51 protein-coding genes (2 of these 51 cut by a window edge) are annotated in these 57671 nt (G+C 63.6%); 30 read left to right on the forward strand and 21 right to left on the reverse strand.

Annotated features, from left to right (window positions below; genetic code table 11):
• From NCS58_RS10945 to ureG, 11 genes are all read left to right on the forward strand, one after another.
• A protein-coding gene (locus NCS58_RS10945) for an urease accessory protein UreD (protein WP_250538417.1) crosses the window boundary here: on the forward strand, positions 1 to 667 show its 3' portion. It extends 194 nt beyond the left edge of the window; only the last 667 of its 861 coding nucleotides appear in the window; its start codon lies off the left edge, out of view; its stop codon occupies positions 665 to 667.
• 172 nt (positions 668 to 839) lie between these two features.
• Positions 840 to 1628 carry a transporter substrate-binding domain-containing protein gene (locus NCS58_RS10950; protein WP_250538418.1) on the forward strand — a complete coding sequence of 263 codons (789 nt, stop codon included), beginning with the start codon at positions 840 to 842 and terminating at the stop codon, positions 1626 to 1628.
• Positions 1629 to 1646: 18 nt separating this feature from the next.
• Positions 1647 to 2324, forward strand: a complete 678-nt coding sequence (locus tag NCS58_RS10955; protein WP_250476946.1) for an amino acid ABC transporter permease — start codon at positions 1647 to 1649, stop codon at positions 2322 to 2324.
• Positions 2321 to 2971: an amino acid ABC transporter permease gene (locus tag NCS58_RS10960; protein WP_061121132.1), complete on the forward strand. Its 651-nt coding sequence runs from the start codon at positions 2321 to 2323 to the stop codon at positions 2969 to 2971. The genes NCS58_RS10955 and NCS58_RS10960 overlap by 4 nt, the downstream gene beginning before the upstream one ends.
• Complete coding sequence (locus NCS58_RS10965; RefSeq protein WP_250476947.1) at positions 2958 to 3677, forward strand: amino acid ABC transporter ATP-binding protein; 720 nt, start codon at positions 2958 to 2960, stop codon at positions 3675 to 3677. Before NCS58_RS10960 ends, NCS58_RS10965 begins: the two co-directional genes overlap by 14 nt.
• A 75-nt stretch (positions 3678 to 3752) precedes the next feature.
• Positions 3753 to 4055, forward strand: coding sequence for an urease subunit gamma (locus NCS58_RS10970; RefSeq protein ID WP_014192076.1), 303 nt, complete (start codon positions 3753 to 3755; stop codon positions 4053 to 4055).
• Positions 4056 to 4059: 4 nt separating this feature from the next.
• A complete protein-coding gene (locus NCS58_RS10975) occupies positions 4060 to 4365 on the forward strand; it encodes an urease subunit beta (protein ID WP_250538419.1) in 306 nt (101 codons plus the stop codon).
• 16 nt (positions 4366 to 4381) lie between these two features.
• Positions 4382 to 6088: an urease subunit alpha gene (gene ureC / locus NCS58_RS10980; RefSeq protein ID WP_250538420.1), complete on the forward strand. Its 1707-nt coding sequence runs from the start codon at positions 4382 to 4384 to the stop codon at positions 6086 to 6088.
• Positions 6089 to 6094: 6 nt separating this feature from the next.
• Positions 6095 to 6697 (forward strand): urease accessory protein UreE, encoded by a 603-nt coding sequence (gene ureE, locus NCS58_RS10985; RefSeq protein WP_250476948.1) that lies wholly within the window; start codon positions 6095 to 6097, stop codon positions 6695 to 6697.
• Positions 6684 to 7364 carry an urease accessory protein UreF gene (locus NCS58_RS10990; protein WP_250538452.1) on the forward strand — a complete coding sequence of 227 codons (681 nt, stop codon included), beginning with the start codon at positions 6684 to 6686 and terminating at the stop codon, positions 7362 to 7364. Before ureE ends, NCS58_RS10990 begins: the two co-directional genes overlap by 14 nt.
• A gap of 12 nt (positions 7365 to 7376) precedes the next feature.
• Positions 7377 to 8027: an urease accessory protein UreG gene (gene ureG, locus NCS58_RS10995; RefSeq protein ID WP_061121126.1), complete on the forward strand. Its 651-nt coding sequence runs from the start codon at positions 7377 to 7379 to the stop codon at positions 8025 to 8027.
• 6 nt (positions 8028 to 8033) lie between these two features.
• Here ureG and NCS58_RS11000 read toward each other — a convergent pair whose 3' ends face one another.
• From NCS58_RS11000 to NCS58_RS11020, 5 genes are all read right to left on the reverse strand, one after another.
• The gene (locus tag NCS58_RS11000) at positions 8034 to 8840 is read right to left on the reverse strand and encodes an FkbM family methyltransferase (protein ID WP_250476950.1); all 807 of its coding nucleotides are present in this window, start codon (positions 8838 to 8840) and stop codon (positions 8034 to 8036) included.
• Positions 8841 to 9039: 199 nt separating this feature from the next.
• On the reverse strand, positions 9040 to 10398 hold the full coding sequence (gene waaA / locus NCS58_RS11005) for a lipid IV(A) 3-deoxy-D-manno-octulosonic acid transferase (protein ID WP_250538421.1): 1359 nt from the start codon (positions 10396 to 10398) through the stop codon (positions 9040 to 9042).
• Positions 10395 to 11279, reverse strand: coding sequence for a Kdo hydroxylase family protein (locus NCS58_RS11010; RefSeq protein WP_250538422.1), 885 nt, complete (start codon positions 11277 to 11279; stop codon positions 10395 to 10397). The genes waaA and NCS58_RS11010 overlap by 4 nt, the downstream gene beginning before the upstream one ends.
• A 61-nt stretch (positions 11280 to 11340) precedes the next feature.
• Complete coding sequence (waaC, locus tag NCS58_RS11015) at positions 11341 to 12282, reverse strand: lipopolysaccharide heptosyltransferase I (protein WP_284502220.1); 942 nt, start codon at positions 12280 to 12282, stop codon at positions 11341 to 11343.
• A gap of 893 nt (positions 12283 to 13175) precedes the next feature.
• Positions 13176 to 14576 (reverse strand): phosphomannomutase/phosphoglucomutase, encoded by a 1401-nt coding sequence (locus NCS58_RS11020; protein ID WP_061119276.1) that lies wholly within the window; start codon positions 14574 to 14576, stop codon positions 13176 to 13178.
• 445 nt (positions 14577 to 15021) lie between these two features.
• Here NCS58_RS11020 and NCS58_RS11025 point away from each other — a divergent pair, with 445 nt between their 5' ends.
• The 5 genes from NCS58_RS11025 (at position 15022) to NCS58_RS11045 (ending at position 20521) form a co-directional block, all read left to right on the forward strand.
• Positions 15022 to 16284: an oligosaccharide flippase family protein gene (locus NCS58_RS11025; RefSeq protein WP_250538423.1), complete on the forward strand. Its 1263-nt coding sequence runs from the start codon at positions 15022 to 15024 to the stop codon at positions 16282 to 16284.
• Positions 16281 to 17087, forward strand: coding sequence for a glycosyltransferase (locus tag NCS58_RS11030; RefSeq protein WP_250538424.1), 807 nt, complete (start codon positions 16281 to 16283; stop codon positions 17085 to 17087). The genes NCS58_RS11025 and NCS58_RS11030 overlap by 4 nt, the downstream gene beginning before the upstream one ends.
• 44 nt (positions 17088 to 17131) lie before the next feature.
• Complete coding sequence (locus NCS58_RS11035; RefSeq protein WP_250476958.1) at positions 17132 to 18271, forward strand: glycosyltransferase family 4 protein; 1140 nt, start codon at positions 17132 to 17134, stop codon at positions 18269 to 18271.
• 24 nt (positions 18272 to 18295) lie between these two features.
• Positions 18296 to 19342 (forward strand): UDP-glucose 4-epimerase GalE, encoded by a 1047-nt coding sequence (galE, locus tag NCS58_RS11040; protein ID WP_250538453.1) that lies wholly within the window; start codon positions 18296 to 18298, stop codon positions 19340 to 19342.
• A gap of 69 nt (positions 19343 to 19411) precedes the next feature.
• On the forward strand, positions 19412 to 20521 hold the full coding sequence (locus tag NCS58_RS11045) for a glycosyltransferase (RefSeq protein ID WP_061119280.1): 1110 nt from the start codon (positions 19412 to 19414) through the stop codon (positions 20519 to 20521).
• A gap of 47 nt (positions 20522 to 20568) precedes the next feature.
• Here NCS58_RS11045 and NCS58_RS11050 read toward each other — a convergent pair whose 3' ends face one another.
• The gene (locus NCS58_RS11050; protein ID WP_061119281.1) at positions 20569 to 21264 is read right to left on the reverse strand and encodes a dienelactone hydrolase family protein; all 696 of its coding nucleotides are present in this window, start codon (positions 21262 to 21264) and stop codon (positions 20569 to 20571) included.
• A gap of 773 nt (positions 21265 to 22037) precedes the next feature.
• On the opposite strand from NCS58_RS11050, the gene NCS58_RS11055 reads away from it, so the two are divergent.
• On the forward strand, positions 22038 to 23459 hold the full coding sequence (locus tag NCS58_RS11055) for a hypothetical protein (protein WP_250538425.1): 1422 nt from the start codon (positions 22038 to 22040) through the stop codon (positions 23457 to 23459).
• 11 nt (positions 23460 to 23470) lie between these two features.
• On the opposite strand, the gene NCS58_RS11060 is transcribed toward NCS58_RS11055, so the two are convergent.
• Positions 23471 to 23929, reverse strand: coding sequence for a hypothetical protein (locus tag NCS58_RS11060; protein WP_250538426.1), 459 nt, complete (start codon positions 23927 to 23929; stop codon positions 23471 to 23473).
• Between the two features lie 211 nt (positions 23930 to 24140).
• Here NCS58_RS11060 and NCS58_RS11065 point away from each other — a divergent pair, with 211 nt between their 5' ends.
• Positions 24141 to 24443, forward strand: coding sequence for a hypothetical protein (locus tag NCS58_RS11065; RefSeq protein ID WP_061119426.1), 303 nt, complete (start codon positions 24141 to 24143; stop codon positions 24441 to 24443).
• 24 nt (positions 24444 to 24467) lie between these two features.
• Here the strand turns inward: NCS58_RS11065 and NCS58_RS11070 are convergent, their stop codons facing one another.
• The 5 genes from NCS58_RS11070 to NCS58_RS11090 form a co-directional block, all read right to left on the reverse strand.
• Positions 24468 to 26696 (reverse strand): polysaccharide biosynthesis tyrosine autokinase, encoded by a 2229-nt coding sequence (locus NCS58_RS11070; RefSeq protein WP_250538427.1) that lies wholly within the window; start codon positions 26694 to 26696, stop codon positions 24468 to 24470.
• 89 nt (positions 26697 to 26785) lie between these two features.
• Positions 26786 to 27940: a polysaccharide biosynthesis/export family protein gene (locus tag NCS58_RS11075; RefSeq protein ID WP_061119285.1), complete on the reverse strand. Its 1155-nt coding sequence runs from the start codon at positions 27938 to 27940 to the stop codon at positions 26786 to 26788.
• 50 nt (positions 27941 to 27990) lie between these two features.
• Positions 27991 to 29370, reverse strand: a complete 1380-nt coding sequence (locus NCS58_RS11080) for an undecaprenyl-phosphate glucose phosphotransferase (protein WP_061119286.1) — start codon at positions 29368 to 29370, stop codon at positions 27991 to 27993.
• Positions 29371 to 29507: 137 nt separating this feature from the next.
• On the reverse strand, positions 29508 to 31037 hold the full coding sequence (locus tag NCS58_RS11085; RefSeq protein ID WP_250490177.1) for a mannose-1-phosphate guanylyltransferase/mannose-6-phosphate isomerase: 1530 nt from the start codon (positions 31035 to 31037) through the stop codon (positions 29508 to 29510).
• A 145-nt stretch (positions 31038 to 31182) separates the two neighbouring features.
• Complete coding sequence (locus tag NCS58_RS11090) at positions 31183 to 32181, reverse strand: GlxA family transcriptional regulator (protein WP_250476961.1); 999 nt, start codon at positions 32179 to 32181, stop codon at positions 31183 to 31185.
• A 1169-nt stretch (positions 32182 to 33350) separates the two neighbouring features.
• Here NCS58_RS11090 and NCS58_RS11095 point away from each other — a divergent pair.
• The 4 genes from NCS58_RS11095 to NCS58_RS11110 all read left to right on the forward strand — a co-directional run bounded on the left by NCS58_RS11095 (position 33351) and on the right by NCS58_RS11110 (position 36874).
• A complete protein-coding gene (locus NCS58_RS11095; RefSeq protein ID WP_250538428.1) occupies positions 33351 to 33803 on the forward strand; it encodes a GDP-mannose mannosyl hydrolase in 453 nt (150 codons plus the stop codon).
• Between the two features lie 332 nt (positions 33804 to 34135).
• Positions 34136 to 35194 carry a GlxA family transcriptional regulator gene (locus NCS58_RS11100; RefSeq protein ID WP_061119287.1) on the forward strand — a complete coding sequence of 353 codons (1059 nt, stop codon included), beginning with the start codon at positions 34136 to 34138 and terminating at the stop codon, positions 35192 to 35194.
• Positions 35195 to 35236: 42 nt separating this feature from the next.
• Positions 35237 to 35824: a phosphatase PAP2 family protein gene (locus NCS58_RS11105; protein ID WP_250538429.1), complete on the forward strand. Its 588-nt coding sequence runs from the start codon at positions 35237 to 35239 to the stop codon at positions 35822 to 35824.
• A gap of 126 nt (positions 35825 to 35950) precedes the next feature.
• Positions 35951 to 36874, forward strand: a complete 924-nt coding sequence (locus NCS58_RS11110; protein ID WP_061119289.1) for a LysR family transcriptional regulator — start codon at positions 35951 to 35953, stop codon at positions 36872 to 36874.
• Here the strand turns inward: NCS58_RS11110 and NCS58_RS11115 are convergent.
• The 5 genes from NCS58_RS11115 to NCS58_RS11135 form a co-directional block, all read right to left on the reverse strand.
• A complete protein-coding gene (locus tag NCS58_RS11115) occupies positions 36855 to 37901 on the reverse strand; it encodes a glycosyltransferase family 9 protein (RefSeq protein WP_250538430.1) in 1047 nt (348 codons plus the stop codon). The two genes, NCS58_RS11110 and NCS58_RS11115, sit on opposite strands and share 20 nt — an antisense overlap.
• A gap of 16 nt (positions 37902 to 37917) precedes the next feature.
• On the reverse strand, positions 37918 to 39813 hold the full coding sequence (locus tag NCS58_RS11120) for a nucleoside-diphosphate sugar epimerase/dehydratase (protein WP_250476963.1): 1896 nt from the start codon (positions 39811 to 39813) through the stop codon (positions 37918 to 37920).
• A gap of 12 nt (positions 39814 to 39825) precedes the next feature.
• Complete coding sequence (locus tag NCS58_RS11125) at positions 39826 to 40851, reverse strand: glycosyltransferase family 4 protein (RefSeq protein WP_250538431.1); 1026 nt, start codon at positions 40849 to 40851, stop codon at positions 39826 to 39828.
• Between the two features lie 222 nt (positions 40852 to 41073).
• Positions 41074 to 42051 (reverse strand): NAD-dependent epimerase/dehydratase family protein, encoded by a 978-nt coding sequence (locus NCS58_RS11130; RefSeq protein ID WP_250476965.1) that lies wholly within the window; start codon positions 42049 to 42051, stop codon positions 41074 to 41076.
• Entirely contained in the window at positions 42048 to 42902 is an 855-nt protein-coding gene (locus tag NCS58_RS11135; protein WP_250476966.1) for a glycosyltransferase family 2 protein, read from the reverse strand. Before NCS58_RS11135 ends, NCS58_RS11130 begins: the two co-directional genes overlap by 4 nt.
• A gap of 253 nt (positions 42903 to 43155) precedes the next feature.
• Here NCS58_RS11135 and NCS58_RS11140 point away from each other — a divergent pair, with 253 nt between their 5' ends.
• The 3 genes from NCS58_RS11140 to NCS58_RS11150 are packed head-to-tail and all read left to right on the forward strand — an operon-like array spanning position 43156 to position 46634.
• Entirely contained in the window at positions 43156 to 44577 is a 1422-nt protein-coding gene (locus tag NCS58_RS11140) for a UbiA family prenyltransferase (protein ID WP_250538432.1), read from the forward strand.
• 3 nt (positions 44578 to 44580) lie between these two features.
• Positions 44581 to 45897: an FAD-binding oxidoreductase gene (locus tag NCS58_RS11145; protein WP_250538433.1), complete on the forward strand. Its 1317-nt coding sequence runs from the start codon at positions 44581 to 44583 to the stop codon at positions 45895 to 45897.
• Positions 45894 to 46634 (forward strand): SDR family oxidoreductase, encoded by a 741-nt coding sequence (locus NCS58_RS11150; RefSeq protein WP_061119296.1) that lies wholly within the window; start codon positions 45894 to 45896, stop codon positions 46632 to 46634. The genes NCS58_RS11145 and NCS58_RS11150 overlap by 4 nt, the downstream gene beginning before the upstream one ends.
• Here the strand turns inward: NCS58_RS11150 and NCS58_RS11155 are convergent.
• Positions 46631 to 47029, reverse strand: coding sequence for a GtrA family protein (locus tag NCS58_RS11155; RefSeq protein WP_061119297.1), 399 nt, complete (start codon positions 47027 to 47029; stop codon positions 46631 to 46633). The genes NCS58_RS11150 and NCS58_RS11155 overlap by 4 nt on opposite strands.
• 4 nt (positions 47030 to 47033) lie before the next feature.
• Positions 47034 to 48317 carry an O-antigen ligase gene (locus NCS58_RS11160; protein WP_250538434.1) on the reverse strand — a complete coding sequence of 428 codons (1284 nt, stop codon included), beginning with the start codon at positions 48315 to 48317 and terminating at the stop codon, positions 47034 to 47036.
• 2264 nt (positions 48318 to 50581) lie between these two features.
• Here NCS58_RS11160 and NCS58_RS11165 point away from each other — a divergent pair.
• Together NCS58_RS11165 and NCS58_RS11170 are read left to right on the forward strand one after the other, a co-directional pair.
• Positions 50582 to 50923, forward strand: a complete 342-nt coding sequence (locus NCS58_RS11165) for a hypothetical protein (protein WP_250538435.1) — start codon at positions 50582 to 50584, stop codon at positions 50921 to 50923.
• 116 nt (positions 50924 to 51039) lie between these two features.
• Entirely contained in the window at positions 51040 to 52158 is a 1119-nt protein-coding gene (locus NCS58_RS11170; protein ID WP_250538436.1) for an FAD-dependent oxidoreductase, read from the forward strand.
• A 713-nt stretch (positions 52159 to 52871) separates the two neighbouring features.
• On the opposite strand, the gene NCS58_RS11175 is transcribed toward NCS58_RS11170, so the two are convergent.
• Positions 52872 to 54263, reverse strand: coding sequence for an FAD-binding oxidoreductase (locus NCS58_RS11175; protein ID WP_250538437.1), 1392 nt, complete (start codon positions 54261 to 54263; stop codon positions 52872 to 52874).
• Entirely contained in the window at positions 54260 to 55249 is a 990-nt protein-coding gene (locus NCS58_RS11180; RefSeq protein WP_250538438.1) for an isopenicillin N synthase family oxygenase, read from the reverse strand. Before NCS58_RS11180 ends, NCS58_RS11175 begins: the two co-directional genes overlap by 4 nt.
• Positions 55250 to 55535: 286 nt before the next feature.
• Here NCS58_RS11180 and NCS58_RS11185 point away from each other — a divergent pair, with 286 nt between their 5' ends.
• The 3 genes in view from NCS58_RS11185 to NCS58_RS11195 are tightly spaced (at most 34 nt apart) and all read left to right on the forward strand, a layout consistent with a single transcriptional unit that may run on beyond the window.
• A complete protein-coding gene (locus NCS58_RS11185; RefSeq protein ID WP_250476972.1) occupies positions 55536 to 56363 on the forward strand; it encodes a transporter substrate-binding domain-containing protein in 828 nt (275 codons plus the stop codon).
• A 34-nt stretch (positions 56364 to 56397) separates the two neighbouring features.
• Complete coding sequence (locus NCS58_RS11190; RefSeq protein WP_250538439.1) at positions 56398 to 57048, forward strand: amino acid ABC transporter permease; 651 nt, start codon at positions 56398 to 56400, stop codon at positions 57046 to 57048.
• A gap of 10 nt (positions 57049 to 57058) precedes the next feature.
• On the forward strand, positions 57059 to 57671 hold the 5' portion of the coding sequence (locus tag NCS58_RS11195; RefSeq protein WP_250476973.1) for an amino acid ABC transporter permease. The gene runs 50 nt beyond the window's last position; only the first 613 of its 663 coding nucleotides appear in the window; it begins with the start codon at positions 57059 to 57061; its stop codon lies off the right edge, out of view.

Raw genomic sequence — 57671 nt, forward strand, 5'->3', positions numbered from 1 at the left:
GGCGGGCGGCGACCGCCTGTCCATCGACGTGCGCCTTGACGAGCACACGCACGCCGTCATCACGACGCCCGGCGCGACCAAGTGGTACAAGGCCAACGGCAAGCTCGCGACGCAGCGCATCGATATTGCTCTCGCGGCGCACGCGAAGCTCGACTGGCTACCGCAAAACAACATCGTGTTCGAGTCGTCGAACGTGGAACTCGAATTCAATCTCACACTCGATGAAGGCGCGAGCGCGATCGGCTGGGACGCGATGCTGCTCGGCCGCGCCGCCGCCGGCGAAAAGTGGACGCAAGGACACATCAAGGCGATATCGCGCATTACGCGGCGCGACGGCTCGACGCTCTGGTTCGAGCGCACGCTGCTCGATGCAAACGATCCGCTGCGCGATGCCGCGCAAGGACTCGCCGGCTTTCCCGCCTACGGCACGCTGTGGGCGATCGGCCCCGCTTGCGACGATGCCCTCGCCGAAGCCCTCACCGCGCAACTGCCCTTCGACGATGAACTGCGCGCCGGCGCATCGTGCGTCGGACCGGGCGTCTTGATCGTGCGCGCGATCAGCCGCTCGATGGAGCCGCTCCAGAACACGCTCACCGATTGCTGGACGCGCCTTCGTCCCGTCGTGCATGGCGTCGATGCGCGGCCTTTGCGTTTGTGGACTACCTAGTACGCACCAGCGCAGCGCATCGAATTGCACACCCGTTGTGCGCGACGACAGACGCGCAACCGGCAAACGCAGGCGATACAACGAATAGACATCGATGGCACGACTCTCGCTTTAAGCCTCGGCTCGAGAGCCGCGCCTTCCAATGCGGCCGTTCAAGACCGAAGGATCATCGATGCTCACCACGTTTTCCCGCGCGCGACGCACCGCACTCGTCGCGTTGCTGCTTTCCCTCGCGCCCTTCGCCGCGCACGCCGACGCCCTCGACACCATCGCCAGGAACGGCACATTGCGCGTCGCCGTGCCCGAGGACTATCCGCCTTTCGGCTCGGTCGGCGCGGACATGAAGCCGCAAGGCTACGACGTCGACATGGCCGCGTTGCTCGCCAAATCGATGAACGTGAAGCTCGAGCTCGTACCCGTGAACAGCGCGAACCGCATTCCGTATCTCACGACCAACAAGGTCGATCTCGTGATCTCGTCGCTCGGCAAGACGCCGGAACGCGAGAAGGTGCTCGATTTCTCCACCCCTTATGCGCCCTACTTCCAAGGCGTGTTCGGCCCCGCCGACATCAAGGTGAGCAGCCCCGCCGATCTCACCGGCAAGACCGTCGGCGCGACGCGCGGCGCGCTGGAAGAAATCGCGCTGTCGCAGATGGCACCGAACGCGACCATCAAGCGCTTCGAGGACAACAACGCGACCATCTCCGCGTTTCTCTCGGGACAGGTGCAACTGATCGCGGCGGGCAACATCGTCGCGGCCGCGATCCTTGCGAAGAATCCGCCGCGCCGGCCGGAAGCGAAGTTCATCATCAAGGATTCGCCCTGCTTCGTCGGCATGAACAAGAACGAGCCGCGCCTGATGACCAAGGTCGACGACACCATCGCGCAGGCAAGAAAGGACGGCACGCTCAACACGATGTCGAAGAAGTGGTTCAACCAGCCGCTGCCCGCGAGCCTTTGATCAAGAGCGCGGCAACGTATGGCCTATGAACTTCAATTCGCCGATCTCGCGCAGTACGCGGGCATGTTCGCGAGCGGCGCGGCGACGACGCTCGCACTGACCGCCGTGTCGACGGCGCTCGGCGTGTCGGTCGGCGTGCTCGGTGCCGCCGCGCGCGACAGCCGGCAAGCGTGGCTCGCCGCGATCGTCGGCGGTTATGTCGAGGCGGTGCGCAATACGCCGTTCATCGTGCAACTGTTCTTCGTGTTCTTCGGCCTGCCCGCGCTCGGCATTCACCTGAGCGAATACGTCGCGGCCATTCTTGCGATGACGCTCAATCTCGGCGCGTACTCGATCGAAATCATCCGCGCAGGCATCGCGGCCGTGCCGAAGGGGCATCACGAAGCGGCGGCGTCGCTGGCCATGTCGCGCGGCGAGACGTTTCGCCATGTCGTGCTGCCGCAGGCGCTCGCGAAGGTGTTTCCCGCGCTCACCAGCCAGATCGTCATCACGATGCTCGGCTCCGCCGTCGTATCGCAGATCTCGGTGCCGGACCTCACCTACGCCGCGAGCTATATTCAGTCACGCAACTTCCGCGCCTTCGAAACGTGCTTCTTCATTACGGCTGCGTATCTCGTGATGGCGCTCGTGTTGCGCACCGCGTTGAACGCGGCGGGCAAGCGCTTTCTGATGAGCAACCGGAGCGCAGCGCGATGATCGAGTTCACCCTCGCGCAAATCGTCGAGAACCTGTTGCTCGCGGCGCGCTGGACCGTCGTGCTGTCGATCGTGTCGTTCGTGCTGGGCGGCATCGTCGGCTTCGCGCTGCTCGTGATGCGCGTCTCGGGTTCGCACCTGCTGCGCACGCTCGTCAAGGCGTACATCCAGATCTTTCAGGGCACGCCCCTGCTGATGCAACTGTTCCTCGTGTTCTTCGGCCTGCCGCTGCTCGGCATCGAGGTTTCGCCGTGGCTCGCCGCGACGGTCGGTCTCACGCTCTTCACGAGCGCCTATCTCGCGGAAATCTGGCGCGGCGCGGTCGAAGCGGTGCCGAAGGGACAATGGGAAGCGTCATCCAGTCTCGCGATGAGCTACTTCGAGCAGCTTCGACACGTGGTCCTGCCGCAGGCGACACGCATCGCGGTCGGTCCGACGGTCGGCTTCGCGGTGCAGGCGGTGAAGGACACGGCGCTCGTATCGATCATCGGCTTCACGGAACTCACGAAGGCCGGCACGATGATTTCTAACGCGACTTTCCGGCCGTTCCTCGTCTATGGGCTCGTCGCCATCATCTACTTCGTGCTTTGCTATCCGTTGACGCGCTATGCGCGCACGCTCGAAAGGAAATGGAATGCCGCTCGTTGAAACCCGCAATCTTCACAAGCAGTTCGGCGCGAATCAGGTGCTGAAGGGAATCGACTTTGCCGTCGAGCGCGGTCAGGTCGTGTCGATCATCGGGCGCAGCGGCTCGGGAAAGAGCACGCTGTTGCGCACGTTGAACGGGCTCGAAAGCATCGACGAAGGTTCGATAGAAATCGATGGCGAGCATATCGATGCGCGTCATGCCGACCTGCGCGCGCTGCGTCTGAAGGTCGGCATGGTGTTTCAGCAATACAACCTCTTTCCGCATCTGACCGCGGGAGAGAACGTGATGCTCGCGCAGACCGTGGTCAGGAAGATCCACAAGGCGAAGGCGCGCGCGACCGCGCATACTGTGCTCGAGCGCGTCGGTCTCGGCGACAAGTTCGACGCCTATCCCGATCAGCTTTCCGGCGGCCAGCAGCAGCGCGTGGCGATCGCACGCGCGCTCGCGATGAAGCCGACCGTCCTGCTCTGCGACGAGATCACGTCGGCGCTCGATCCGGAACTCGTCGGCGAAGTGCTCGCGGTCGTCGAAGATCTCGCGCGCGACGGCATGACGCTCATCATGGTCACGCACGAGATGCGCTTCGCACGCAAGGTGAGCGACAAGGTCGTGTTCATGCATCAGGGACGCGTGTGGGAATCGGGGGCGCCGGAAGCCATTTTCGAAAAGCCCTCGAGCGTCGAGCTGCAGCGCTTCATCCAGTGACATGCAAGCTCTCCGAAAGCCCGTCCGATGCTAGCATTGCAAGGCCCGAAACGCCTTTCTCCGTAAAAGAAGCTCATGAAACTCACGCCCCGAGAAAAGGACAAGCTGCTGATCTTCACCGCAGCATTGCTCGCCGAACGCCGCCGCGCGCGCGGCCTCAAGCTCAATCATCCGGAAGCGGTCGCATTCATTTCGGCCGCATTGATGGAAGCCGCGCGCGACGGCAGGACGGTCGCCGAAGTCATGCACTACGGCACCACGCTTCTCACGCGCGACGACGTGATGGAAGGGGTGCCGGAGATGATTCCCGACATCCAGATCGAAGCGACTTTCCCCGATGGCACGAAGCTCGTGACGGTTCATCATCCGATCCCTTAAGAACATGATCCCCGGCGAATACTTCATCGACAATGGCGAGCACGAACTCAACGCGGGACGCGAGACCGTGACGGTCGTCGTCGCGAATCATGGCGACCGTCCCGTGCAGGTCGGCTCGCATTTTCACTTCTACGAAGTCAACGCGGCACTGAAGTTCGAACGCGAGAAGGCGCGCGGCTTTCGGCTGAACATCGCGGCGGGCACGGCCGTGCGCTTCGAGCCGGGACAGGAGCGCACCGTCGAGCTCGTCGCGCTCGCAGGCGACCGGCACGTCTACGGCTTCAATGGCCTCGTGATGGGCCCACTCTGAACAGGACATCGAAAACATGACGCTACGCATCGGCCGCCGCGCTTATGCTGAAATGTTCGGCCCGACCACCGGCGACCGCGTGCGCCTCGCCGACACCGATCTCATCATCGAAGTCGAGCGCGACTTCACCACCTACGGCGAAGAAGTGAAATTCGGCGGCGGCAAGGTGATTCGCGACGGCATGGGCCAGTCGCAACGCCCCGCCGCCGAGGTCGTCGATACGGTCGTGACGAACGCGCTGATCCTCGATCACTGGGGCATCGTGAAAGCCGATATCGGCATCAAGGGCGGACGCGTCTTCGCGATCGGCAAGGCGGGCAATCCCGACATCCAGCCGAACGTGAGCATCGCGATCGGCGCGGCGACCGAAGTGATCGCGGGCGAAGGCATGATCGTCACCGCGGGCGGCGTCGATACGCATATCCACTTCATCAGCCCGCAGCAGATCGACGAAGCGCTCGCGAGCGGCGTGACGACGATGCTCGGCGGGGGCACCGGACCCGCGACCGGCACCAACGCGACGACCTGCACGCCGGGCCCCTGGCACATGGAGCGCATGCTGCAGGCCGCCGATGGCTGGCCAGTCAATCTAGGCTTTCTCGGCAAGGGCAACGCGAGCCTGCCCGGGCCGCTGATCGAACAGGTGAAAGCGGGCGCGATCGGCCTGAAGCTGCACGAGGACTGGGGCACGACGCCCGCCGCGATCGACAATTGCCTGTCGGTGGCCGACGACACCGACACGCAAGTCGCCATCCACACCGACACGCTCAACGAAGCGGGCTTCGTCGAGACGACCATCGCCGCGTTCAAGGGCCGCACGATCCACACGTATCACACCGAAGGCGCGGGCGGCGGTCATGCGCCGGACATCATCAAGGTGGCGGGCGAATCGAACGTGCTGCCCTCTTCCACCAATCCGACGCGCCCCTACACCGTCAACACGCTCGACGAGCATCTCGACATGCTGATGGTGTGCCATCACCTCGATCCGTCGATTGCGGAGGACATCGCGTTCGCGGAATCGCGCATTCGCCGCGAGACGATCGCGGCCGAAGACATCCTGCACGATCTCGGCGCGTTGTCGATGCTGTCGTCCGATTCGCAGGCAATGGGCCGCGTCGGCGAAGTCATCATTCGCACCTGGCAGACGGCGCACAAGATGAAGGTGCAGCGCGGCGCGCTCGCCGAAGACAATGCGCGCAACGACAATTTCCGCGCGAAGCGATATGTGGCGAAGTACACGATCAATCCGGCGATCACGCATGGCATCGCGCATGAAGTCGGTTCCATCGAGCCGGGCAAATGGGCCGATCTCGTACTCTGGGAGCCCGCGTTCTTCGGCGTGAAGCCCGCGATGATCGTCAAGGGCGGCATGATCGCGGTCGCGCAGATGGGCGACCCGAACGCGTCCATTCCGACGCCGCAGCCGGTGCATTACCGCGAGATGTTCGCGACGCGCGGCGGCGCGCTCGGCAAGACGTCGCTGACCTTCGTGTCGCAGCTCGCGGCGGAATCGCGCATCGCGGATCGTTACGGCCTCAACAAGCAGATCGTCGCGGTGAAGAACTGCCGCAATGTGACCAAGGCCGACATGATTCACAATGCATGGCAGCCGTCCATCAGCGTCGATCCGCAGACCTATCAGGTGATCGCCGATGGGCAATTGCTCACATGCGATCCAGCCACCGTTCTGCCGATGGCGCAGCGCTATTTTCTGTTCTGAGTCTTCATGCGTACCATCGACAAACGTCTGACCGCCAAGCTCGCGCCCGTGCTCGTCAAGCGCGCGCCTACCCTCACCCTGCCTTTCGATGCGCGCGGCAAGAGCCGTCTCGCCGCCACGCTCGACAACGGCGAGGAAGTCGCCCTCGTGATGCCGCGCGGCACCGTGCTCGCGGACGGCGACATGCTCGTCGCGGATGACGGCGGCTTCGTGCGCGTGGTCGCGGCAACGCAGGACGTGCTCGTCGTGCGCGCGCCGAGCGTGCGACTATTGACGCGTGCCGCTTATCACCTCGGCAATCGCCATACGCCAGTGGAAGTCGGCGCGGACTATCTCAAGCTCGAAGCGGATCCCGTGCTCGAAGACATGCTGAAGCGCCTGGGCGTGCTCGTCGCGCATGAGTCGCAGCCGTTCCAGCCCGAAACCGGCGCATACGGCGGCGGTCACAAGCACGGCCACGACGAGACGTTCAGCGAAGACTACGCGCTCGCGCAAAAGGTCTTCGACGAGCATCACGGGCATGATCATTCGCACGATCACGACCATGCTCACGATCACTCGTCGTGCGGTCACGATCATCACCATCATCACGGTCATGCGCATCGCTGAACTCACGGCGCTTCTGCATCTCGCGTCGCCGGCGCTGCCGATCGGTGCGTTCAGCTATTCGCAGGGACTCGAAGCGGCGATCGAGCACGGCCTGGTCCACGACGGCGACAGCGCGCGCGACTGGATCGCGAGCGGCTTGAGCACCGTGCTTGCGCGTGGCGAACTGCCGTTGCTCGCGCATCAGATCGAGCATTGGCGTTCGCACGACGAAGCCGCGTTGAGAGCGGCGAACGATGAATACATCGCGAGCCGCGAATCGGCGGAACTGAGACGCGAAACCGAGCAGATGGGCTGGTCGCTCGCGCAGTTGTGCGCATCGCTCGAATGGGGCGACGCATCGCGCCGCGCGACGCTCGCCGCGATCAAACCCATCGCGCAACCGAGCGCGTTCGCCTTCGCCGCGTTCGCGCACGATGCGACGGCGGAAGCAGCGCTCGCCGCCTACGCGTTCAGCTGGGTCGAGAATCAGGCGGCCGCCGCGCTCAAGGCCGTGCCGCTCGGCCAGCTCGCGGGGCAGCGCATCATCGTCGCGTTGGGCGAGCCGATCGACGCCGCCGTGCGCCGCGCGCTCGATACATCGCCCGAACGGGTCAACACCTTCGCGCCGCAACTCGGCATCTTGTCCGCGCGGCATGAATCGCAATACTCGCGGCTCTTCCGCTCCTGAACCGGTATTTTCATGAACACTCCCGCTTATTCTTCCGCCGCCCGCCGAACCAAGAAACTGCCGCCGTTGCGCGTCGGCGTCGGCGGCCCGGTCGGTTCCGGCAAGACCACGCTGCTCGAAATGCTCTGCAAGGCGATGCGCGACAAGTACGATCTCGTCGCCATCACCAACGATATCTATACGAAGGAAGATCAGCGCCTGCTCACGGTCGCGGGCGCGCTGCCCGCCGAGCGCATCATGGGCGTCGAGACGGGCGGCTGTCCGCATACGGCGATCCGCGAGGATGCGTCGATCAATCTCGAGGCCGTCGATCGCATGGTGTCGAAGTTTCCGGACGCCGATATCGTGTTCATCGAATCCGGCGGCGACAACCTCGCGGCGACCTTCAGCCCGGAACTCTCCGACCTGACCATCTATGTGATCGATGTGGCGGGCGGCGAGAAGATTCCGCGCAAGGGCGGCCCTGGCATCACGAAGTCGGATCTGCTCGTGATCAACAAGACCGACCTCGCGCCTCATGTCGGCGCGAATCTCGACATCATGGCGAGCGACGCGAGGAAGATGCGCGGCGAGCGGCCCTTCGTCATGTGCAATCTGAAGGCGCTCGACGGGCTCGATGAAGTCGTCGGCTTCATCGAGAAGAAGGGACTGCTGCTCGCGTAAGACGCGCTAGGCCAGCGCAATCGAGTTCGATATCGAGACCGTGTTCTCACCCACCTGCACGAAATCGCGCTTCATCTCGACGTGCCATTTGAGGAAGTTGCGGCTGTTCGATTCGCCGGGAAGCATCCAGTCGTGCAACTCGATCACGACGACCGGGAACATGTTCAGGGCATCGCAATGGCGCGAAAACAGGTCCGATTCCGCGCCTTCGATATCGATCTTGAGAATGAACGGCGTCACGCCGGATGCCGGCATCACGTCTTCGAGCGTCAGCGCGTCGACGGCATACCCATTTTCCATGGGCCGGTCGGCCGTGCGGAAGGCCCATTCACCCGCGCCCGGATCGTTGAGATAGAGCGTGCCGCGCGTGGCCGCGATCGCGGCGTTCAGCGGCGTGATCGCAGGAAAGGCCTCCGCGTTTTTCTTGAGCAGCGCAAAATTCGATACATCCGGCTCGATGGCGACGATCTTTGCCTTTGGATACGTGAGCGCGTACCACACCGCAGCGGCGCCGATATTGGCGCCCGCATCGACGATCAGCGGATTTTCGCAAGCCTCATAGAACGCCGCGATCTCCTTCGCGCGGCTGAGATGATCCGTGGCGTACTGGCGCAGAAAGAAGATCTGCTTGCAAACCGAGCGATCCGCGAGGCAAGGCCGATATTCGAAGCGCCTGTTGCCCGGGAGCACGAGACCGTGCGTTCCGTATCGGACGCTGCCCCATGCATCGGTTGCTGTGTGGCGGGGCCGCAGCAGGCGCAAGAGGCCTGGCGGAATCATGTCTTTGACGACGGACCTGATGAAATCTTGCATGCGCGTCCTCGAAAGAAGCTTGGCAGCATGTTCGCAGGCGTCCGGCCTATGGATGTGCGTTCGACGCGGCCGGGTGGAGGTTCAGTATCCCTCTAACCTTTCCGGCGTTCAACCCTCGAATTGTCAGCGGAATAAGGGTTAAGGTCAGATGATTGACCGAAGAACCGCAGGTCAAGGCACCACTGACGCGATGACGAAATCACTTCGCCGCGTCGCTTTCCTCTTCGAGCAATGCGCTCAGCACGCTCACCGTTCGCTGCGTCGCGCCGCGATGCCTCGCTGCGAAAGCCGACGCGGCCGCGCTCATCGAAAGCCGCCTTGCCTTGTCGCCGAAAATCTCGCGCAGCCCGCGCGCGAGTTCCTGCGGGTCCTGCACACGCAGTGCGGCGCCTGCCGCGATTGCATCGTTGGTCGCCTGCGTGAAATTGAACGTATGCGGCCCGATCAGCACCGGCACGCCCGCCGCGCACGCTTCAATCAGATTCTGCCCGCCGAGCGGCAACAGGCTCCCGCCGATGAACGCGAGATCCGCCGCGGCGTAATACGCGCCGAGTTCGCCCATCGAATCGCCGAGCAGGACCTGCACGCTTTCCGGCAGCGGTTCGGGCACATCCGCGCCCGATCCCGCCGCCGCGGGCTTCGGCGCCCACACCGAACGGCGCGCGCTCGTCAGACCCAGGCTCGCGATCAGCGCCGACACTTCATCGAACCGCTGCGGGTGACGCGGCACCAGAATCAGCAACGCATTGGGCACATTGAGCGCCGCGAACGCGCGCAGCACGAGCGTCTCCTCGCCCTCGCGCGTGCTCGCCGCGACCCACACCGGCCGCTCGCCGATCGCCGAGCGCCACGCCTGACCGCGCGCGACCAGTTCGGGCGGCGCGGTCATATCGAACTTCAGATTGCCGAGCACCGCGACATTGCGCGCGCCGAGCGCGGTGAGCCGCTCGGCGTCGGACGGCGTCTGCGCGAGCACGCGCGAAAAGCCGCCGAACACTTCGCGCACCGCGCGCCCGAACTTCGCCGCGCGCCGATACGACCGCTCCGACATGCGCGCGTTCGTCAGCACGAGCGGCACGTCGCCGCGCTTGCATTCGTCGATGAGCGTCGGCCAGACTTCCGTCTCCATCACGATGCCGAGCGACGGACGCCATGCGCGCAGGAAGCGCCGCACGAGAACGGGCAAATCGTAGGGGAGATAGCTGCGCGACACGCGATCGCCGAACAGTTCGAGGCCCGTCGCGCGGCCGCTCGGCGTCATGTGCGTGAGCAGCACGCGGGCTTCGGGATGCGCCTTCATCAATGCGTCGATGAGCGGTTGCGCCGCGCGCGTCTCGCCGACCGATACCGCATGCACCCAGATGAGCGGCGCGAGATCGTCGGCGCGGCGGGCAGGGATATGTCCGAACCGCTCGCCGATATGCTCGCGGTAACCGCGCTCCTTGCGCGAGCGGATGTAGAGCCGCAGCACCGCGAGCGGCGCGACGATCCACCAGAGCGCCCGGTAGACGAGCCTCAGGACGGCAGCCGATGCGCCCGGGGAAGCGGCGCCGCTCAAACGAGCGCCCTGCCCTTCAGGCGCTCGAGAATGCCGAGCGGCGCGCATTCGGGGCGCACCATCGCCTTGACGGGCAAAACGAAGGTCTGCTCCATCATGAACTGGCCGGACATCACCGCGTGCGATGTGTGATCGGAGAAGCAGACCCACACCGAGCCGGGCGGAAATGGCATCGTCTCCTGCGGCGCAGTCTTCTGATAGTCGAGATCGGCCTTCATCGCGTCATGCAGATGCAGCATCAGATGGTCGTATTCGCTACGCGGCGACTTCGTGATGTGCAGCAGATTCATGAGCCACGCCGAACCGGGCATCTGCGTCTTGATGCCGGGCAGGAAGCGCTTGGCCATGTCCTCGAACGGTTCGCCGACACGCCACACGCGCGGCGATCCGTTCGGGTTGACATTCGTGAACACGCGCAGGATGCGCTCGCCGTAGTTCGGGCGCGACGGAAAAGCATCGACGTGCAGGCGGCTGTCGTCCTTGCGCCAGGATGTCTCGCGCGTTTCGACCTGATGCAGCCGCAGGCTCGTGGGCGCGACGCGCAGCTTGCCGTCGTATTCGGGAAAGAGGCCGTCGACAAGCGAGCGCGCATGATCCTGATAACGCTTGATGAGCGAGCGCACCGCCGATTGCATCACGCTATCGCCGAGCACGCCGTTCAACGCGCCGCCGTTGGGCGCGAGACTGATGTTCTTGCGTTTGGGGTCCGCGATCTTCGGATCGAGCAGCGCGAGTTCGCCGCCTTCGATCGGAAAACGCAGATTGGGGAAATACAGCACCTTGCCGTTTTCGACGCCGGCCAGGAGCGTCTCGCGCGGCACGGAGAGATTCTTTCCCTGCCAATCGCCAGACGCGACTTCGATAATTTGAGATTCCGTCATGTGTCTACGACCTTGAGTTGCAAGCGCACGGCGCAGCGCACGATGAAAACGCCACAGCACGCTACAGCAGGCCGAAGCCCGCGAGCGCGGTCTTGACTTCGGAAAGCGTCGGATGCCGGCTCGCGTCGCCGAGATTGACCACCTGCGGCGACCAGTAGCCGCCGGTGCGCCATGCGGTCGAGAAATTGTACAACTCGACGGTCGGGCGCTTCAGCGCCGCGGCAATATGCACCAAGCCCGTATCGACGCCGACGGTCGCGGCCGCGCCGTCGATCAGTCCGACCACCGCGGGCAGCGAGAGCTTCGGCGGCACGATCGCGGCCGCCCCGAATTCCTTCGCGAGCTTTTCGCTCGTCGCGCGTTCGGCGTCGCTGCCCCACGGCAACACGATCGATGCGCCGCGCGTGACGAGCGCCTGCCCGAGCTCGATCCATGCGGCTTCGGGCCATTGCTTGTCGGCGCGCGACGTGGCGTGCACGAACACGACATACGGCACCGGCAGATTCAGCCCGAGCTCGGAGACGGCGAGCGTCGCGCGCCGCGTGTCGAGGCCGAAGTCGATGTCGTCGGTCATCTGCGGCTTCGGCAGATCGAGCGCGGCCGCCACGAGTTGCCGCGTGCGCTCGACGACGTGGGTGCGCGGCTCGATCGGCACGCGGCGGTCGTAGAAGAAACGCACGGGCCATTCGTAGCCGGCGCCGTCGGTGCGATTGCCGAGCCCGACGAGCGGCCCGCGCGCCCAGCTCGCGACCCACGCGGTCTTGATAAGGCCCTGGCAGTCGATCACGAGATCGTATTTTTCGGCGGCGAGCTCGCGCTTGAACTTGCCGATCTCGCGCCAGTTCGCGGGCGACGTGAACGCCTTGCGCCAGCGCCTGAGCGAGAACGGGATCGCGCGACGCACGCCGTGCACCAGTTCGACGAGACCCGCGAAGCTTTCCTCGACGAGCCAGTCGATCCGTGCATCGGGATAGCGGCGGCGGATGTCGGCGATAGCCGGCATGTTGTGAACGACGTCGCCGAGCGACGACACGCGGACGATCAGGATCTTTTGCACGCTGTGGAGGGAAAGGCGCGGACGGCGCGGCGCAGTGAGCAGGAAAGGGGAGATTTTAGAGCGTGTCGGGGGAGTTTGGCTAAGAAATGCTTGGCCGCTGGGGGCGGCGTGCGGGGGGACTGGGCTTTTCCGCCGGATCCCGTTTTCTTGTTGGTTTATTAGCGTTGCCCCTGTGCGGGGCGGCAGTCACTTTCTTTGCTGCTGCAAAGAAAGTAACCAAAGAAAGCAGCTTGTTAGGCCCGCGGTCACACGCAGTTTGGCCATGCTTGCCATATGATCATGGGCTGCCTAAGTGTCGCCCTCATAGGCCCGACCGGGTTTGGATCGCGCACGGTCTGACAAGCTAGTACTCAAAAGACGCTGGTTCAGCACCAAATAGCGCCGGCACAGCGCTACGCGCTGCCGCTGGGTCCACAAGGGAAACCAACGAAGCACCCACGCAGTGAGATGGAAGCATTAGCAAGACATTACGGGCGGACCCGATTGACCCAACGGCCGCGAAGCGGGCCGGAGCCATTTGGTGCTGAACCGCTCCGCTGTGCGGCGCGCGGCGACAGACCGTGCGCGAGCCAAGCCCGGTCAAACCTTTGAGGGCGACACTTAGGCAGCCCACGACCGGCTGGCAAGCATGGCCAAACTGCGTGTGACCGCGGGCCTAACAAGCTGCTTTCTTTGGTTACTTTCTTTGCAGCAGCAAAGAAAGTGACTGCCGCCCCGCACAGGGGCAACGCTAATAAACCACAAAGAAAACGGGATCCGCCGGAAAAGCCCAAGCATGTCAGGCACTACGAAGTGCAGGCCGCAGCCACTCGCAGTGCCATCCAAACCGGCGAAGCCATTCAAAACGGCAACTTGGCATCCGGCTTCTCAGCCAGAATCACACGACGAAAATCTTCCTGAATCCGCTTCAGGGCCGCGTCGTTGTCCGCCTCGAAACGCATCACGACGACCGGTGTCGTATTCGACGAGCGCGCGAGCCCGAACCCATCCGGATATTCGACACGCAATCCGTCGATCGTCAGCACATCGTCCGCTCCGGTAAACTTCGCCGACTTCTGCAAACGCGCGATCAGCTCGAAGTTCTCGCCCTCTTCCAGCTTCAGTTGCAACTCCGGCGTCGACAGCGAATTCGGCAGATCGTTCAGCAGCTTGCTCGGATCCGCCACGCGCGACAGGATTTCGAGCATGCGCGCGCCGGTGTACAGACCATCGTCGAAGCCGTACCAGCGGTCCTTGAAGAACACGTGGCCGCTCATCTCACCCGCGAGCGGCGCGCCGGTTTCGCGCAGCTTCGCCTTCACGAGCGAATGGCCGGTCTTCCACATCACCGGCTCGCCGCCCTGCTCGCGCACCCACTTCGCCAGATTGCGCGTGCACTTCACGTCGAAGATGATCTGACCGCCCTTGTTGCGCGACAGCACTTCCTGCGCGAACAGCATCAACTGGCGATCCGGATAGATGACCTGCCCATCCTTCGTCACGACGCCGAGACGGTCGCCGTCGCCATCGAACGCGAAGCCGACTTCGGCATCCGTTTCCTTGAGCGCCTTGATCACGTCCTGAAGGTTTTCCGGATGCGCCGGGTCCGGGTGATGGTTCGGGAAGTTGCCGTCGATATCCGTGAACAACTCCACGAGTTCGCAGCCGAGCGCTTTGAACAGTTTCGGCGCGAGGCCGCCCGCGACGCCGTTGCCCGTATCGACGACGATCTTCATCGCGCGCACCGGCTTCACGTCCGACACGATGCGATCGAGATAGATCTGCGACACGTCGAACTCGGTGTACGTGCCTTCGCCCGTCGTGAAGTCGCTGTCGACGATGCGCTTGTACAAGCCCTGGATCTGCTCGCCGTAGATCGCGGCGCCGCGCAGCACCATCTTGAAGCCGTTGTAGTCGGGCGGATTGTGGCTGCCCGTCACGACGATGCACGAATCCACGCGACGCTCGCCCGAGGGCAAAGGCAGCGGCACGCTCGCCGCGAAATAACCGACGGGCGTCGGCACCATGCCGATATCGACGACATCGACGCCCGCCGCCCGCAGCCCGTCCGAGAGCGCACCAACAAGCTCGGGGCCGGAGAGGCGCCCGTCGCGTGCGACCACAACCGAGTCGCCGCCCTGCTTTTTGATCTCGCTGCCGAATGCCTGGCCGATGCTCTTCGCGACATCCTTGTCGACCGTCTTGCCGACGATGCCGCGGATGTCGTAGGCCTTGAAGATGGATTGGGATACTTGGCTCATGAGATGGCTACCTCTTCTCTATTAGTTGATGGTTTCTCGGCGATGCAGCCATGAGGGCATGCAGGTCGTGACGGGTGACGCGCCAGCGCAGCGGGCATGGCGCGCGAACGACTGTCAGATGACGTACGAATTCTGCCTATGCGTCTGTTAAATCAACACGAAAGAAACAATTGGAAGCAAGTGGATGCAAAAGCCGAGCAGTGCGCGGGCCGTCCGCGGATCGCACTTATAATCGCTGTCTTTCGGCGCTCTCGTGGTTGCGCGCGGCGCTCAGCCTGCGCGTTCATTCTAATCCAATGCTCAAACCCTCTTTCGCCTCGATGCCTTCGAATGAGGCGCGTCTGCGTGCAAACACACAAAACTTGACCGATCACGCGCGCTTCTTTCAAGGCGGTCAGGCTTGGGTAGCACGCCGCGTGCCCGTTTTTACGGCAGGAACGGCCGCATGAAGGTCCTGACGCGCTCCGGCAATCCGGACGTCGCCCGCGCGCTCGCCAATATCGTGTGGCTCGGGCTCGAGCGGCTCACGCAGATCGCAGTCGCCATCGTCATTGCGGGACTGCTCGCACGCTATCTCGGCCCCGGCGATTTCGGCAAATGGCAATACGCGAACACGCTCCTGCTCGTGATCGCGCCGATCACCTGGGTTTGCGGCGCCGAGATTCTCGTGCCGACGATCGTCAACCGCACGCCCGCCGAGGCCGGCGCGGTGCTCGGCAGCGCGTTCGTGCTGCGCATGGGCGTCTCGATCGCCGCGCTGATCCTGACGTGGATCTGGATCGCGGCGGGCGGCACCGATCCGATGGTCGGTCTGATGCTCGCCGGCCTCGCCGTCACGATGCTCTTTCGCGAGCCGTTCATCGGCGTTGTCAATTCGTGGCTGCAAAGTCTCACTTACAGCAAGCCGCAACTCATCGCGAGCATGGCGGCGGCCGTCGTCAAGGCGGCGCTCGTGTTCGCGCTGGTGCGCGCGGCGGCCGCGCCGTCGAGCTTCGGCTGGCTCTGGGCGCTCGAAGCCGCGGCGATCAGCGCCGCGCTCGTCGTGTATTACATGCGCCGTCACGGCGGCACGCTCGGCTGGCGCTTCGACCGCGCACTGTTCAGACATTTCGCGAGCGCGGGCACGGTGTTCTGGCTCGGTCTCATCTGCATGTATCTGTTTCTCAAGCTCGACCGGCTGATGCTCGCGCATCGCGTGTCGTTCGCGGAACTCGGGCTCTACTCCGCCGCGCAGCAGTTGAACGAGAACTGGATCGCGCTCGCGCTGATGCTCTCGCAGACCATCGCGCCGGCGTTCGTCTATCGCGTGCAGGACACCGCGCGCCTCAGACGCAACCTCGTGCGCCTCTTCGCAATGACCGGCGCGCTGATGATCGCGGGCGCCGCCGTCCTCGATGCGCTCGCGGGCTTCATCATCGCGCGTGTGTTCGGGCCGAACTATACGGGCGCCGCCGATATTTTCCGTTGGGCCGTATGGCTTTCCGTGCCGGCGGGCATCGAGGCGATCGGCAATCTCGTCGTGCTGAAATATCAGGCGAAGTACGTGCTGCTGTCGAAATGGCTGTTCGCGCTGGCGGTCGCGTTCGCGGTGAACTGGTTCACGATTCCCCGCATCGAAGGCTACGGCGCGCTGATCGGGCTCGCGGCGGGCTATGTCGCGGCGGCGTCGGTGAATTTCTATTACATCCGTTTCCGGCTGCGCGCATGAACGATCTATCCGATGTCGTCGTGCTGATGCCCGCGTTCAACGGCCAGGCCGAGGTCGAACGCACGCTCGCGTCGTTCAGGGAAGCGTCGACGGTGAACGCGCTGATCGTCGACGATGGCAGCACGCCGCCGATCGTCGCGCCCGTCATCGACGGCATGCGCATCGACATTCTGCGGATGCCGCAAAACGGCGGCATCGAGCGCGCGCTCGAAGCGGGCATCGCGGCGCTCGCAGCGCGCGGGGCACGCTATGCGGCGCGCATCGACGCGGGCGATCTGGCGACGCCCGGCCGTCTGGCGAAGCAGCGCGCGTACATGGAGGCACATCCGCGCGTCGCGGTGCTGGGCATGTGGACGCACGTCGTCTCGAGAGAAGGCGCGCCGCTTTTCGACCTGACGCCGCCGACCGAGCCCGCCGCGATCCGCCGCATGATGCTCGCGCGCACGTGCTTCACGCATCCGTCGCTGATGCTGCGTGTCAGCGCCGTGATCGAAGCGGGCAACTATCGCGCGCACTATCGCGCGGCGGAGGATCTCGATCTGATCCTGCGGCTCCTGCAGCGGCACGACGGCGCGAACCTGCCCGAGTTCGGTCTCTTCTACGAACTGAACGAAGGCGGGATCAGCGCGACGAAGCGGCGTGCGCAAGTGATGTCGACACTGCGCCTGCAACTGCGTCATTTGCGCGTGACGAATCCGCTCGACTGGGCGGGCATCGCGAAGAGCGCCGCGCATCTCGTGCTGCCGTATCGCGCGTTGCGCAGCCTGAAGGCGCGGTTGTTGAAGGCCACGCCTTTCGCGTGAAAATTTCAATGTTCAGTTCGCGCTACGTTCAGCGCTCTTTCCGGATGACGAAAGAAAAATCGAGTCTTCGCATCGCCCTCGTCTGCAACACGGCGTGGGCGATCTACACCTACCGGCAGGGCGTGCTGCGCATGCTGACCGCGCGCGGCGCGCAAGTGACGATCATCGCGCCGCGCGATCGCACCTTCGAGCCGCTCACGGAGATGGGCTGCCGCTGTGTCGAGCTGCCGGTCGCATCAAAGGGAACGGACCCGCGCCAGGACTTGAAGACGCTTGCCGCGCTCTATCGCGAATATCGCACGACGCGCCCGCACATCGTGTTTCACTACACCATCAAGCCGAACATCTACGGCACGCTCGCCGCGATGCTCGCGCGCGTCCCGTCGATCGCGGTGACGACCGGCCTCGGCTACGTCTTCATTCAGAAGAGCCGCACGGCGCAGGTTGCCAAGCTGCTGTACCGTTTCGCGTTCCGCTTCCCGCGCGAAGTGTGGTTCCTGAATCGCGACGATCACGAAGCCTTCCTGCACGAGAATCTGCTCGCGCATCCTGATCGCGCGCGGCGTCTGCACGGCGAAGGTGTCGATCTCGATGAGTTCGCGCTTCAGCCGCTGCCCGCGCGCGAGGACTTCGTTTTCATCCTGATCGGGCGGCTCCTGTGGGACAAAGGCGTGGCGGAATATGTCGAAGCCGCGCGCAGGATCCGCGCGAAATTCCCGCATGCGCGTTTTCAGTTGCTCGGGCCGGTCGGCGTCGACAATCCGAGCGCGATCAGCCGCACGGACGTCCAGAAGTGGGAAGCGGAGAATATCGTCGAATATCTGGGCGAAGCGAACGACGTGCGCCCGCTCGTGGCCGCGGCGGACTGCGTCGTGCTGCCCTCATATCGCGAAGGCGTGCCGCGCACGCTGATGGAAGCCTCGGCGATGGGCCGTCCGATCGTCGCCACCGATGTTCCCGGCTGCCGTGAGGTCGTCGAGCACGGCGTGAACGGTCTTCTCTGCGAGGTGAAGAGCGCCGACAGCCTGACCGAAGCGCTCGAACGCATGCTGACGCTCCCTTTGGACGAGCGCGAAGCGATGGCGCTGCGCGGCCGCGAAAAAGTCGCGCTCGAATTCGACGAAAAGAATGTTGTCGAGCGCTACAAGGGCACAATACATGCCATTACCGGCATTTCACTCTGATTTCGAGTTTTTGGAGAACGCATGATGAATGGCAATCAGTCGCCGATAACTGGTGCGAAGGGCACGATTCTCGTCACGGGCGGCGCGGGGTTCATCGGTTCGCACACGTGTGTCGAACTGCTCGATGCGGGCTATGGCGTCGTGGTCGTCGACAATCTCGTCAATAGCCGCGCAGAGTCGTTAAAGCGTGTCGAGCGCATCACGGGAAAGCGCGTCGCATTTTACGAAGCCGACGCGCGCGACGAAGCCGCGCTCAATCGCATTTTCGACTCGCACGAGATCACCGGCGCGATTCACTTCGCGGCGCTCAAAGCCGTGGGCGAATCGGTGGCGAAGCCGGTCGAGTATTACAGCAACAACATCGGCAGCCTGCTCGCCGTGCTGAAGGTGATGAAGGAGCGCAACGTGCGCAACTTCGTGTTCAGTTCCTCCGCGACGGTCTACGGCATGCCGAAGAGCGTGCCGATCGACGAATCGTTTCCGCTTTCCGCGACCAATCCGTACGGCCAGTCGAAGCTCATCGCCGAACAGATCCTGCGCGATCTCGAAGTCTCCGATCCGTCGTGGCGCATCGCGACGCTGCGCTACTTCAATCCGGTCGGCGCGCATGAGAGCGGTCTGATCGGCGAAGACCCGGCGGGCATTCCGAACAACCTGATGCCGTATGTCGCGCAGGTGGCCGTCGGCAAGCTCGAGCGCCTGCGCGTGTTCGGCAGCGATTACGATACGCACGACGGCACCGGCGTGCGCGATTACATTCATGTCGTGGATCTGGCGCGCGGGCACATCGCGGCCATCGACGCGCTGAAGACGCTCGATCGCAGCTTCGTCGTGAATCTCGGCACGGGCCAGGGCTACAGCGTGCTCGATGTCGTCAAGGCGTTCGAGGCGGCGTCGGGCAAACCCGTGCCGTACGAGCTCGTGCCGCGCCGCCCGGGCGATATCGCCGCCTGCTACGCGGATCCGGCCGCCGCCGCGACGCTCATCGGCTGGCGCGCGGAGCATGGCATCGAACGCATGTGCGCGGATCACTGGCGCTGGCAGTCGCAAAACCCGCACGGGTTCGCGTAAAGTCTCGCTGCGCCCCGCGTCGTCGTTCCGAGCGCTGCGGGGCTGCTTCTCCCAACCGGTTCTATTTTCATGCTTAGTTTCGCGCTTGCTTTTCTGGTCTCGCTGCTCGTGACCTTGTTGATCGTGCGTTTCGCACACCTGCAGGAAGGCGTGCTCGGCGACACCGATCTCGCCGGCGTGCAGAAGTTTCACGCGCGTCCCGTGCCGCGCATCGGCGGCGTGGGCATCCTTTGCGGACTGACCGCATCGGCCGTGCAATTGCGATGGGGTTATCCGGCCGTGTCGGGCGGCATTCTCGGCATCGTCGCGTGCGGCCTGCCGGCGTTTCTCTCCGGGCTGATCGAAGACCTGACCAAGCGCGTCTCGCCGCTCGCCCGCCTCGTCTGCACGATGGCCGCCGCCGGCCTCGCCTACGCGTTCCTGAATATCGCGGTTACGCGCATCAGCGTGCCGCCGCTCGATTTCCTGCTGTCCTACGCGGTGATTTCCTGCGCGGTGACGGTGCTCGCCGTCGCGGCGCTCGCGAACGCCGTGAATATCATCGACGGCTTCAACGGCCTCGCGTCGATGGTCAGCTTCATGATGTTCGCGTCGCTCGCCTACGTGGCGTTCCAGGTGCACGATCCCGTCGTGCTGTCCGGCTCGCTCATCATGATGGGCGCTGTGATGGGCTTCTTCATCTGGAATTTTCCCGCCGGCCTGATCTTTCTCGGCGACGGCGGCGCGTACTTCGTCGGCTTCATGCTGGGCGAGCTATCCATCATGCTCGTGATGCGCAACCGCGATGTCTCCGCGTGGTATCCGGTGCTGCTCTTCATGTATCCGATCTTCGAAACGTGTTTCTCGATCTATCGCAAGAAGTTCATTCGCGGGATCTCGCCCGGCATTCCGGACGGCGTGCATCTGCATATGCTCGTCTACAAGCGCCTGATGCGTTGGGCCGTCGGCGTGAAGAACGCGCACGAACTCACGCGGCGCAACTCGCTTACGTCGCCGTATCTGTGGCTGCTGTGCCTCGTCGCGGTGATTCCCGCGACGCTCTTCTGGCGGCACACGGTGCATCTCTTCTGCTTCGTCGTCGTGTTCGCGGCGACGTATGTGTGGCTCTACATGAGCATCGTGCGCTTCAAGTCGCCGCGATGGCTCGTGTTTCGACGACCGCACACCGTGAAGAAGTGAACCGAACGCCGCCCTGCCCCGGGCGGCGTTTTCGTTTGCGGCGTCGATTACGTCAGATGCTTCTGGAAGAACGCGGCGGTGCGGCCGTTCGCAAGTTGCGCGGCCGCCGCATCGTAATGCACGCCCTTGTTGCGCGCGAACGCGTGATGACAGCCGGGATACGTGAACGCCTCGACGTTCGCGTGCCCTTGCACCGCCGCGAGCACGCGATTGCGGGCATCGGCGGGAATGAACTCGTCTTCTTCCGCGAGATGCAGCATGAGCGGCACCTTGATCTTGGGCAGCTCGCCGAGGTACTGGTCCGTGCCGCCGCCGTAATAGGAAACCGATGCATCGACATCGGTGCGCGCGGCCGTCAGAAAGGACAGCAATCCGCCGAGACAGAAGCCGACCGAACCGATTTTGCCTTTCACCTGCGAGAGCCCGCGCGCAGAGCCGATGGTCGCCGCGATGTCCTCGACGCCCGTGTTCACGTCGAACGCGTTGTAGTACTTCAGCGCCTGCTGCCACTCGGCTTCGGTCTTGTCGGTAAGCTCGACGTTCGGCTCGAGCCGCCAGAACAGGTCCGGACACAGCGCGACGTAGCCCTGGCGCGCGTACTCGTCGCACGTTTCGCGCATGTCGGCGTTGATGCCGAATATCTCCTGGATCACCACCACGGCGGGCGCGGGTGTCTGCGCGGGATAGGCGACGTAGGCGTCGAAATTGCCGTCGGGCGTGGAGATGCTGAGCCGGTCGGACATGGGAGTCTCCTGAGTGATGGTGTCGATCGAAAGCGCGCAAAGGTCCGCTCGAGCGTGCGCGTGGCCGATAGTCGAAGTGTGATTCGCGTGTGTGACGGTGAGACGTGGGCGATCGGAGAAAGCCCCGCGCGTTGCGAAGATGCAATGGATGCACGCAGCGCAACGCGGCCCGCCTTGCGGCAAGAACCTATTTGATACGCGAAAATCGGCGCGCGCGCCAGCGTTGAATCGCGCGGTTTCGGCGTGCGAAGACGGTCTGCCTCGATACGGCAGCGCTCATCCCGGCGATGCTCGCGAGTCCCCGGATGAAATCGAATCGTATCGATCGATCGGGTTTCGCATGCGTGTCGCGCCGAACAGGCCCATGCCGTTTCCCTTCTGCGAGGGGTCGCTCGTTGTCGAGTGGCTTGCGCGGCCTGAACCGCACGTCCTCGTGGGCCTGCTTGCCCCGAAACCGGGGTTACCTCGTATCGGCGCGTGCACGCACATCGCACGTATTGAGTGGTCTCACGCCGGAACATGTCGCTTCCGGTGATTCAATCTTCGGTCCGGAAATCGGGGGCGATCCGCCAGAATCCCGTGCTTTGCGGACATGAACCCGACGCGCGCGCCGTCGCGGACCGTGGCGATGGAACGCGACGGACAAAGCGTGGTGCGGCGCACATGTGCGTCCGTCGTTTCGCGCCGAAGACTAGTCGCCTGACGCCGCTGCAACGGCGCGCGCCAACGGCCGCTGATATATTCGGCAAAAAAATGGGGTTCCCGGGGTCGTCATGCGCAACAAGTTCGCCGTCTTCTGGATATGGCTTTGCCTGCTTCCGCTCGCATTCGACTTGAAGGGCGTGGAGATGGCGAACAGGACGGTCGATATTCTGCTCACCGTGACGTCGATGGGCGCCGCCTGTGCGATTCTCCTGATCGCGCCGCGCTTCGCACGCCGTTCGCGCATGCGCGCGCTCGTGACCTCGCTGTTTCTGCTCACGATCTTCGGCAGCGTCGCGACGCAATTGCTGCAGGGTAACGAAGCAGGCAACTACGCCCGCGTGATCCTGCCGTTCCTGCTGATGCTGCTCGGCTATTTCGTCGGCTGCCGTCCGTGGGATGCGCAACGTATCGAGCAGATCGAGCGCGCGTTGACCGGCGCGATGATCGCATCGCTCGTGTTCAGCGTCGGCTTCGATATCGCGATATCCGATGGAACCGGGAACGTGAGCATTCACGCCGTCCCGGTTACGTTCCTCTGTCTCCAAGGGCTGCTGCTGCACGAGTTCGTCTTCGCGCAGCGCATCACGAAGTTCGCCGCGCTGATCTTTCTCGCGACGCTCGTCATCGAGATTCTGTGCGCCACGCCCAGCCTGCTCGTCGGCACGGTGCTGCTCATCGCCTACGCGACGTGGCTCGCCGCGCCTTCGATCCGCCTGTTCTTCACCACCGGCCTGCGCGCGGTCGTGATCCTCGCGCTGCTCGGCGCAATGGCGGCCGCATCGGCGACGTTCTTCCCGACCGTCGCCCAGCAATGGGTGCAGTACATCCCGTTCGCGAAGGATGCGCCGCCCGCACGCGATCCGGTCGCGATCGCGCGTCTTGCTGAAATGAAGGATCAGGTCGATCAGACCACATCCTCGACGCTCTCGACGATGGTCGGCATGGGCTACGGACACGACTATCGCTATTCGCCTTCGTACTTGCCCGATCTTGCTGGCCTGATCAGCGAGAAGGATTTTTACGCGATCAGAAAGTGGGCGGCCGGCCGCGACTTCTGGGTCTATCAGTTCTTCGCGGGTGGTCTGCTGTTCGGCCTCGCGCTGCCGCTCGCCGTGCTGTGGGCGCTCTGGCGCGGCTCGATGGCCTACCGCGCGTGGCGGCATCGCGCGCCCGATGCGCCGCATCTGCCCGTGCTCGGGCGCGCGCTCTTCGTGCTCGCGGCGCTGCCCGCGACGTCGATCGGCGGCAATCCGCTCGGCGACCGCTTCTCGGGTGTCGTGTTCGGCGTCGCGCTCGGCCTCGTCGTCGCGTCGTATGCGCGCATCGCGCACACGATGCAGATCCGCGCCGCCGAAGCGGCGGGGCACCGGCCGCCGCCGCGGCCTCCGTGGTTCGGCACGCCGCCCGACATGCGCCCGCCCGGCGAGCCGCTACCGGAGATCCTGCCTGCGAACCCGCCGCGCGCTTCCGGCACGCTGCCCGCGCGATAACGCGGTCACATTCACTGCGCGGGCAGATGCGTCCTCAGATACGGCGCGAAGCCGTTCTGCACGGAAATGATCTTTCTCGCGCAGTCGTCGAAATCGGAGCCTCGCGCGCGCTCGTCGCCATACATGCCCTTGCATTGCGCGAAGAGCGAGATGGTCGCGCCGTTGCCGTTCGCGATGCGCGTCGCCGAGAACACCGGCTTGCCGGTACCCGAAGGCATATCCGTTTCGATGGCGGCATCGTCGGCGCGTGTCAGGCGTTCCTTCGAATTCTGCTCGACGTAAGTCTTCGTCAGCTTCCAGGCCGCATCGCATTGCGCGGCGTCGCGGCACGCGACGGTCGCGTTGCGTTGCGCCGTATCGAGCGTCTGCTGCGAGAGCAGGAACGTACGTTCCTTCTGCTCCTCTTTTTCGACGGACGAGCAGGCGGTGAGGACAACCGAAGCGAGTGCGAGAGCGATGAGCTTTTTCACGGACGGACAGCCTAATAACCAGGTCGGACGGCGATTATAACGACGCCCGCTTTCGTCGCACGTAATACGCGGCTGCATTGCGTGCCGGCCGGCGTGAATGGCCGCTCGCGCAGGGTTTTTGGCGTTAGTGGCCGGCGGCGCGCAATATCCTGTGTTCATGCGTGCGCGGCTCGCCGCCAACGCACCCGACAAGCAAGCCCGGAGGAGACTCATGAAACATGCGCTACGCACGGCGCTTTTGTCGCTGACCATGACCGCTCTCGTGCCATCGGCCGTGCAGGCAGGCGATGCCGCCGATCCATCGGCGACGGACAAGCTGCTCGCGCAGCAGAACGGATATGTGGGTAATCCCGCGGGCGGCGCGCGGCTGCGTCCGAGCCGACCCAAGGCCGACGCCCGGGCGATGATGATGCCGAAAAGCGCGGCCGCGGCGCTCTATCCGGCGCCCGCGGGCCTGAATCCGCCAGCGGCGAATGCCGCGCGATCGCGCGACATCTACAAGTCGCCTTACTGAAGATCCGCAGGCCCGAGCGGGCTTTCACTCCGCGATGCTTTCGTAGCCGTAGTAGCCGGCGTACGTGCTGCCCATCAATATCTTCGATTGCGGAACGTCGGTGAGCAGAACGCCCTTCATGTGCACGCCGCCGTGATACAGGCGCTTCATCGTTTCGCCGATCTCCTGCACCTGATTCTTGCCGTGCCGCACGACGAGCAGGCTCGTGCCCGCGTGCCTGCCGACCACCGTCGCGTCGGTCACCGCGAGCACCGGCGGCGTGTCGATGACCACGAGATCGTAGTGCTGCTTCAGTTCGGCGAGCATTTCACCGAGGCGGTCGCTCGCAAGCAGCTCCGCCGGATGAGACGGCAACGAGCCCTTCGGGATCAGATCGACGCCGGGCAGCACGTCGTGAAGGATCGTGCTCATCACGTCGGCGCCCATCAGCACGTCGGAAAGACCGGGCGAGTGGCGCACGCCGAAGTGCGAGTGAATGTCGCCGCGGCGCATGTCGGCGTCGATCAGCAGCACGCGCTTTCTCGTCGAGGCGACGAGCGTCGCGAGATTCGCCGACATGAACGACTTGCCCGCTTCCGGACGCGAGCCCGTCAGCATCACGACGTTGTTGCGCGCATCGGAAAGCTGCAATTGCAGCGACGTGCGCAGGCTGCGGATGCCTTCGACCGCCGCGTCTTCCGGCGCTTGCGCGGCGAGCACGTGCAGCCCCTCGCGGCGCATGCCGACCTGGCGCTGCAGACGAAGCTGCTGCGTGCTGCGCGGCACGATCGCGAAGACGCGCGTGCCCAGTTGCCGTTCGATGTCTTCCGGACGCTCGACGCCGCCAAACAGCGCCTTGCGGACGAATGCGACGATGATGCCGAGCACGAGTCCGATCGCCGCCGAGATCAGGATCACGAGCGCGCGTTTCGGACGCACGGGATCGTCGGCGACCTGTGCGAGGTAGACGATGCGCACGTTGCTCACCTGCCCCGCCTTCGCGATGCGCAGTTGCTGCACGCTGTTGAGCAGATTCGTGTAGAGCTCGCTGTTCGCGCGCACGTCGCGCGTGTAGCGCAGCGCGGTCTGCTCGGTATCGGGCAGCGTCGACACGTTCTTGCCGAGGCGCGTCTGCGCGGCGGTGAGCGCGGCGATCTGCGCATCGAGCGCCTGGACCGACGGATGATTCGCCGTGAAGCGCAGCGACAGCTCCGCGCGCTGTTGCTGCAAGTCCGAGAGCTTCGTCTTGTTATCGACGATCTGTTGCAGCAGAAGCCGGCTTTCCTCGGAGAGATCCACCGACCCTTGCTTGTTGCGAAACGCGCTGTAGCGCTGCTCGGCTTCGTCGAGCTGCTTCTTCACGACCGGCAGTTGCTGTTCCAGAAACGCGAGCGTGTGCTCGGCTTCGGCCGAGCGCTTCTGCGTATCCTGCTCCACATAGCGGTTCGCGATGTTATTGACGATCGCGGCGATTTCCTTCGGATTACTACCTTCCAGAGACACGCCGATGATGCCCGATTGCAATGCGGTCTCCGCCACGGTGAGACGCTTTTGCAGACGGTCGATGGTCGTGAGCGTCGAGAAGCGCTGCAAGTCGAACTGCACGCCGGGCTTGCTCGTGAGCTTGTCGACCTTGAGCGTGATGGGGCCTTGCGGCGTCATGCCGGAGGCTTCCTGGCCGACATGGCCGGTGAGAATTCCCAGGCCGTCCGGGTCCTGCAACACGTATGCGCCGCGTTCACCGGCGACGAGCGTGAACTTTCTGTCGTAGAGCGTCTTCGGCGTGTCGAAGCGCGGCACGTCGATCTCTTCGTCGCCCCATGCAAAGCGCGACAGATATCCCGATGGAACCGGCTTGTTCAGCATCGAGAATACGTTGCCGACGAGCTTGCCGACGACCGGAAACGAACGCGGCGACGCGCTGATGTCGAGATGCATGCGCCGCACCGTGTCGTCGATGAAGAGGCGCGAGCGCAACAACTCGATCTGCGCGGCGGTGATGGATTTCGTATCGGTGAGCTGCGGCACGACGGCCTGCGCCGCATTGGCGCTGGCGCTCGGCTTGTTGCCGCTGGCCTCGTCGACCTGGATCATCGCGTCCGCCTTGTAGGTCGGCGGCGCGAGGTAGGCGTAGGCGGTTCCGAGCGCGACCACGGCGAGCATGACGAACGTCACGAGCTTCCAGTTGCGCATCACCGCGGCCAGATAATCGGACAGCCGCAACTCGTCGGCTGTCGATACGTCCGTATACCGCGTATCAAAGTTCATCGCCATGATCTCGCTCGCTTGTATTTTTTTGAGTCGAACAATGATGCTCCGGCGCGCCCCCGCGCGCGCCGGTCAAACGCCTGCGGTCAATCCACTTATTTCGTCAGCACGGCCGCCGTCAGACCCGCGTTGATCGCCGGCAAGAGCAGGTTCAGCACGCGCGAGAAGCGGACGAGCCCGTTGTTGTCCACGTACACGACGTCATGCGGCTGCAGTTCGAAGTTGTTCGCGAGCAGCATCGATACCGGCGAACGCGCATCGAGCTTGTAGACCTCCGGGTTGTCCGTCTGGCCGTTGCGGATCACGTAAAGCTCGCGCGGGTCCGACGTTTCCGGATTGAAGCTGCCCGCCTGCGAGATCGCGTCCGAAAGCGTGAGCTTGCCGTTGCGCATCGGGATGACGGTGGCGGGCTTGGTCACTTCGCCCATCACGTAGACGCCGTTTTCGTCGCGCGAATCGACACGCAGCGCATCGCCCGGCCTGAGCATGATGTCCGACGGGCTGCGGCCCTTCGCCGTCATGCCGGCCATGTTGATGTTGTACGTGACGCCGTCGCGGATCAGCGTGACGCGGCTCTGGTCCGCCGTCGTCGCAAAGCCGCCCGCGCGCCCGATCGCCTCGGTGAGCGTCATCGGAATGTCGTTGATCTGTTGCGCGCCCGGCGTGCGCACGTCGCCGTCGATATACACCTGCGACGCGCGGAACGACGCGACGCGCACCGTCACCTGCGGTTTCACGAACACCTTCGAGAGCTCCGAGTACAGCTCGCGCTGAACCTGCGTCTCGGTCTTGCCCGCGACATGCAGCGGACGGGTCACGTACGGGAACTGCAGATTGCCGTCCGCATCGACGACGAAGCCGGGTGCGGCATCCGAGGTGCGCGTCTGCTGCGCAGGCTGGCCGAGTGCCGCGACGAGCTCGGGGTGATCCCACACCGTGATCTGCAGCACGTCGCCGACGCCCAGCTTGTACGGCGCCGGCTTGCCGTAGAGCGAAGCGTTCGGATCGGTCGCGGCCGAAGGCTGCGCGGTGCGCATCTTCTTCACGAGCGCGGCGTCGATCGTCGTGATCGGAATGTTGGTCGTGGTGGCCGGATCACCCTGATCGTTCGACGTCTCGACGAGCGCGGCCGGCTTTTCCATGTGCATGCCCGGCGCGAGCCCGCAACCCGTCAGGATCACGGAGATGGAAGCTGCCGCAGCCAGGCTCGTGAGGCGGAAGATACGCGACACGTTGGTGTTGGCGGCCATGGAGGTGGTGCCCGGTTGTTGTTGATTGTGCATAATGGTCGTCCCCTGCATCAGTAAGCGTTGGTGTGGCGTAGTCCCTTGAAGATCGTTGCGGCAATGATTCTCATATCGAGTCCGAACGACCAGTTACCCAGGTAGTACAAATCGTGAGCGACGCGTCCTTCCATCTTTTCGATCCGATCCGTTTCTCCACGAAAACCGTTGACCTGGGCCCAGCCGGTGATGCCTGGCTTGATCCGGTAACGATGGATGTACCCCGATACGACCTTCTGATACAGGTCGTCATGTTCAAGCGCGTGTGGACGCGGGCCCACGACCGACATGTCGCCACGCAGAACGTTGAAGAACTGCGGTAGCTCATCGAGGCTGGTGCGGCGCAGGAATGCCCCGACACGGGTCACGCGCGGATCGCCGCGCGTGGCCTGGCGGAGCACCCCGGCCTGTTCCGTGTGCATGCGCATCGAACGGAACTTGTAGATGGTGAAGACGCGGCCATCCGCGCCCTTGCGGCGTTGCCGGAAAAGCACGGGCCCGCGCGAAGTCAGCTTGATCGCGAGCGCGATGCAGATCAGCGCCGGCGAAACGGCGATGATCGCGCCGAGCGCGAACGCGCGGTCGAAGAGTTCCTTCTGCAACTGCGCGGACGCCGACAGCGGCGACGCGACCAGATTGATGGCGGGCTCGCCGAGGAGATCGGTCACGCCGCTTTCGAAGAGCGCAAGGCTGCGCACATCCGGAATGAAGCGCACGTTGAGCAGATCGTCGCGGAATTCGTTCACGAAGCGCAGGATCGTGCGCTCTTCGGAAAGCGGCAGCGCAAGCCACACCTCGTGCACGTTCTGCGTGCGCACGAAGTTGACGAATTCGTCGAAGTCGTCGTACACCGGCAGGCGCGTGTTGAGCCGTGCCTTGGCCGGCGCCGCATTGAACGCGGCGCGCATGCGAAAGCCCGCGTCCGGCGAGCGCTCGATCTTGCGCAGGATCGAATCGCAATGCCTGCCGCAACCGACGATCGCCACCTGTTGAAGGTTCAGGCCGGCGTGGCGCATGTGCGCGAGGATCGCGTGCGTGATGAGACGCCCGGCGATCATGAGGCCGCCGGACATCGCGGTCCAGTAGGCGAACCAGAGGCGCGACACGTAGTCGAGTCGATGCAGGGAGAACATGAGCGCGAGCGCGCAGCCCTGCACGACGAGCCAGCCGAGCGAGACCTGGCACGCGAGCTGAAGCTTGCTGCGGCCGCGCCACGACTGGTAGACGCCAAAACCAGGAAAGAGCGCGAGCGAGAACGCCGCCGCGAATGCGACGAACGCCACCGAATAGGTGTGAGCCTCGATGTACTCGAACCTGATTTGCGACGCCACTGCCGCGCCGCCGACGATCATCACGACGTCGAACAGGCGCGCGAGCAATCCCTGTAAATCGCGCATGTTGTTTTCCCCGAACGCAATCAGCCCTTAACCGCCCTCTTCAGTCTCCTCCTCGCGTAGCGCCCGTCTTTGTCGAATGAAAGCCGTTGCAAAGAAGTCGGTCGCATCAACCCGTCATGCCATCGCCCGCCGAGCGCTCAATGGCGCCCGTAGGTGTCGTCGAAGCGCACGATGTCGTCTTCGCCGAGATAGCTCCCCGACTGCACCTCGATGATCTCGAGCGGCACCTTGCCCGGGTTCTCCAGACGGTGCCGCACACCGAGCGGAATGAACGTCGATTCGTTCTCGCTCAGCAAAAACTGCTCTTCACCGCGCGTCACGAGCGCCGTGCCGCACACGACGATCCAGTGCTCCGCGCGATGGTGATGCATCTGCAACGACAGCTTCGAACCCGGCGACACCACGATGCGCTTCACCTGAAAGCGCTCGCCGTGCTCGATCGAATCGTAGAAGCCCCACGGACGGCGCACCTTGCGATGCGTGTCCGCTTCGGGCGCATGCTGCTCGCGGATGCGCGCAACGAGCCCCTTGATGTCCTGCACGCGCGAACGGTCCGCGACGAGCACGGCGTCGTCCGTCTCGACGACGATCACGTTGGTCGTGCCGACACACGCGACGAGCCGTCCGCCTTCGGAGCGCGCATAGCTCGATGTCGCGCCTTCGAACACGACACGGCCGCTCGCGACGTTGCCGGACTCGTCCTTGTCCATCGCGTCCCACACGGCGTCCCACGAGCCGAGATCCGACCAGCCCGCGACGAGCGGCACGACGATGCCGTCGCACGGCTTCGTCGGCGTGCCGATGTGTTCCATCACGGCATAGTCGATCGAGTCGGACGGCGCGCGGCCGAATTGCGCGGCCTGCGGACGGAAGAACTTGCCGTCGTCCTCGCCTTCCTTCGCGGCGGCCGAGCAAGCCGCGTACATATCGGCGTTGAGCTTCCCGAGTGCCGCGAGCCACACGCTCGCGCGCACGATGAAGATGCCGCTGTTCCACCAGTACGTGCCCGCCGCGACATATTGCGCGGCGAGCTCGGCCGCGGGCTTCTCGACGAAGCGATCGATCTCGTGCGCGCCATCGTCGAGCGCGTCGCCCAGACGGATGTAGCCGAAGCCGGTGTCGGGGCGCGTCGGCGGAATGCCGAGCGTCGCGATCACGCCGCGCTCCGCATGCTCCGCCGCGATCGCGATCGCGCGATGCAGCGCGGGAATGTCGGCGATTGAGTGATCGGCCGGCATCGCGACCATGATCGCGTCCTCGCCGTCCTTCACCGCGGCGAGCGCCGCGAGCGTGAGCGCGGGCGCGGTGTCGCGGCGCGCCGGCTCGACGATGATGCGTGCGTCGACGCCGCTTTCGCGCGTCTGCTCTTCCGTCGTGAAACGATGCTCCTCGCCGCACACGATGATCGGCTCGCCATCCACCCTGAAGTCGCCCGCAAAGCCTTTCAGCCGCGAAACCGTGGCCTGCAACAACGAGTCGTGACCGATGACGCCGATCAGCTGCTTCGGGAACTGTTCACGCGACATCGGCCACAGGCGCGTGCCCGAGCCGCCGGCGAGGATCACAGGAACGAGGCGGCGGCACGGCCCGGCCAGTCCGGCCAGGCTCGCCTCGACACCCGCTGCTCCCTGCTCCAACTCGCCCTTCGTGCGTGCTTCATTCGTCATAGAGGACTCTCCTGCCTGCAAATTCGTTCGAACGGCAATGCCGTCCGGGAAATGATTAAGTGCCGGACCGATCGGGTCCGGCCAAACATCCGACGCTTTACGCCATAGTCGGCGTCAGCGCGGCCCACGTCACACTTCGCGCGGGTCAGCCGTTCGCCTCGCGCCTGCTCTGCATCCGGTATTCCGTCGGAGAGATCAGAAGACGCTTGCGGAAAATCTTCGCGAGCCTGTCGCCGTTGCCCATGCCGCTTCTGCGCGCGATCTTGTCGACCGGCAGTTCCGAATCCGTCAGAAGCGCGCAGGTCACGGCGAGGCGCGCCTGCAGCAAATAATCGGATGGCGTGATGCCCATCTCGATCTTGAAGCGGCGCAAAAAGTTGCGCTCGCTCATCGCGGCCACCTGCGCCGCATCGACGACCGAAATCGGCCGTTCGCAGTTGTCCTGCAGCCAGCGCGCCGCCGCTCGGATCTTGTCGCCCGCGGACGCCGCGCCGCTGTCGCCGAGAATCGACACGAGCTTCGCGGCGGAGCCGGGCATCAGGCGCTCGGCGACGCTGCGTGACACGTCGATGCCCAGGTCGCGCTTCACGATCAGGAGCGCGCCCTTCATGGATTCGTAGCGGTCGCCCGCGTCGCCCTGCTGCTCGTCGCGCACGAGATGCATGGCGTTGCCCAAGCGCGCCTGCGCGTCCTGCGCCTGGCCGATGCCCGCCGCGTCGAGCACCTTGCGGCCCTCGGAAATGGCGCGCACGACCGTCGTCTTGGACTGCACGCGGCGCAGCCATTCGATGATGCGATCGTCCTTCGCGGCGTCGTCGGCGCCGCGGCCGCCCGCGACGAAGAGCGCATCGAAGCCGCCGTAATGACGCGCGTCCAGGCCGTCCGTCCACACGCGCACCGACGACGAGCACGCCACGTTGCCGCCCTCGACAGACAGGAACCGCACGTCATAGCTGCAGTCCGGCCGGGACTTCACCGACGCGAACTCGTTCGCCATGTGGAAGACCTCCGCGACGATCCCCGCGCCGAGCAGGGAAAAACCGTCGAACAGCAGGATCGCGATCTGGCGGACCTCGGTCTGCGACGTTTTCGTCGCGGGAGGCGTCCAACCCATGACGGCGGGTTCTAGAGTGGCGTAAGGCATGGTCATCCTCTGCAGCTTTGCATCTTGGAAGGCGCGGAAGAGTTTCTCGGCCATTGCGGCGCATCAATGGACTTTCCCGAACTTCGCCGGGTTGCCGTGACCGATTGGAACGAAGTGTTGGCGGAATCGATCCGCTGGCTTGAATAATAAGCAGACAATCTTTTTTGTGCTCTAGATTTTCGCGCTTAAACCACAGAATCTGTTCCGATGTGAGGGTGAGCGCACATTGAAATCCCTCCCCAAATTCTGGAACGCCGTTTTCAAGGCGGTGATTATCACAATTCATCCGTCATACAAAGGCTGACGGCAGCCTAGTGGAATCTGGTTGACGCGCCGCCAGATCGGACAGGTGCGCGGCCCCCATGCCACGGGCGGCGGCTCTGCGCGGTTTGGCGGCAAGCCGGACGACATGTCAGATCAAATAAATTGATTCAATTTTGAAACATCGAATGGCGAAAAAGCGGACGTTCGTACTGCGGGGAATCGGAAAATTTTGGATTTTCCGTTACATTTCGGAACCGGATGTAATAGGCATTTGACACGCCGGTTTAAAAGTAGGATTTGATCGCCTATTAACTACCACGGATTAATCATTAATCGGAAGACTGACAATCGAGCCATTTTCAATTAAACAACTGGGTTTTATTGAATGGCGTAATGCGGTATTTTCATATGACGTTGGATGTTGCGCCGCAATAAGCGGATCGCAGCGCCGAAGCTGCATGGGCGCGGGACACGGGGCGCTCTCCGCTACGGCGTCTGATGGTGTTTTGCGGCGGCGCACGCGGCGACACGATTTTCGAATCGTCCAATCAAACCTTTGCACGCTTCGCGCGGGGGCCGCTCAATTCGCGCGCACGTTCGCAAATCGCGCGGCGGGATTTTTGCGCGCGGCGAGCGCGTGCGAATCGGTCAAGTTTGCCGTCCGTGCACGGGCCTGTGACGACCGAATTCGTCAGCCTTGCTTGTTTCACTCATGAGAATCGATCCGAAGATGTGCACCGTCGCTACACGCCGACGACCCCGTCGCGTCTTTCGGACGAAGCACGTCGGCGCGTGCGCGTACGCACGGTCATGCGGTGGCGCAGGCATCATCGTTTGCGCTGTGACGGGCGTGCACTTTCACCGGCGCTTGCCTCGCGCACGACGATCGCAAACACGGAGCAACGATGCTGAGCAACGCGGACTTCCTGACGGTGGTGCGGCTCACGCCGCTCGTGGCGATCGATCTGATCGTCACCGACGGCAACCGGCGCATTCTCCTCGGACATCGGCGCAACCGGCCTGCGCAAGGCACGTGGTTCGTGCCGGGCGGGCGCATCACCAAGAACGAATCGCTCGACGCCGCGTTCAAGCGCATCGTCCACAACGAGCTCGGCGTCGCGAGCGCGCAGCGATCGGCCGCGCGTTTCTTCGGCGTGTACGAGCATCTGTACGACGACAACTTCGCGGGCGCCGAGCATATCGGCACGCATTACATCGTGCTCGCGTATTCGATGACCCTGAGCGGCAAAGTACCGATCGGCCGCTTCGACCAGCACAGCGACTATCGATGGCTCATGCCCGACGAGATACTCGCGCGCGACGACGTGCACGAGTACACGAAGGCGTATTTCCGCTGATCCGGCAAAGCACGCGCCGAAGGACAAACGGCGCGCATTGCTGCGCGCCGCCCACCCTTTCCGCCAAGAAATTTCGATCCGGTCGCGTCACTTCTCGTCGAAGACACATCGCCCGATTCCGTCACACGACTGGATGGATGTGAGCCTATTCCTCGCGTACCGAGATCATCTGCCAACAGTTCGTCAATTTCGGACTTGGGGCGCGGCGACTGTTGGGCGCCGCGTATAGTGCGACCCATGTAAGCTCACTTTCCCGCTACTTACGTTCCTTCATGGACCGGACCCGCACAAGGCGTGACAACGCCGGCCCGGTCCGCACAGGGGAGAAGTCGATGGTGTACGCCAATGGTACGGGCAGGCTTCAGGTCGTGCGCGCCGTCGCGCCCGACACGCCGCCCGCCGATATGGCCAGCGCGGCAAAACGGATCGGCATTCTGATCTTCGAGGATTTTTCGCTCGTCGAAGTCAGTTCGATCTCCGAGGTCTTCTCGGTCGCGAATCAGGTTCGCATGCCCGCCGAAGCCGGCGAGCGCGCCGAAGCGCCGAACTATTCGCTGCGCTTCGTATCGAGCGAAGGCGGCAGCGTGGCGAGCAGTTGCTCGATGCGCATCTGGACAGAAGGGCTCGAAACGCGCTGGATGAACGAGTGCGACGCGCTTTTCATCGCGGGCGGCGTGGGTGCGCGCCATGCGCGAAACGACGCCGTGCTGAGAAAGCGGCTCGGCCGCGTGGCGCCGAAGATCCCGTTCATCAAGGCGATCGGCGAGGGCGCGCACATTCTCGCCGCGGCCAATCTCAGCGTGCAGAACCGCTCGCTCGATTTCACCGGAGGGCCCGAGCGCAGCGCGCGGCCGTCCATGTTGTCGAACCCGCTTTTCATCGCCGAGCAGACGCTCACGCTCGACGATCCGAAAGGGCCGATCGCAGCGGCGCTGTCGATCATCAAGCGCGATCACGGCGCCGCGCTCGCGCGTGAAGTCTCGGAGCGCTCGATTCCCGGCGCATGGCAAAAGCTCGCCACCGTGCTTGACGATACCGAAGCCGGCGGCGTACGCCAGAAGATCGACGCGGCCGCGCGCTGGATTCGCGAGAATTACGTGCGGCCGATCTCGATCGCCGACGCCGCACGCGTCGCCGCGATGAGCGAGCGCAATTTCCTGCGCCGCTTCAAGGCGCAGATCGGGCTCACGCCATCGGAATACCTGCTGCGTGCCCGGCTCGATGCGAGCTGCATGTTGCTCGCCGCGACCGACTTGCCGATCGACAAGATCGCACGGCGCTGCGGCGCGGGCAGCGGCGACGGCCTCGCCAAGATCTTCCGCAAGCGACTGTCGATTTCGCCGACCGAATACCGCATGGCCGGCCGCCGAAAGCTGGGCGACACTTCATAACGGCGTCGGTCGAGCCCGCGAGCCTGCCCATAACGGATACGCATGGAATCACAGGTACTCTGGACGCTTTCGAATCTGGGCGATGCAGCCTTCATGCTTCCGCTCGCGCTCGTCTGCGCGCTGTGGCTGCGCACCGTGGACGCGCGTCTCGCGTTGCGCTGGGCGATCCTGCTCGCGATCGGCATGGGGCTCGTCGGTCTCTCGAAGATGCTGTATGCCGGGTGCGGCCTCGAAATCGCCGCCATCCAGTTGCGCATGATCAGCGGTCATACGATGCTCGCCGCATCGATCTATACGGTCGCGGGCGGACTGCTGTTCAGCGGCTTAGGCGGCGGCTGGCATCGGCTGGGCGCGGCGGGCGGCCTTGCGCTCGCAGCGGCGATCGGCGCGAGCCGCGTCATTCAGGACGCGCATACGCCCGCGGAAGTCGTCGCGGGCTGGGTGCTCGGCGCGGTCATCGCCGCCCTCTTCCTCATGCGCGTTTTCGACCGGCCGCGCAAGATGCCGCGCGCGCTCGTCGCGGGTTGCGGACTGCTTGCCGTATCGTCGATCGCTTACGGCCATCACGCGCCGTTTCAGCGGATGATCGAACACTACTCGTGGTGGCTTTGTCAGGGCTCCGGGCTTTAGATTCACCACCCGCCCGGTGAAGGCGCGCGCAGAGGCGATCCCAAGTATGATCGTCGCTTTAAAAGTCACGCTCTTCTTTCGCGCGCGCCCCCAAGAGGCGCGCGTTCACGTTTCCGGAACCCGAGCATGGACCGCTTTCTCGCAATGAAAGTCTTCGCGCGGGTCGTCGAGGCGGGCAGTTTCTCGAAAGCCGCCGACGCCCTGCGCCTGCCTCCCGCGAGCGTCTCACGCACGCTTCAGGCACTCGAAGCGCATCTCGGCGCACGCCTCATCAATCGCACGACGCGCAGCATCAGCATCACCGAGGACGGCGAAGCCTATTACGAGCGCTGCGTACGCGTGCTGGGCGAAGTGGACGACATGGAAGCGTCGCTCTCGCATTCGAAGCTCAGTCCCAAGGGCAACGTCAAAGTGAGCCTGCCGCAGGTGATGGCGAAGAACACGATCATTCCCGCGCTGCCGGATTTTTTCGCGGCGTATCCGGATATCGGCGTCGAGCTGCTGCTCACGGACCGGCAAGTGGATCTTGTCGAGGAAGCGGTCGATTGCGTCGTGCGCGTGGGCGCGGTCGGCGACGTCGGGCTCGTCGCGAAACGCATCGGCGCTTATAAGCAGATCACGTGCGCGTCGCCGGGATATATCGAGAAGCACGGCGAGCCGGCGTCGCTCGACGACCTCGACCAGCACCTCGCCGTCGGCTATGTGCTCAACAACTCGGGGCGCGTGCGCAATTGGGAATTCGTCGTCGATGGCGAAACGCGCATCGTCCCGATGAAGCACAAGATTGCCGTGAACGACGGCGATTCGTATATCGCAGCGGGCGTGACGGGACTCGGCCTGATTCAGAGTTCGAGCTATACGCTCGATCCGCTCATCAGAAGCGGCGCGCTCAGGGAAGTGCTGAGCGCGTATCCGTCGTATCCGCGTGTGGTGTCGGTGCTGTATGCGGCCAATCGGCATCAGCCGCGCCGCGTGCGCGTGTTCATCGACTGGGTTGCGCAGCTGTATGGGCGGCTGCCGTCGTTTCAGGTCAACGGCTCGCCGGGCTGAGCGATGCCTCGCGCGCAAAAGGCATCGCGCGCCAGTCGTAGTCGCGATACGCGCGTTCGATAGCGTCCAGGTCCGCGGGCCGCGCGCTCGCATGAATGCCTTGCAGATGCGGCAACGCGAATTCGACCGCGACGCAGTTCGTGTAATCGCGCGCGCGCATGAAGGCGGGAATCGTCGTGAAGAAGGCGGTCGTCGGAACGTCGAAGCCGGCCGCGATATGCAGCGCCGCCGTGTCCGCCGTGACCAGATAGCGCGCATGCCCGACCCACGCGAGAAAATCGTCCGTATCGATGCAAAGCGGCGCAATGTCGCGATAGCGCGGATGATCCACCGCGCCGAAGCCGAGCACCGGCATGCCGGTTTCGTCCGCGAGGCGCGCGACGATACGCGCGCGCATCGACGCGGGAATGCTGCGCACCGGCGTGCTCGCGTCCGGGCAGAACAGCGCGTAGGGCGCGCTCTCGATGGCGGCGAGCGGCACATCGGCGAGCCATCGATTGCGCTTGTCGCCGGCGGCGATGCTGTCGGGCGCGACGCCCATCGCCCAGAGGAAGAAGTCGATCATCGGCATCGAAGCGAAACGCGGCCAGAAAAGCTGATTGCCGATGTCGATCTTCGGTTCATCGGCAGGCAGGCTCGCGAGCGGCACGGGTAAATCGATCAGATCGGCAAGGCGCGGCGCGGCGAGCGCGTAGAGACGCTGCACGTGACGTGGCGCGCGGGCCGGTCGATAGATCGTGAATCGAAGATGCGGATGAAGGCGTTTCACCGCCGATAGCGCCGAAAGCCCGATGATCGAATCGCCGAGCGTGACGCCGAACGCGTTGACGAGATGCACGCGGCTCGCTTGCGCGTAGTCAGCGTCGAAGGGGGCGCGGCCCGCGTTCAGGATATCGGCGGGCAAGGCGGAAAAACCGGAGGCATCGGCGTGCGCAACTTCGAGATCGTACGGTGCGACGATCTCGCCGCCCGGCGACAACAGCGAGCCCGCATGGGTCAGCGCATGAACATCGTCGAGCGTCGTCATGCGTCGACCGTCCGCGTCAGCCCGCCGCGCCGCGCTCGCGCGCCGTCTGCACGGCCGCGACGCTCTGCAGGACGGGCAGCGTCGCCGTCTGATATTCCGGCACCCAGCGGCGCAGGTCGCGGCGCACTTCTTCGTCGGAAAGCACGCGATGCTGCATGAGCCAGGGCAGCAACTCGTCGATGAAATCGTTCGGCACGCCCCGCGCCTGCGCGATGCGCAGTTTCGGATGCGGCGTGCGCGTGGTGGTTTCGTCGTCGGCGAGCAGTTCCTCGTAGAGCTTCTCGCCGGGGCGCAGGCCCGTGAAGACGATGCGGATCTGCTCTTCCGAAAAGCCGTAGAGACGAATCAGGTCGCGCGCGAGATCGACGATCTTCACGGGCTGGCCCATGTCGAGGATAAAAATTTCGCCGCCGCGCCCCATGCTCGACGCCTGCAACACGAGCTGCGCGGCTTCCGGAATTGTCATGAAGAAGCGCGTGATTTCCGGATGCGTGACGGTCACCGGCCCGCCTTTCGAAATCTGCTGCTGGAACTTCGGGATCACGCTGCCCGCGCTGCCGAGCACGTTGCCGAAGCGCACCGTCTCGAACTGCGTGTGCGGCGCGGATTGCTGCAACGCCTGGCACGACATTTCGGCGAGACGCTTGGAGGCGCCCATCACGTTGGTCGGGTTGACCGCCTTGTCCGTGGAAATCAGGACGAAATGGCGCACGTCGTGGCGTATCGCCGCGCGCGCGACGCGCAGCGTGCCGAGCACGTTGTTTCGCACCGCCTGCCATGCGTTCTGCTCTTCCATCAGCGGGACGTGCTTGTAGGCGGCTGCATGGAAGACGATGTGCGGCGTGAAGCGTCCCATCGTCTGATCGAGCAGCAGCGAGTCCTTCGCATCGCCGACGACCGGAATCACCGAGCACTCCGGAAACCGCTCGTGCAGTTCCTCGATCAGGCGATACATCGCGTACTCGGAAAGGTCGTAGGCGACCAGTTGCGCCGGCGAGAAACGCAGAATCTGACGGCACAGTTCCGAGCCGATCGAGCCGCCCGCGCCCGTCACCATCACGACGCGCCCGTGCAGCAGTTGCTCGACGTGCGGCATGTCGATCTTCACCGGCTCGCGGCCGAGCAGGTCTTCCAAGTCGATCTGCCGCACGCGCGACAGGAAATTCTGGCCTTGCGTGAGCGGCGTGAGCGCGGGCAGCACCATTACCTTCACGCCGGCGCGCACGCACAACGTGGCAACGCGCCGCTGCTCCTCGACCGACGCCGACGGAATCGCGATGATCACGTAGTCGACCTTCAACTGTTCGGCAACGCGCGACAGATCGCCGAACGAGCCGAGCACCTTGTGTCCGAGCACTTCGCGGCCCTGCTTGCCGGGATCGTCGTCGAGCAGGCCGACGAGGCGCCATTCGCTCGAACGCGCCAGCTCGCGCACGAGCATCGCGCCCGCCGTGCCCGCGCCGAGCACGATCACCGGCTTGCCCTGTCCGACGAGGCCGCCGTACAGGTAGAACTCCTTGCTCGCGCGATAGAGTGCGCGCGCGCCGCCCATCGCCAGGAAGAGCAGGAGCGGAGAAACGATGAGCACCGAGCGGGGAATGATCGGCGTCGGCTGCGACATCACGGCGCCCACCATCACGATGAGCGCGCCCACGACGATGGATTTCGAAATGCGCATGAGGTCGGGCAGGCTCGCGAACACCCACATGCCGCGATACAGCCCGAAGACGCGGAAGACGACGGCGTAGACCGGTACGACCCAGATGAGCGCCGCGAGCGCGCCATGACGGAAGTCATGCGGCACGGCGCCGTTGAAGCGCAGCAGATAAGCGATGAGCCAGGATCCGACGACGGCCACGAGATCGAAGCCGAACGCGCCCGCCGATAGCCATGTAGCTTTTATTCGATTCATCAGCATGGACCCTCAAGATTGGTCGGAATGGCGCGTCGCATGACGCCGCCAACGCGCGTCGACCACCGCGCCCGCTGCCACAACCACGACTGCCCAGCCCGCAACTGCCGCCCACTGCCCCGCGAGAGAAAACCGCAGCGCCCCATTCGCGAGCATTATGCCCGCCAGCATGAACAGATACCACGTGAGCGCGGTGCGCGCGTGCCCCATTCCAAGGCGCACCATGCGCTGATAGTAATGCTCGCGGTGGGCCTGCCAGAATTTTTCGCCGCGCGCGAGGCGGCGCAACAACGTGACCGTGGCATCCGCGATGAAAGGCGAAAACACGAGCGCCGGAAACCAGACCGGCCACGCGCCCCGTTGCCAGCCCCAATAGCCGAGCGCGCCCGCGAGAAACCCCAAGGGAATAGACCCGGCATCGCCGAGAAAAATCCGGGCCGGATGGAAATTGAGGGTCAGAAATCCGGCCGCCGCGCCCGCGATGGCCAGGCTCGCGAGGCCGAGATCGGCTTGCGGCGCGGGTCCGGCGAGTGCCGCGAGCGCGTAACCGCCGAAGCCGAATAGCGCCATGCCGCCGGCGAGCCCGTCCGAACCGTCCATGAAGTTGTACAGATTGACGAGCCACAGCATCAGAAAGCCGACCAGCGCGAGCGCCCACCACGGCACGTGCGCCGGATGCACGACGATGACGAGCGCCACCGCGACGATATGCGCCGCGAAGCGCGCGCGCGCGGGCAGGCCGCGGCGATCATCGATTTGCGATACGGCGGCGAGGAAGACGGCGCACGCTGCGACGAGCCACATCGACGGTGCCGCGACCAGAAGTGCGATCACCGCGACCGGCACGATGCCCCATCCGCCGACGCGCGGCGTGGGCCGTTCGTGCAGCGAGCGTTCGTTGGGAATATCGGTGGCGAGACGCCACGCGAGGCCGGTGTGGATGAGCGTACGGAGAATCAGCGCGCACGCGGCGAGCGCCAGTACCGCAACGGACACCGCGGCCAGCAGCGGCGAAGCTTCAAAATACGAATGCAGCATGCAATGTTATGAGTTGTCGAAAACGAGGCCTGGTCGTCCCGGCAGTTCTTCGCTCGGGAAAAACCCGAAAGCATACGCGAACGCTCGCCGCATTTAGTTTAAATATCTGACGAACAAGGAAAAATCGCGCTGACTGAAGCTGTCAGGAACCTTGCAATGCCGGTGTGGAAGCAGCGCGTATTTTAACGTTCGCGACCGGCGGTTTCGGCCGGCGCGAAGCGTTCATTGCCCGCGCGTCGAGCGAAACCACGCGGCCGTGGCGGCCAGACCTTCATCGAGAGATTGCGGCGCCTGCCAGCCGAGCGCGTCGCGGATACGGTGCGAATCGACCCGCAGGCTGCCAGTCAGCCGGTCGATCTGCGCGGTCTTTCCGGCAACGCGAGCGAGGCCGCGCAGCAGTCCGGCCGGAACCGGCACGAGCCGCGCGGGCCTGCCGAGATGCGCGCCGAGCTTGCGCGCGAGTTCGGCGACGCTCGGATCGTAGCCGTCGGTGACATGGAACAGGCGTCCCGCGGCGGCGGGATTGAGCGCGCATTCGATCGTCGCGCTCGCCAGATTGTCGACGGAGACGAGACTGCGACGCGCATCGATTGCACCGAGCGGCAACGGGATGCCGCGCGCGATGGCGCGCATCATCGCCAGAAAATTGGCGCGCACGCCGGGACCGTAGACGAGGGGCGGCCGCACGATCGCGATCTCAAGCCCCGTGCGGCTGCCGAATTCGAGCAGTTTCACTTCGGCTTCGGCTTTCGAGACGCCGTAGGCATCGGGCGGACTGCGCGTGTCGTCTTCGGTGAACGGGCGGCCCGGGTCGCTTTCGCCGAGCGCCTTGATGCTGCTCATCAGGACGAAGCGCGCGACGCCGGCGCGGCGCGCGGCTTCGGCGGCGGCGAGCGTGCCGTCGACGTTGATCGCGCGGTACGCGTTCAGCAGCGCCTCGGAGGTCTTTTGCGCGGCGGCGTCGGTCATCACATGGACGCGCGCGGCGAGATGGATCACCGCGTCGCAGCCTGCAAAGGCGTCGGGCGCGATCGAGTCGAGGCCGTCTATATGCCGTACATCGACGCCCGGTTCGCACTGCGCGTCATGCCGCACGAGCCCGGTCGCGCGGATGCCGCGCGCGAGCAGCGCCCGGCTCACCGCGCGGCCGACGAAGCCGTTGGCGCCGGTGATCGCGATGCGTCGGCCGGTTTCGCTCATAGCCATCTCCAGCCGAAGCGGTTGAAGAACCGGTACGCCGACGTGACGAAGAGCTTGATATGCACCGAGCCCTTCTTCGCCGCGCCGCCGCCGTGATGCAGGATGCGCACCGACGGCACATACGCGATGCGCGCGACCCGGCGCGTGCGCAGGCTCAGATCGTAGTCTTCGAAATACAGGAAATAGCGCGGATCGAAGCCGCCGAGCGACTTGAGCACGTCGCTTCTGAAGAGCATGAAACAGCCGCTCACGATCGGCGGGTCCCACACGATGTTGTTCTCGCCGATGACGTCGCGCATCTCGTAGCGCGCGAGGCGGCGCGCGAACGGTTTGCGCAGCGCGGACGGCAGAAAGCCGCGCACGAAGAGATCGAGCACCGTCGGATAGCGGCGGCAGAGAAACTGCTGACGGCCGTCGTCTCCGCCGATCCACGGCGCGAGCAGCCCCGTTTCCGGCGAGTCGCGCAAAAACGCGAGCGCGCGGCGCAGGCCGTCCGCGTTGAGCTCGACATCCGGATTCAGGATCAGGTGATAGCGGCTGTCCGCGCGCGCGATCGCGAGATTGTGTCCGCGCCCGTAGCCGACGTTGCCGTGCCCTTTCAGCACCACGGTGTCGAATTCGGCGTCCGAGGGCGCCGGCAGGTCGGCGAGTTCGCCGGGATTACCGTTGTCGATCAGATACAGGCACGGGCGCCCGGCGACGTCGTGCAACTGCGCGAGCGCGGTTTCGAGCGTTTCGACGGTGCGCGCGAGCAGCGCGGCATCCGGCCGGTAGACGACGATGGAAATGCTGAGGGTGATGGCGGGATCGGACTGAGGCGCCGATCGGTTCTGCGGGGCGTTCGCGTTCATCGGACAAGGGGGGTGTCCGCGCCACGAAAGGAAAACGGACCGCATCGACGAGTGGAAGACGTCAGATTGTCCTCAATGTCGATGTTTTCGGCAACCGCGCGAGGTGGCGCAAAGCGCGGTGCGACGAACCGTTCTTGTTACAGATTGTGCTAGATTGCGCCAGCAAGCGGAGGATTCTGTCGCGCCCGATTCGCCCTTCCCTGGTTGGGACCGGACGCGCTGTGGGCTTAACCGATCACCCGACGCGAATTGTATGAACAAGCCCATTGTCGTGGATCTCGACGGTACGCTGATCCACTCCGACATTCTCGTCGAGAGCGGATTCGCCTTTCTGAGATCGTTTCCGCAAAAGTTCTACAAGCCGCTGCAATGGCTCTCGAGCGGCGGCAAGCCCGGACTGAAGTCGCGGCTTGCCGAGCACGTGAGCATCGACGTCACGACCCTGCCGTACAACACGCAAGTCGTGAGCTGGCTGCGCGAGATGCGCGCCACGGGCCGGACGATCGCGCTCGCCACGGCGAGTCATGAGACGTTTGCGCAGCGGATCGCGGAGCACCTCGGCATCTTCGATCGCGTGTTCGCCACCGACGAGCACGTCAATCTTTCTTCGCATCGCAAGCGCGACCGGCTCGTCGAAGAGTACGGCGAGAAGGGTTTCGACTACGTCGGCAATTCGCACGACGACATCGTCGTCTGGGCCGCCGCCGATCGCGCATACGTGGTCAATCCGCATGCGGGCGTCGTTCGGGCGGCGTCGAAGCACGACAACATCGAACAGGTCTTCGAGAGCCGCCAGCCGACGCTCAAGGTCTGGGCGAAATCGCTGCGCCTGCATCAGTGGTTGAAGAACGTGCTGGTTTTCGTGCCGCTGCTCGCCGGGCACCAGCTGAAATCGCCCGCTGCGATCGGGTTCGCCGTGCTCGCGTTCTTCGCCTTCGGGCTGTGCGCATCGAGCGTATATCTGCTCAACGACCTGCTCGATCTGCAGGACGACCGCCAGCATCCGGTGAAGCGCAAGCGCCCGCTCGCCGCCGGCACGATGCCGCTCGCCTGGGGCATGGCGCTCTGCCCTGTCCTGCTTGCCGCGTCGTTCTCGATCGCGTTGACCTTCTTTTCGTGGAAGTTCAACGCCGCCCTGCTTGGCTACTACGTGCTGACGCTCGCCTATTCGCTCGCACTCAAGCGCCAGGTGATGATCGACGTCGTCGTGCTCGCGGCGCTCTACACGACGCGCATCGTCGCCGGGGCCGCGGCGATCCACGTGCCGCTCACGTTCTGGCTGCTCGCCTTCTCGATGTTCGCGTTCCTGAGTCTCGCCCTCGTGAAGCGATACACCGAGCTCCACGCGATGATGAAAGCCGGACGCGACAGCGCGCGCGGGCGCGGCTATCTGGCGAGCGATCTCGCCATCGTGTCGTCGCTCGGCACATCGTCGGGCTATATCTCGGTGCTCGTGCTGGCGCTGTACATCCAGGACGAGCACACCAGGATGCTCTACCGGCACCCGCAATTCATCTGGATGGTCTGTCCACTGATGCTCTACTGGTTCAGCCGGACGTGGGTCATCACGCATCGCGGCAGAATGAACGACGATCCCATCGTGTTCGCGGCGCGCGATCGCATGAGTCTGCTCGTCGTCGCCCTGTGCGGCTTCGCGTTCTGGCTCGCGATCTGACCGATGAGCGAACTGCTCTCCTGGGGCCGCTACCCGCATCTGCCGCAGACGGCGCACGCCGCGCACTGGCGCGACGAAGCGCAGGCGCAATGGCGCGACGTGCAGCGCGCGCACGGCACGACGCTCGCATTCGGCAACGGCCGCAGCTACGGCGATGTCTGTCTCGCGAGTTCGAATCATGTGTTCCAGACGCTCGCGCTCGATCGCATCATCTCGGCCGACTGGACGCGCGGCATCGTGCGCGCCGAGCCCGGCATCACCTTCGAGCAAATTCTCGCGCTCGCGGTGCCGCGCGGCTGGATGCTGCCGGTCACGCCGGGCACGAAGTACGTGACTGTGGGCGGTGCCATCGCCAACGACGTGCATGGCAAGAATCATCACGTGCGCGGCACGTTCGGGCGGCATGTGCGCGCATTCGGCCTCGCGCGCAGCGACGGCACGTTCATCGAATGCTCGCCGGAAACGAACACGGAAATGTTCAGCGCGACGATCGGCGGCCTCGGGCTCACGGGACTCATTCTGTGGGCCGAATTTTCGTTGATGCCCATCCGCACGAGTCTCATCGACGTGACGAGCATTCGCTTCGGCAAGCTCGACGAATTCTTCGACTTGTCGGAGGAATATGACGCGAAGCATGAGTACTGCGTCGCGTGGGTCGATTGCGCGAGCCGCGGGCCCGCGCTCGGGCGCGGCATCTTCATGGCGGGCGATCATGCGATCCACGGCTCGCTCGATGTCGAGGAACGACATAAGCGCCGCATGCCGTTGACGCCGCCCGTCTCGCTCATCAACGGCCTCACGCTGCGCGCGTTCAACGAACTGTATTACCGCAGGCAGCGCAAGCCCTTCGAGATTTCGCGCGTGGGCTATGACGGCTATTTCTATCCGCTCGACAGCCTGCTCGAATGGAACCGTGTGTATGGGCCGTCCGGGTTTCAGCAATATCAGTGCGTCGTGCCGGCGGCGAGCGCGCGCGATGCGGTGCGCGCGATGCTCGATCGCATTTCATCGAGCGGCACGGGCTCGTTTCTCGCGGTGCTCAAGCGCTGCGGGGACATTGCATCGCCGGGACTGTTGTCGTTTCCGATGGAAGGGACGTCGCTCGCGCTCGACTTCCCGCAGCACGAGATGCGCAATGCGCAGCTTTTCGACGCGCTCGACACGATCGTGCGCGAAGCCGGCGGACGCATCTATCCGGCCAAGGACGCGCACATGTCGGGCGCCGATTTCCGCGCCGCCTATCCTCAATGGCAGCAACTCGAGTCGCTTCGCGATCCGGCCATGCTGTCGCACTTCTGGAAACGAGTGACCGGCCTATGAAGAACATCGTCATCGTGGGCGCCACGTCCGCCATTGCCATCGCCTGCGCGCGCGAATGGGCCGTCAAAGGTGCGCGCTTCTTTCTGGTCGCTCGCAATCAGGAGCGCATGGAGCAGGTCGCCGCCGATCTGACCGCGCGCGGGGCCGCGTCGGTTGCGGCGCATCGGCTCGATATCGACAGGCTCGACGATCACGCCGCGATGCTCGCCGACTGCGCGGCGCACATGGATTCGATCGATATTGTGCTGGTCGCGTCGGGGACGCTGCCGGATCAGGCCGCTTGTCAGCGCGATCCGGCCGTCGCGGTGCGCGAGTTTCATACCAATGCGCTCTCGCTGATCGCGCTGCTCACGCCGATCGCCAATCGGCTCGAAGCGCAGCGGCATGGAACGCTGGCCGTGATTTCATCGGTGGCGGGCGATCGCGGGCGGCCGTCGAATTATCTGTACGGCAGCGCGAAGGCCGCGTTGCAGGCGTTTCTCGAAGGCTTGCGGGCGCGGCTTTTCAAGGTCGGCGTGCATGTGGTCGATGTCAAGCCCGGCTTCGTTGCCACGCCGATGACCGCGGGTTTGCCGCTGCCGGGACCGCTCGTCGCGACGCCGGAGAAGGTCGCGAAGGATATCGTGCGCGCGGTCGAGCGGAAGAAGGACGTGCTTTATACGCCGTGGTTCTGGTGGGGCATCATGCTCATCATTCGGAACGTGCCGCGGTTCGTGTTCAAGCGCGCGAGTCTCTAAGAGAACGAGCGGAACACGTAGCGCTTGTCGAGTCGGTACTTGATCACGTAGCCGATCGCGAGACCGATGCACGCGCCGATGTAGCGTGCTTCGGCCGTTCCGAAGATGTGATTGAAGCCGAATTCCACGCCCCAGAAGATTGCCGTGGTGACGAGGCCCATCGTCACGTAGAGCGTGAACATGGTCGCGTCATGGCGCGCGTTCTCCGCCTTGAAGCGGAAGATCCATTTCTTGTCGAGCACGTATTTCACGACAAGGCCCACGCCCGTGCCGATGAACACCGCTAACAGGATGTGCCAGGGGCCAGTGTAGAGACGCGTAGTGAGGTCCTGCGCGCCGATGTTGGCGGCGGTAGCGATGGCAGCGAAGAAGGTGTAAAGCAGTGCGAGGTGCACGGGTCTACGCCCCCGACGATGATTCGACGTCTTCGCGTCGGGGCGCAAAGAGCCGTTCGCCCCGTCCCAGCAGGAGCCCCGCAAAACTCCAGAACGCCAGCGCGGTGGTCTGCCACATGAAGTCGTCGGTGCTGTTCTTCGCAAGCATGCCGACGACCAGCGCTACGCCTGCTGCGCAAATCCAGGGCGTGGCATGACGCAGCCGGCAGAATCGCACGAGGAGCGCGATCAGGAGCGACATTTCCAGTACGACGCCGATCAGTCCGGATTCAAGCCAAGTGTTCAGGAACAGGTTATGGGCATGCGTTAAGGCTTGCGGTTCCCTAGACAGGAACTGCGTCGGAATATCGCTCTTATAGACGCGTCCGGGAAGCGGCTTTCCAAATCCGACGCCCGTCCAAAAATGCGTCTCTCCCGCTTTCAGATAAAAGTGCCACATTCGCGGACGCGTGTCGGCGGAGACGGACGCCACGATGCCACCGAGAAACTGGGGCAACTGCACCTTTTCTTGGCCGAGACTCACGACCTCTTCCGATGCGGGAACAGGGCGTACATTGCGCATTCGCGCGCTGTACTCCAACGTTCCGACCGCAGCGACGCCCGTCAGCACGACCACGATCGTCGCCAGAAAGAGATGCTTTCGATACATAGGAAACAGCGCGACGAGGATAGCGAGACCGGCTGCAGGCCAAAAGAAGCGGTTGAGCGTTGCAAGCCCCACGAAGAAGCACAGCAGCAGGCCTGTGACTCCGATGATTCGCCATCGTCCTTGCATCGTCAAACCGGTGAACAAGGACATGGCGAAGACGACGAGCGTGCTCGTGTGACCGACGCGATTGTAATAGTGCAACAAAAATGTATCCGCAGTGGGCGGCTGCAGTTGCCCCCAATGGACGATGCTCGTTACCGCAAGCAGCACGCATGCGACCCAGCTGATCAGAACAAGACGCTCCGGTCGCTCCGATTGGATTCCGACTAGCCAGAACGCAATGAATGTAACCAGGGGATAAGCCACTTCATCCAGCCAGGCATGCATGCTCTCCGCCGGAAACGGCGACCACGCCACGGACGCGAGCGACCATGCCCCCCAGAGAAGAATGGGAACGATGAGCGGCCATCGCGAAACTGAAGGCTGTGTCTCCGAACATGCGGCAGCAATCACACCCACGCCAACCAGGCCGAGCAGGATATTTTCAATGGCCGTCATGTGGGCGTACATCACTACAAACATGAGTAAAGGACACGCAATCCAAAGTACGCGTTCCACGCGCAGGCCCACTCTCGTCATCACACTCCCGCTGATTCGTCCGTTATCCATTCCGACGCCACTGGCACGACCCGGGTCGCAAACGCGACCTTTTTTGGTTCCGGCCTACAACGTATTGGGGCACTTCGCGGTGCCACGCCTATTTGAAAAATCCGATCGGGCGTTGCCGCGATAGGAAAACCGACATTTTAACGCTCGCATATCACTGCGGCGCCGGCTCTCCGGAACGTCGTTCGCGGCCGTGCTCTGGCAAACTCGCAATAAGTGGTTCGGCATGCGTCGTCGATCACTCGTGCTTCCATCGAAGAAATTGGCCTTGCTGTCAGGCAAAGTGCACCCGTTCCAATCGATCATCCCCTACCGTCGATGGGGAAGAGATCGCCATCGAGGCACATTCGCAGCGCTTGACAGTCGCATACAACGTCACGGACAGAACAAGCTTTGCGAGAAGGTCGCGACGGACGTCGTACGCATCGTCGAAAGGAAGAAGACCGTCCTTTTTATGCCGTGCTTCTGGAAGGGCATCATGCTGAATCCCGCGATTTACCGCGATTCTTCTTCATGCACGCTTCCCTCTGGGAGAAGGTGCAGAACAACTAGCGCTCGTAGAGCCGGTACTTGATGACGTAATCGATCGCATGACCGATGCATGCGCCGAGGGAACGCGCCTCGGTTGACTTGAGAAGGTAGTCCATGGTGAATTTCACGCCAAGAGACTGCGGTCGTCACGGGGCCCGTCGTGACGTAGAGCATGATGATGGCGTCGTTGCGCTCGTTTTCCGCTTGGAAGCGGACGACCCGACAACGCGCCCGACGCCCGTGCCCATGAGCACCGCCAACAAGATGTGCCACGGACCAGTGTCGAGGCGCGTCGAGAGGTCGTAGTCGCGGGTGTTGGCGACGGTGGCGATGGCGATGGCGATGGCAGCGAGGAATGTGCAGAGCAATGCTATTTTCATTTTATCGGGGGCCGGGATAGCTATTGGACATTTCGGCGCCCCTTCCGCGTCACTGAATCGAACGCGCCTCACGTCGCGCGCGATGCCTCGAACTAAAATGAAAGGTACTCGATGTCGAAGCCGAAGTGTCGCGTCCAAGCGCTGCCTTAATGGCCAAAACCATACCGTGTCAGCTAAGAGACGAGATCATTAAAGTTGCGCCACTGTTCGCCCGCATACGCGTCAGCGGCCCGTGCGGCAGTCGAGCGCATTTACCAAGTTAAGGCGCCGATTAAAAATAGCGCAATTACTGTATGGTGAAGCAGCCGTTTAGCGACACGAAAAGCCGCTCGACTTTTCGTTTCGAGAAGCGATTAAGTACATTTAAATATAATCCAACCGGCCAGCACAAGCCTCCTAAGCGACTCAATCCAATTATTTCGTTATTCGAACGCTCCCAAGCCAACCAGAATATTTTCTCGCTCTTTTCACGCTCTGCGACAATAGCGATACATGTCGCTTCAATGTTATCACGCATCCTCGACAGAAAATCTATTGCTTCGCCCACATCCCACCCGCCTCTTCATGGCTCCGCTGCCAAGTGCAACAACAACTCATGCGACAACTCTTACTTATTCAGAAAACAACAGTGCCTAGACTTTGTGGAGCTACCCGCAAATCGGCCTACCCAGGTTCGGCAACTCATTTATTGCCCGTATCCAAGTCGCAAGACCCAGTGAACTGAGTGTTCTGAAAATTGAGTTTCGCTGGACTCCTAGGTCATTTGCCGCGCGAACACAAATCGATACAACGGCGGATTGAGGACATCTTCGAGCGGACATTCAGGCCGAAGCGGTACTCCTTGCTTCGACGGCCGATGCAAGCCACACAAACTAAAACCAGAATCGAGCAGGAGATGATATGAACCACTGCCACCACGCTAATTGCCAGGTTGCGCGCATCCCTGTTCGATAATCCTCCTATGAGTCTTGATTGAACAACACCATTCTTTCACAAGAGCGTCATTCGCGACCTATAGCCACGAGAGTACATTGTCTGCAGGAGAACAGAGCCATGGAGTTTGAACACCGATTGAAGGCAACGATCGGAGAATCCGAATAAGACGTTGATGAACCGTTTTACTGGTTCAAGAGATGCCTAACGACCTCGGCAACTCATAAGCAACGATGATCTCCTCTGATGTACTGAGGACCCTGAATATTCACTAGCGTGCTGTGGAGGCGAGAAAGCGCAAGGCCCGGACGGCCTTTGGCTGCGAATGACCGGCCATGAGTCAGTCCATGCGTCAATTCTGAACAGGTATCGAAATTGCGTGCCAGCACGTGGATGAGCACCATCACTTTCCGCGACGAAAAATCGGTCTCCATCTGCGCTAAATCGTCGCGCAAACTCGTTTGCAACGAGTCGATCAGTAGCAGCGCTTCGGAGGTTTTCATCAATAATTTAGTCGCGCACGACCTCGATACGCGCCCGATCAACGCAACCGGATCCATCGCGCGGCCGTTCACGGAAGCTCGAGTTCAGCCAATTTACAATGGTATCAAACTCGACGACAAGACGGTAACTACGGAGGCACTGCTTCGTTTTTGCCCTTTGCCCAAGCTAGAGGTTGATCGGCGCGCTGATTTAGTCCCGTATCGCTCATCGGATCGCACGGAAGACGCTTAGCGGTCCGACGACGCGGCGCCCGAGTTTTGGTCGGTTTAGTTGGTTGGAGCCATCCAAACCCGCTCCGCCATACGTCGAATAGGACGTGCGCGGCGCGCCATGCGACGTGAAGCATAATGGTGGAAATCAATCGCAACGCCTTTCGTGACGCCGGCCTGGAATTTGTGTTGGGCACGGGCCGCTTCGTCGCCCCCCGCCGGCTCGCCGTTAAAACAAATGATGGCAGTCTGCGAATCATCGAAGGTGAGCATGCTTTCATCAACACGGGCACGACGGCGGCGATTCCCGACGTGCCCGGGTTGAAGGCCGCCGCGCCGCTGACCCACTTCGAAGCGCTGGTGCTGACGACCTTGCCCGAGAGCCTGATCGTTCTCGGTGGTGGATATATCGGGCTGGAAATGGCGCAGGCATTCGGTAAGCTCGGCAGCAAGGTCACAGTGATACAGGACGCGCCACGCGTGGCGATGCGTGAAGACGAGGACGTCACCGAGGCAATAGAAACAGCGCTGAAAGAGGAAGGCATCGATGTCAAAACCGGCGTGAGGCCCGCCCGCGTGACGGGCACGTCGGGTGAGTCAGTGACACTTGTATTGCAGAACGGCAGCATGGTGAGCGGTAGTCACCTTCTGGTCGCGGCAGGCCGCACCCCTGTCACATCCGGTATCGGCCTCGAGGCCGCCGGCGTGGAAGTGGACGCGCGCGGCTGCATCAAAACGGATGAACGTCTGCGGACGACAGCAGAGCGCACATGGGCGATCGGCGAGGTGGCAGGGACACCGATGTTCACGCATGCATCGTTTGACGACTACGGCGTTCTGCGCTCGCAACTCGTTGGGGGAATTGCGAAAACCACGCGCGGCAGAATCATCCCGTATGCGCTATTTATCGAGCCGGAACTCGGTCGTATCGGTTTGAGCGAAGTCGACGCGAAGGCGCGCGGCATCCCGGTGCGTATTGCGAAGCTGCCGATGGCGGCGGTGCCACGGGCGCGGACGAACGGCGCGACCAAGGGCTTTATGAAGATCCTGATCGACGCGCAGTCAAACGCTATCCTTGGCTTCGCGATGCTGGGCGCCAATTCCGGCGACGTAGTCGCCGCGGTGCATATGGCGATGCTTGGGGGATTGCCTTATACAGCGGTGCGCGATGCGATCATTGCGCATCCGTTGATCTCCGAAGGGCTGAATATCCTGCTTGCGAAGGTGCCGGAGCGTACCCTCAATGCGCAGCGGTGAAAAAGACTGCCAGCTGTGGGGAACAAGTCACGGTTCTGGACCCGGAGCACTGGCGACTGTCCCATGCTTCTCGACACACCACAGCCGTACGTCGCTCCGTTACAAGGCGATTGACTTCCACTCTTGGAATTACCTGTTGATCGTTTTACCCCTTAGCTCGTGTTTTCCGTTACTGTAGCCAGGTTTCGAACACGCCTGATCAGCGCTTCCTGCTGCGCCTTGCACACAGCATCCGCCACGAGCGTATCCGCGGAGCAGTCCGGACGACGAGCCTCTAACGGCTTCTTCGGCATGCATCATGCGGTGCCTCGCTTGTCGGAATTTCGTTCCCGCGGCAATCATCCGATAGCAGCCCTACGGTAATACGCCAGTTTCCTTTAAGTCAAACTCGTCTTCGCGCCCGGGCTTCAAGTGCGGCCTGCGGGTCTTGTCCAACTCGGGGGCCCTACGCGATGCTTTGCGGCTGCTCACCAGAACGACCTTGCCGTGCTCGCTTTTCGACATCAAGGCTAAAGAGTGTTCAGGCGAGCTCGACGATCCCACGTTCGCGTAGTCCATTTCGTCTAATGTTCTTTACGTGCTCATGGATACCGCTCAACAGCTTGGGCGAGATCGCGAAATTGCCGCACGATGGATTCGAGCCCGCCCCGCCGCGGACGTCGAAGAGAAAGTGCTGCAGGTGTAGCGCGAGTTCTGGTTGAAGCGCTGACACGCTAGATCAACTTGCCGGGGTTCAAGATGCCGTTCGGGTCGAGCGCGCGTTTGATCGCGGTCATGGCCGCGATCTCCTCGGGCGAACGCGAGAGCGGCAGGAACTCGCGCTTGAGCAACCCGATGCCATGCTCCGCCGAGACCGATCCGCGATACGGCACGACCATGTCGTAGACGAACGCGTAGACCTCATGATGCAGCACGCCCGGCACCGAATGACCGTCCACGGTCACGTGCAGGTTCGAATCACCGATATGGCCGAAGTAGTACGAGCGGTTCGACGGCCAGCGCGCATCGAGCGCGGCGCGGCATTCGTCGACGAATTGGCCGATTGAGCCGACCGGCAAGCTGACGTCGAAATTGATCGGATCGAGCCGTGCCGGAAATTCCGCAGTGCACTCGCGAACTTGCCACAGCGCACGCGCATCCGCCACCGATTGCGCGACGATCGCATCGCGCACCGCGCCGGCGCCGAAGGCCTCGGCGAGCGCGGCAGCGAAGCGCTCGCCGTCGTGGTCGGCATCGAAGCCCGCGTGTTCGATCAGCGCGTAAAGCGAATGCGCCGCGGCAAACGGCGAGCGCGCCGAGGGTGTGAGCGAAACGCCGAAGTCGAAGAAGTCCGGCCACATGATTTCGAACGCGCCGATATCGTTGCCGAAGCGTGCCGAGAGCGTACGCAACAGCGCGACGACCTGATCGTAGCCATCGAGCGCGACGAGTGCCGTGTGACGCCCCGCGCGCGGCGGATGCAGCCGCAACACTGCGCGCGTGATAACGCCGAGCGTGCCCTCCGAGCCGACGAAAAGCTGTTTCAGGTCATAGCCCGTGTTGTTCTTGATCATCTTGTTCATCGAACTGAGCACGGCGCCGTTCGCGAGCACGGCTTCGAGGCCGAGCACCTGTTCGCGCGCGGTGCCCGACTGGATGACACGATTGCCGCCCGCGTTTGTCGCGAGGTTGCCGCCGATCTGACACGAGCCGCGCGCGCCGAGGTCGAGTCCGAGTTCGAAGCCCTCCGCCGCCGCGGCTTCCTGCGCGCTCTGCAAGGTGGTGCCGGCGAGCACGGTCATCGTCGCCGATGCCGCGTCGACTTCCTCGATTCCAACGAGCCGTTCGAGCGAAATCGCGATGTCAGCCGCACGCGCGATTGCGCCGCCCGCGAGCCCCGTCATGCCGCCTTGCGGCACGACGCTCTGGCGCGCTTCGTTGCAGATCGCGAGCGCGCGCGACACCTCTTCGGTCGAGCGCGGCAGCACGAGCGCCGCGGGTCGCGCGGGCGCGTGGCCGGTCCAGTCGGTCATCGAGCGTTGCCCGATGGCTTCGCCCACGCGCACGCGGTCGTTGCCCAGGGCCTCGCGCAACGCGGCGATGGTGTCGTCGAGCGGCGCGCTCATGCGGCTGTGCCCTGCTGCTCAGCTGCGCGTTTCTTGCGATAGCCCATTGAATCGTTGATGCGCCCGAGGATGTAATCGCCTGCCGCTACCGGCGCATGACGCACCTCGCTCGCCGGTGTGCCAAGCTCGGCCGGATCGACGATGGCGCCGTAGGTCGGATCGTAGAAAGTCGCGATCGAGTAGCGCTGCTGGCCCGACGCATTGATCACGCGATGCAACGTCGAGCGGAACCGGTCGTTGGTCCAGCGCGCGAGCAGATCGCCGACATTGACGACGAAGCTGCCCGGAATTGGCGGCGCGTCGATCCAGGTGTCGTTCGCGATTTCACGCACTTGCAGACCGCCCACCTGGTCCTGCCAAAGCAGCGTGATGCAGCCGTAGTCCGTATGAGGCGCGACGCCGAATTGATCCTCGTCGGATTGGCGCGGCTGCGGTGGGTAATAGACCATTTGCGTGCGCTGCATGCGCTTCGTGTAGCGCGAGGCGAAAAAATGCTCGTCGATGTCGAGACTTGACGCCACGGCCCGCAGCAGATGACTGCCGCACTCGCCGATCGCCTCGTAATACCCATAGAGCGCCGGCCTCAGCTCGGGCATGAAGTCAGGCCAGTTGTTCGGGCCGCGCAGCGCCTGGCCCGCGAGCACGTCGGGATCGTCCTCGGGCAGTTCGAGGCCGATGCTGTAGAACTCCTTATAGTCAGGGCGCTTGGCCTGATACATGGTTGCGTCACCGAGCGAATTGAAGCCGCGATGCCGTTGATTCACCGCTGCGCGCCGCTTCGTTCCGACGGGAAACGCAAAGAACTTGCGCGCGGCGGCTTCGGCTGCGTCGATCACATCCTGCGGCACACCATGATTAACGATGTAGAAGAAGCCGATGGTCGTGCAGGCTTCGCGAATTTCGTGGCCCACGCGCACGAGAGCGGCAGCGTCGCCTTCGCGCACGCCGCTGAAATCGATGAGGGGAATTCGGGTGACTGACGGCATCGGCTGGCTCCTGGAGCGGCGTGGCGAGGGGGTGTTCGGCTCGCCGTCACGCGAAAAAACTCGCGCACGGCATCACGCATCTCCGGTTGTATATACCGCCAATTCCAACGCTGCAAGTTGCAACGCAGCGAATCGGACCGCGACTTGCCGGCATGCTCATGCGCCTAGGAATCTGCAAAGAATTTCTTTTTGGTCATCGAAATTTCGCGGTATATACTGCCTCGCATACCGCGCTGACCAATGGCTGCCGCACGCGCGACGACCGCTTTGCTACCTGGAGACTCTAATGAATATCCTTGCAGGCTGGAGAAGTCGAGTGCTGATGTTGACCCTGTGCGCCGCGAGCGTGTGCGCGCATGCCGAAGATCAGCTTGCGAAGGTGAAGAAGGCGGGCGAACTCGTGGTCGGCACGGAGATGCAGTTCGCGCCGTTCGACTTTCTCGAAAACGGCCAGCAAGCAGGTTTCAACAAGGATCTTTTCGCGGAGATCGGCAAGGAGATCGGCGTGAAGGTGCGCTTCATCGACTTGCCCTGGCCGAGCGTGCTGCCTGGTCTTGAAGCGGGCAAGTTCGACATGGTCGGCGGCCCGATCACGGTGACGAAAGCGCGTATGGAACGCTATACGTACACGCTGCCCGTCGCCGATGCCACCGACGCCTTCCTCAAGCGTGCCAACGATTCGAACCTCAAGCAATCGTCCGATGTCGCGGGCAAGACCGTCGGCGCGGGTAAGGGTTCGGCGCAGCTCGATCAGTTGAAGGTCTACGCGGCCACGCTGCCGAAGCCGCCGGAAATCCGCGAATACGTTGATAACAATCAGGCCTACGCGGACCTTGCGGCGGGCCGGATCGTCGCAGTGGCAAATTCGATGACCAACATCGCGTACGTCGCAAAGCAGCGACCGGAGACGTTCGCGGTCGTCCAGCCGCCGTTCGGCGCGAAGGTGTACTTCGCGTATTGCCTGCGCAAGGACGCGGACAGCAAGCCGCTGGCCGACGCGTTCAACAACGCGCTCCTTAAGCTCGACAAGGACGGACGCCTCGCCACGCTGCAGAAGAAGTGGTTCGGCGTCGCGATGCAGGTCCCGCCGACGCTGCCCACGCCGAACTACTGAGTCAGCGCATCACGCGTCCGAACACGGAGGCCCCATGTTCAGCATGACTGTTTTCGTGCAAGGCATCCCGCTGCTGTTGCAGGCGGCGGTCGCGACCATCGGCATTTCGCTCGCCGGACTCGTGATCGGATTTTTCGTGGCGATCGGCGTGTGCTCGGCGCGGCTCTCGCCGAGCCGGGCCTGGCGCGCGGCGGGCGGCGCGTACGTATTCTTCTTTCGCGGCGTGCCGATGCTCGTGCAGTTGCTGCTCGTCTACTACCTGCTGCCGTTCGCCGGCATCAACGTGCCGCCGCTCGTCGCCGCAATCAGCACGGTGTCGCTGTGTTCGGCGTCGTACATTGCGGAGATTTTACGCGGCGGCTTTCTCAGCATTCCGCCGGGCCAGATCGAAGCCGCGCGCATGCTTGGCCTGCCGCCGCTTGACACGCTGCGCCGCATCCTCGTGCCGCAGGCGTTCCGGCTGACGCTGCCGTCGCTCGTGAACGAGATGGTGCTGCTCATCAAGGCGTCGTCACTGATCTCGGTGGTCGGCATCGCCGAAGTCACGCGCACCGCGCAGAACATCGCAGCCAGCACGTACCGGCCGCTGGAGGCGTATGTCGCGGCGGGGCTCATCTATTTCGTGATCTGCGGCGCGCTGTCGCTCCTCGCGCACGCCGCCGAAGCGCGGCTGCAATACGCCTAAGGACGACGCCATGCAGCAGTTCGACCCCGCCGTCATCACGCACAACCTGTCCGCCATCGGCGCGGGACTTGCGACGACGCTCGGCACGTGGATCGCCGGTGTCGTGCTCGGCCTCGCAATCGGCTTCGCCATCGCGCTGCTGCAACTCTTTTGCGGACGCTGGGTGCGTGCCGTGCTGCGCGCCTACATCGAACTCTTTCGCGGCACGCCGTTTCTCGTGCAGCTCTTTTTGCTGTACTACGGCGGCCCGTCGTTCGGGCTGACGCTCGAACCGCTGACTGCGGGCATCCTCGGGCTCGGACTCTACGGCAGCGCGTACTTCGCCGAAGCGTTCCGCTCGGGCTTTCGCGCGGTGCCGCCGGGACATCTCGAAGCGGCGTCGTGTCTTGGCATGTCGCGCTGGCAGATCGTCCTGCGCATCCAGATTCCTCAGATGTTCGTACTGATCGTGCCCGCCATCGTCAACTTGATCATCGTGCTTAGTAAGGAAACCGCGGTGCTGTCGATCGTGACCGTTCCCGAACTCACGTTCGTCTTGACCGGCATCGGCTCGGCGACCTTCGCCTTCGTCGAGACGCTGCTTGCGCTATGCGTGTGCTATCTGCTGCTCGTCGAACTCGCAT

It is taken from the genome of Caballeronia sp. INML3B, assembly GCF_023631305.1.
GTDB lineage: Bacteria > Pseudomonadota > Gammaproteobacteria > Burkholderiales > Burkholderiaceae > Caballeronia > Caballeronia turbans.

Bases quoted from the DNA above. Each gene is read 5' to 3' on its own strand.
- NCS58_RS10950 (WP_250538418.1), top strand. From the start codon at position 840: ATGCTCACCACGTTTTCCCGCGCGCGACGCACCGCACTCGTCGCGTTG.
- NCS58_RS10955 (WP_250476946.1), top strand. From the start codon at position 1,647: ATGGCCTATGAACTTCAATTCGCCGATCTCGCGCAGTACGCGGGCATG.
- NCS58_RS10960 (WP_061121132.1), top strand. From the start codon at position 2,321: ATGATCGAGTTCACCCTCGCGCAAATCGTCGAGAACCTGTTGCTCGCG.
- NCS58_RS10965 (WP_250476947.1), top strand. From the start codon at position 2,958: ATGCCGCTCGTTGAAACCCGCAATCTTCACAAGCAGTTCGGCGCGAAT.
- NCS58_RS10970 (WP_014192076.1), top strand. From the start codon at position 3,753: ATGAAACTCACGCCCCGAGAAAAGGACAAGCTGCTGATCTTCACCGCA.
- NCS58_RS10975 (WP_250538419.1), top strand. From the start codon at position 4,060: ATGATCCCCGGCGAATACTTCATCGACAATGGCGAGCACGAACTCAAC.
- ureC (WP_250538420.1), top strand. From the start codon at position 4,382: ATGACGCTACGCATCGGCCGCCGCGCTTATGCTGAAATGTTCGGCCCG.
- ureE (WP_250476948.1), top strand. From the start codon at position 6,095: ATGCGTACCATCGACAAACGTCTGACCGCCAAGCTCGCGCCCGTGCTC.
- NCS58_RS10990 (WP_250538452.1), top strand. From the start codon at position 6,684: ATGCGCATCGCTGAACTCACGGCGCTTCTGCATCTCGCGTCGCCGGCG.
- ureG (WP_061121126.1), top strand. From the start codon at position 7,377: ATGAACACTCCCGCTTATTCTTCCGCCGCCCGCCGAACCAAGAAACTG.
- NCS58_RS11000 (WP_250476950.1), bottom strand. From the start codon at position 8,840: ATGCAAGATTTCATCAGGTCCGTCGTCAAAGACATGATTCCGCCAGGC.
- NCS58_RS11010 (WP_250538422.1), bottom strand. From the start codon at position 11,279: ATGACGGAATCTCAAATTATCGAAGTCGCGTCTGGCGATTGGCAGGGA.
- waaC (WP_284502220.1), bottom strand. From the start codon at position 12,282: ATGCCGGCTATCGCCGACATCCGCCGCCGCTATCCCGATGCACGGATC.
- NCS58_RS11020 (WP_061119276.1), bottom strand. From the start codon at position 14,576: ATGAGCCAAGTATCCCAATCCATCTTCAAGGCCTACGACATCCGCGGC.
- NCS58_RS11025 (WP_250538423.1), top strand. From the start codon at position 15,022: ATGAAGGTCCTGACGCGCTCCGGCAATCCGGACGTCGCCCGCGCGCTC.
- NCS58_RS11030 (WP_250538424.1), top strand. From the start codon at position 16,281: ATGAACGATCTATCCGATGTCGTCGTGCTGATGCCCGCGTTCAACGGC.
- NCS58_RS11035 (WP_250476958.1), top strand. From the start codon at position 17,132: ATGACGAAAGAAAAATCGAGTCTTCGCATCGCCCTCGTCTGCAACACG.
- galE (WP_250538453.1), top strand. From the start codon at position 18,296: ATGAATGGCAATCAGTCGCCGATAACTGGTGCGAAGGGCACGATTCTC.
- NCS58_RS11045 (WP_061119280.1), top strand. From the start codon at position 19,412: ATGCTTAGTTTCGCGCTTGCTTTTCTGGTCTCGCTGCTCGTGACCTTG.
- NCS58_RS11050 (WP_061119281.1), bottom strand. From the start codon at position 21,264: ATGTCCGACCGGCTCAGCATCTCCACGCCCGACGGCAATTTCGACGCC.
- NCS58_RS11055 (WP_250538425.1), top strand. From the start codon at position 22,038: ATGCGCAACAAGTTCGCCGTCTTCTGGATATGGCTTTGCCTGCTTCCG.
- NCS58_RS11065 (WP_061119426.1), top strand. From the start codon at position 24,141: ATGAAACATGCGCTACGCACGGCGCTTTTGTCGCTGACCATGACCGCT.
- NCS58_RS11070 (WP_250538427.1), bottom strand. From the start codon at position 26,696: ATGGCGATGAACTTTGATACGCGGTATACGGACGTATCGACAGCCGAC.
- NCS58_RS11075 (WP_061119285.1), bottom strand. From the start codon at position 27,940: ATGGCCGCCAACACCAACGTGTCGCGTATCTTCCGCCTCACGAGCCTG.
- NCS58_RS11080 (WP_061119286.1), bottom strand. From the start codon at position 29,370: ATGCGCGATTTACAGGGATTGCTCGCGCGCCTGTTCGACGTCGTGATG.
- NCS58_RS11085 (WP_250490177.1), bottom strand. From the start codon at position 31,037: ATGACGAATGAAGCACGCACGAAGGGCGAGTTGGAGCAGGGAGCAGCG.
- NCS58_RS11090 (WP_250476961.1), bottom strand. From the start codon at position 32,181: ATGCCTTACGCCACTCTAGAACCCGCCGTCATGGGTTGGACGCCTCCC.
- NCS58_RS11095 (WP_250538428.1), top strand. From the start codon at position 33,351: ATGCTGAGCAACGCGGACTTCCTGACGGTGGTGCGGCTCACGCCGCTC.
- NCS58_RS11100 (WP_061119287.1), top strand. From the start codon at position 34,136: ATGGTGTACGCCAATGGTACGGGCAGGCTTCAGGTCGTGCGCGCCGTC.
- NCS58_RS11105 (WP_250538429.1), top strand. From the start codon at position 35,237: ATGGAATCACAGGTACTCTGGACGCTTTCGAATCTGGGCGATGCAGCC.
- NCS58_RS11110 (WP_061119289.1), top strand. From the start codon at position 35,951: ATGGACCGCTTTCTCGCAATGAAAGTCTTCGCGCGGGTCGTCGAGGCG.
- NCS58_RS11115 (WP_250538430.1), bottom strand. From the start codon at position 37,901: ATGACGACGCTCGACGATGTTCATGCGCTGACCCATGCGGGCTCGCTG.
- NCS58_RS11120 (WP_250476963.1), bottom strand. From the start codon at position 39,813: ATGAATCGAATAAAAGCTACATGGCTATCGGCGGGCGCGTTCGGCTTC.
- NCS58_RS11125 (WP_250538431.1), bottom strand. From the start codon at position 40,851: ATGCTGCATTCGTATTTTGAAGCTTCGCCGCTGCTGGCCGCGGTGTCC.
- NCS58_RS11130 (WP_250476965.1), bottom strand. From the start codon at position 42,051: ATGAGCGAAACCGGCCGACGCATCGCGATCACCGGCGCCAACGGCTTC.
- NCS58_RS11135 (WP_250476966.1), bottom strand. From the start codon at position 42,902: ATGAACGCGAACGCCCCGCAGAACCGATCGGCGCCTCAGTCCGATCCC.
- NCS58_RS11140 (WP_250538432.1), top strand. From the start codon at position 43,156: ATGAACAAGCCCATTGTCGTGGATCTCGACGGTACGCTGATCCACTCC.
- NCS58_RS11145 (WP_250538433.1), top strand. From the start codon at position 44,581: ATGAGCGAACTGCTCTCCTGGGGCCGCTACCCGCATCTGCCGCAGACG.
- NCS58_RS11150 (WP_061119296.1), top strand. From the start codon at position 45,894: ATGAAGAACATCGTCATCGTGGGCGCCACGTCCGCCATTGCCATCGCC.
- NCS58_RS11160 (WP_250538434.1), bottom strand. From the start codon at position 48,317: ATGACGAGAGTGGGCCTGCGCGTGGAACGCGTACTTTGGATTGCGTGT.
- NCS58_RS11165 (WP_250538435.1), top strand. From the start codon at position 50,582: ATGAGCACCATCACTTTCCGCGACGAAAAATCGGTCTCCATCTGCGCT.
- NCS58_RS11170 (WP_250538436.1), top strand. From the start codon at position 51,040: ATGGTGGAAATCAATCGCAACGCCTTTCGTGACGCCGGCCTGGAATTT.
- NCS58_RS11175 (WP_250538437.1), bottom strand. From the start codon at position 54,263: ATGAGCGCGCCGCTCGACGACACCATCGCCGCGTTGCGCGAGGCCCTG.
- NCS58_RS11180 (WP_250538438.1), bottom strand. From the start codon at position 55,249: ATGCCGTCAGTCACCCGAATTCCCCTCATCGATTTCAGCGGCGTGCGC.
- NCS58_RS11185 (WP_250476972.1), top strand. From the start codon at position 55,536: ATGAATATCCTTGCAGGCTGGAGAAGTCGAGTGCTGATGTTGACCCTG.
- NCS58_RS11190 (WP_250538439.1), top strand. From the start codon at position 56,398: ATGTTCAGCATGACTGTTTTCGTGCAAGGCATCCCGCTGCTGTTGCAG.